Annotated in this window: 32 protein-coding genes and 1 CRISPR repeat array (2 of these 33 cut by a window edge); of the genes, 16 read left to right on the top strand and 16 right to left on the bottom strand. The window is 49.2% G+C overall.

The features are described 5' to 3' along the window. The 9 genes from ACFMKP_RS07700 to ACFMKP_RS07660 form a co-directional block, all read right to left on the bottom strand. Positions 1-1,062, bottom strand: the 5' portion of a protein-coding gene (locus ACFMKP_RS07700) for a diguanylate cyclase (RefSeq protein WP_382290572.1). Its footprint begins 741 nt before the window's first position; the window shows 1,062 of its 1,803 coding nt (coding positions 1-1,062); the start codon lies at positions 1,060-1,062; its stop codon lies off the left edge, out of view. A 92-nt stretch (positions 1,063-1,154) separates the two neighbouring features. Beyond that, positions 1,155-1,937: a hypothetical protein gene (locus tag ACFMKP_RS07695; protein WP_382290570.1), complete on the bottom strand. Its 783-nt coding sequence runs from the start codon at positions 1,935-1,937 to the stop codon at positions 1,155-1,157. Further along, positions 1,930-3,948 (bottom strand): beta-galactosidase, encoded by a 2,019-nt coding sequence (locus tag ACFMKP_RS07690; protein ID WP_382290567.1) that lies wholly within the window; start codon positions 3,946-3,948, stop codon positions 1,930-1,932. The genes ACFMKP_RS07695 and ACFMKP_RS07690 overlap by 8 nt, the downstream gene beginning before the upstream one ends. Then, on the bottom strand, positions 3,945-4,988 hold the full coding sequence (locus ACFMKP_RS07685) for an ABC transporter ATP-binding protein (protein WP_382290565.1): 1,044 nt from the start codon (positions 4,986-4,988) through the stop codon (positions 3,945-3,947). Before ACFMKP_RS07685 ends, ACFMKP_RS07690 begins: the two co-directional genes overlap by 4 nt. Positions 4,989-4,996: 8 nt before the next feature. Continuing rightward, complete coding sequence (locus ACFMKP_RS07680) at positions 4,997-6,010, bottom strand: ABC transporter ATP-binding protein (RefSeq protein ID WP_382290563.1); 1,014 nt, start codon at positions 6,008-6,010, stop codon at positions 4,997-4,999. Then, positions 5,958-6,962 (bottom strand): ABC transporter permease, encoded by a 1,005-nt coding sequence (locus ACFMKP_RS07675; RefSeq protein WP_382290561.1) that lies wholly within the window; start codon positions 6,960-6,962, stop codon positions 5,958-5,960. The genes ACFMKP_RS07680 and ACFMKP_RS07675 overlap by 53 nt, the downstream gene beginning before the upstream one ends. Positions 6,963-6,972: 10 nt before the next feature. Then, positions 6,973-7,950: an ABC transporter permease gene (locus tag ACFMKP_RS07670; RefSeq protein ID WP_204757562.1), complete on the bottom strand. Its 978-nt coding sequence runs from the start codon at positions 7,948-7,950 to the stop codon at positions 6,973-6,975. 85 nt (positions 7,951-8,035) lie between these two features. Then, positions 8,036-9,829, bottom strand: a complete 1,794-nt coding sequence (locus ACFMKP_RS07665) for an ABC transporter substrate-binding protein (protein WP_382290558.1) — start codon at positions 9,827-9,829, stop codon at positions 8,036-8,038. A 96-nt stretch (positions 9,830-9,925) separates the two neighbouring features. Next, the gene (locus ACFMKP_RS07660; protein WP_204757564.1) at positions 9,926-11,011 is read right to left on the bottom strand and encodes a LacI family DNA-binding transcriptional regulator; all 1,086 of its coding nucleotides are present in this window, start codon (positions 11,009-11,011) and stop codon (positions 9,926-9,928) included. A 675-nt stretch (positions 11,012-11,686) separates the two neighbouring features. Here ACFMKP_RS07660 and ACFMKP_RS07655 point away from each other — a divergent pair. Next, on the top strand, positions 11,687-12,661 hold the full coding sequence (locus ACFMKP_RS07655; RefSeq protein ID WP_382290555.1) for a GlxA family transcriptional regulator: 975 nt from the start codon (positions 11,687-11,689) through the stop codon (positions 12,659-12,661). Then, positions 12,655-13,983, top strand: a complete 1,329-nt coding sequence (locus ACFMKP_RS07650; protein WP_382290553.1) for a DJ-1/PfpI family protein — start codon at positions 12,655-12,657, stop codon at positions 13,981-13,983. Before ACFMKP_RS07655 ends, ACFMKP_RS07650 begins: the two co-directional genes overlap by 7 nt. Here ACFMKP_RS07650 and ACFMKP_RS07645 read toward each other — a convergent pair whose 3' ends face one another. Both ACFMKP_RS07645 and nth read right to left on the bottom strand, forming a co-directional pair. Next, a complete protein-coding gene (locus ACFMKP_RS07645; protein WP_382290551.1) occupies positions 13,984-15,342 on the bottom strand; it encodes a GH1 family beta-glucosidase in 1,359 nt (452 codons plus the stop codon). Between the two features lie 709 nt (positions 15,343-16,051). Continuing rightward, a complete protein-coding gene (nth, locus tag ACFMKP_RS07640; RefSeq protein ID WP_382290548.1) occupies positions 16,052-16,798 on the bottom strand; it encodes an endonuclease III domain-containing protein in 747 nt (248 codons plus the stop codon). A gap of 146 nt (positions 16,799-16,944) precedes the next feature. Between nth and ACFMKP_RS07635 the strand changes: the two genes are divergently transcribed. Further along, positions 16,945-17,547 carry a TIGR00730 family Rossman fold protein gene (locus ACFMKP_RS07635; protein ID WP_382290546.1) on the top strand — a complete coding sequence of 201 codons (603 nt, stop codon included), beginning with the start codon at positions 16,945-16,947 and terminating at the stop codon, positions 17,545-17,547. Positions 17,548-17,678: 131 nt separating this feature from the next. Here ACFMKP_RS07635 and ACFMKP_RS07630 read toward each other — a convergent pair whose 3' ends face one another. Continuing rightward, a complete protein-coding gene (locus ACFMKP_RS07630) occupies positions 17,679-25,859 on the bottom strand; it encodes a PKD domain-containing protein (protein WP_382290544.1) in 8,181 nt (2,726 codons plus the stop codon). A gap of 300 nt (positions 25,860-26,159) precedes the next feature. Here ACFMKP_RS07630 and ACFMKP_RS07625 point away from each other — a divergent pair, with 300 nt between their 5' ends. The 3 genes from ACFMKP_RS07625 (at position 26,160) to ACFMKP_RS07615 (ending at position 28,609) form a co-directional block, all read left to right on the top strand. Beyond that, positions 26,160-26,984, top strand: a complete 825-nt coding sequence (locus tag ACFMKP_RS07625) for a MerR family transcriptional regulator (protein ID WP_382290542.1) — start codon at positions 26,160-26,162, stop codon at positions 26,982-26,984. Positions 26,985-27,077: 93 nt separating this feature from the next. Beyond that, a complete protein-coding gene (locus ACFMKP_RS07620) occupies positions 27,078-27,923 on the top strand; it encodes an NAD(P)H-binding protein (protein ID WP_382290540.1) in 846 nt (281 codons plus the stop codon). 161 nt (positions 27,924-28,084) lie between these two features. After that, positions 28,085-28,609 carry a flavodoxin domain-containing protein gene (locus ACFMKP_RS07615; protein WP_382290538.1) on the top strand — a complete coding sequence of 175 codons (525 nt, stop codon included), beginning with the start codon at positions 28,085-28,087 and terminating at the stop codon, positions 28,607-28,609. A 400-nt stretch (positions 28,610-29,009) separates the two neighbouring features. On the opposite strand, the gene ACFMKP_RS07610 is transcribed toward ACFMKP_RS07615, so the two are convergent. The 4 genes from ACFMKP_RS07610 to ACFMKP_RS07595 all read right to left on the bottom strand — a co-directional run bounded on the left by ACFMKP_RS07610 (position 29,010) and on the right by ACFMKP_RS07595 (position 34,151). Next, positions 29,010-30,077 (bottom strand): ABC transporter permease, encoded by a 1,068-nt coding sequence (locus ACFMKP_RS07610; RefSeq protein WP_382290537.1) that lies wholly within the window; start codon positions 30,075-30,077, stop codon positions 29,010-29,012. 40 nt (positions 30,078-30,117) lie between these two features. After that, positions 30,118-31,158 carry an ABC transporter permease gene (locus ACFMKP_RS07605; protein ID WP_382290535.1) on the bottom strand — a complete coding sequence of 347 codons (1,041 nt, stop codon included), beginning with the start codon at positions 31,156-31,158 and terminating at the stop codon, positions 30,118-30,120. Between the two features lie 63 nt (positions 31,159-31,221). After that, on the bottom strand, positions 31,222-33,009 hold the full coding sequence (locus ACFMKP_RS07600) for an ABC transporter substrate-binding protein (RefSeq protein ID WP_382290533.1): 1,788 nt from the start codon (positions 33,007-33,009) through the stop codon (positions 31,222-31,224). Between the two features lie 500 nt (positions 33,010-33,509). Beyond that, positions 33,510-34,151, bottom strand: a complete 642-nt coding sequence (locus ACFMKP_RS07595; protein WP_382290531.1) for a histidine phosphatase family protein — start codon at positions 34,149-34,151, stop codon at positions 33,510-33,512. A 656-nt stretch (positions 34,152-34,807) separates the two neighbouring features. Here ACFMKP_RS07595 and cas10 point away from each other — a divergent pair. The 10 genes from cas10 (at position 34,808) to cas2 (ending at position 45,581) form a co-directional block, all read left to right on the top strand. After that, positions 34,808-36,994 (top strand): type III-A CRISPR-associated protein Cas10/Csm1, encoded by a 2,187-nt coding sequence (cas10, locus tag ACFMKP_RS07590; protein WP_382290529.1) that lies wholly within the window; start codon positions 34,808-34,810, stop codon positions 36,992-36,994. A 1-nt stretch (position 36,995) separates the two neighbouring features. Continuing rightward, complete coding sequence (gene csm2, locus ACFMKP_RS07585) at positions 36,996-37,430, top strand: type III-A CRISPR-associated protein Csm2 (protein WP_382290527.1); 435 nt, start codon at positions 36,996-36,998, stop codon at positions 37,428-37,430. Positions 37,431-37,477: 47 nt separating this feature from the next. Next, a complete protein-coding gene (gene csm3 / locus ACFMKP_RS07580; protein WP_382290525.1) occupies positions 37,478-38,245 on the top strand; it encodes a type III-A CRISPR-associated RAMP protein Csm3 in 768 nt (255 codons plus the stop codon). 12 nt (positions 38,246-38,257) lie between these two features. Continuing rightward, on the top strand, positions 38,258-39,283 hold the full coding sequence (gene csm4, locus ACFMKP_RS07575; RefSeq protein WP_382290523.1) for a type III-A CRISPR-associated RAMP protein Csm4: 1,026 nt from the start codon (positions 38,258-38,260) through the stop codon (positions 39,281-39,283). Further along, a complete protein-coding gene (csm5, locus tag ACFMKP_RS07570) occupies positions 39,280-40,368 on the top strand; it encodes a type III-A CRISPR-associated RAMP protein Csm5 (RefSeq protein WP_382290521.1) in 1,089 nt (362 codons plus the stop codon). The genes csm4 and csm5 overlap by 4 nt, the downstream gene beginning before the upstream one ends. A gap of 247 nt (positions 40,369-40,615) precedes the next feature. Next, positions 40,616-42,058 carry a hypothetical protein gene (locus tag ACFMKP_RS07565; protein WP_382290520.1) on the top strand — a complete coding sequence of 481 codons (1,443 nt, stop codon included), beginning with the start codon at positions 40,616-40,618 and terminating at the stop codon, positions 42,056-42,058. A gap of 9 nt (positions 42,059-42,067) precedes the next feature. Further along, positions 42,068-43,426, top strand: coding sequence for a hypothetical protein (locus ACFMKP_RS07560; protein ID WP_382290518.1), 1,359 nt, complete (start codon positions 42,068-42,070; stop codon positions 43,424-43,426). Positions 43,427-43,449: 23 nt separating this feature from the next. Continuing rightward, the gene (cas6, locus tag ACFMKP_RS07555) at positions 43,450-44,259 is read left to right on the top strand and encodes a CRISPR system precrRNA processing endoribonuclease RAMP protein Cas6 (RefSeq protein WP_382290516.1); all 810 of its coding nucleotides are present in this window, start codon (positions 43,450-43,452) and stop codon (positions 44,257-44,259) included. A 12-nt stretch (positions 44,260-44,271) separates the two neighbouring features. Next, a complete protein-coding gene (gene cas1 / locus ACFMKP_RS07550; protein ID WP_382290514.1) occupies positions 44,272-45,291 on the top strand; it encodes a CRISPR-associated endonuclease Cas1 in 1,020 nt (339 codons plus the stop codon). Between the two features lie 8 nt (positions 45,292-45,299). Beyond that, positions 45,300-45,581 carry a CRISPR-associated endonuclease Cas2 gene (gene cas2, locus ACFMKP_RS07545; RefSeq protein ID WP_110519435.1) on the top strand — a complete coding sequence of 94 codons (282 nt, stop codon included), beginning with the start codon at positions 45,300-45,302 and terminating at the stop codon, positions 45,579-45,581. A gap of 200 nt (positions 45,582-45,781) precedes the next feature. Continuing rightward, a CRISPR array of direct repeats spans positions 45,782-57,671; the repeat unit is 37 nt; unit sequence ATTCGAATAACCCAAATCCTCGTCAGGGGATTAAAAC (it continues 1,320 nt past the right edge of the window).

Raw genomic sequence — 57,671 nt, 5'->3', positions numbered from 1 at the left:
CTCATAGGTATCAGCCAAGGCCTGATGAATACGATAGACTTTTTGTTGATTGGTGCTTGGGTTGATCGAAATCAGCGCTTGTTCCAGAATGACACGGGCATTTTGATAGTGCTTAATCTGATTGAGCAAAACACCATGGCGAATTAATGCTTCAATCGCTTCATGGCTATTATTTGAGGCACATGCTAATTCATAGGCATAGGTAAAATGCTCAATTGCTTGATTGGATTGCGCCAGCCCAGCATAGGCCAAACCCAAATTATTATGACACTCAGCTTGGCCTTGTTGCCAATCGATTTCGTGATACAGCGCTAGCGCTTGTTCGCCATAACCAACTGCCTGCACAAATTGGCGCAGGGCACAGGCTGCGCGTCCGCTGTTATCGAGGATTTCGGCGCGCATGCGTAGGTGGGCCGGAAATTGGGTCATTGCTTCGAGCAAACGCAAGCCATGGGCCAATTCATCAAGCGCAATTTCTGGGCTTTGCAATTCGCAATGCAAAAAGCCCAGATTATTGCAAATCAAGGCTTCATACCATTGATCATTTAATTGGACAGCATCGCGCTTGGCGCGCAACAAATATTGCAACGCCTCGGTATAATTGCCCAGCACAATCAGCAACACACCCAACGCATTATGTACAGCTGCGCTATGAATGCCACTTGCCAAAAAAGCATCGCTATCTTCGGTACCAAGCGAAGCCGATTGAAAACTGGTATCCAAAATATCAAGCCAGTGCGGGTCGGGCTGGCGTGGCGGGGTCAGCTGGCATAATTTGCTGGCCCGAAAAAGATAGGTTAAGGCCTGATGATACGATTGTTCGCTAAAGAGCAGCTTGGAGCGCCAATAAAAACAATCGATCAAACCTTGGGTATAGGGCTTGCCATTGTCGCCAGCCATGCGCGCCAAGCCCTCGGCCTGATGGTTGAGCGCCCAAGCTTGTTCATGGTCAACTAAACGCAATTCGGCAACTAATCGGTTCAGCACATCGACATGCTGCATTGGGTTATGAATTTCGGCCAATGCAGCATGTAACGCTGCTAAAGTTGTTGCATGCTTCATGCTTGCCACGCAGTGTAATGATTAAAAATTCGTTGCATTCATCATAGTGGCTCATGGCAATTGATGCAACTCTTGCGTGGTGTTTTTAATTGCTACAATGGCTCGCGCAGCCACCACCAAGCTTCATTAGCCACTGCCGCGTGTTGTAAGCTCGCAAGTTTATCGGGCGCAACCAGCCAATCTTCGAAGGCAGCTCGGCTACAGAGCAACGCGGCTCCCGCTGGCAGGCCGCGTTGTTCAAGCAGCTTCAGCACGTGCTCTAAACCATGCGCGCTCAATTCGGGCACGTCCCCAGCTGCATAGGCATCGAAGGTCGTCACATAGGCGATTTGGCCATTATGCAATTCAGCAATCAGGCCAATCGCCAATTGCTCAGCATCAAACACGCATAGCGCAAGACCAGCCTCTGAGCCAAGCTGGGTGATAAATTGCTCGATCCCAGCATAGGTCCAATAGTTCCAATGGCATGCCGGCGGCGGCACGGTTACATAGCCTTGGCCATCGCCCCACAACAGCGAATACACCAGATGATAGTAGGCAGGCATACTTAGGCCGCGTTGTTCCGGCTGTTGCGCTTGGCGAGCAACGTCGGCCAAATGTTGCTTGCTGATGACATGCACCCGATCCCAACGGCCTTCACTGGCCAATTCTTCGGCCAAGGCTTGGGGCGTGGTTGCCAGCTGGCCCGTAATTTCACGCTGAATCTGATTGTTGCTATCGACCGCGCGCAAAATCTGTTGACCATCGTGGAGCACATAGAGGCCGTGTTCGCCAGGCCGTGCTGCTTGGAAATATTTGCCAACTTCGATAAAGCGGCCAATATTGCGCCATGTGATCGGATCAAGGTCCAACACCTGCCAAAAACGATCAATCATGCTGCACCTCAACAATTGCAATCGTATAGGCTGCTAGGCTAAGTGGGTGCTGTAGTTGCAATTCAGCGCCTTCAAATGCGCCCCAAACGCTGGTTAAGCGCACTGGCTGAGCAAAATCCAAGCTTGAGTTGATTGCTTCGGCGGTCGGATTGGCAACAAACAACATCTCGCGACCTTGGTAGCAATGACTGGTAACCGCCAGCTGTTGATGCTGTGGACGCACGGGCAAACCAGCAGCTAGCTCAGCGCAAAACGGGCCTAATTCGGCATGACTAAGCAAGCCCAAATGGCCAGCACCCAAGGCAACTTGACGCTTGCCCGCCAATTGATCAGCCAAGATCGTACAAGGCGCAAAATATTCATCAAGGGTTGGCAAGGTTGGGCCAAGCCAGACGGTCGCTCCAGCTTCGGCAGCCTGCAACAAGCGTTGTTGATCGGCGTTGCTCATCCAATCGACGCTTTGGGCAAACACCACTTTATAGTCGGCAATGCGGGCGCTACGCAAATGGCTATCGCTCAAATCGTAATCGATATGATTGATTTCAAGCGTGCGTCGCAACGAGCCATACCAACTTTGAGGATCAAAATCGTCGCTTTCAGCTTCGAGATCGCTGCTAAAACCCAAATCTAATTCGACCCGATTGAGCGCAGGCGGCAGCCCCAACAGATCAACATGACCATAGTGCAAGGTCGAGGTTGCTGCTCGGTAGCGACCAAGATCATAGCTCATCAGCACCAACGCCTCTGGCTTGCGCTGAAAGTTCCACCATTGCTGCTGCTGCAAAAAGCCCATCAAACGCTCGAAGAATTGCGCATACTCTGGTCGATAATCGCCATGGCGGGTAATTGGGCATGCCAACCAACGATCGCGCTCGACCAACATATAAAAATTAAAGGCTTTGACTCCATACATGAGTGCCGCCAAGCTCACAAACTCGGTTTCGGCTGGCATTGGAGTCATGGCGTGGTGAATCCACAGGCCGCTGCCAAACTCAGGGATAAACGGCAGACGGGTCGTGCCAGCCATATAGCGCACCAAGGTTGTCGCACCATCAAAGCCTTGCGGTTGGCGATAATAATTAATCCCTACCCAATCGACATGGCCGTTGGCTTCCATGGCGTTAATATCGAGCGGCGTGCGATATTGAAAGGCAACATCGTGGAATAACGGCACATCAACCACGCCGCGCTCGCGCAGCATGTCGGCCATGGTGGCGACAATCCAATTAACATGCACTTCTTTGTAGCGTACCCAATCGAGGTGGGCAATCAAGTCGGGGCGGCTGGCGATGTCGGCATCGCGGGGCGCAACCACCGCCTCAAAGCTGGCATAGTTGGTGGCGTAGGCGTGATTCAATTCCTCGATTGCGCCATATTGCTCAGCCAACATTGCTTGATACAAGGCCAACGCCGAGGGACTATAATCGGTGGCGTAGGCTTGCTCATGAAACATATAGCAAGTTTCATTATCGCTTTGCACCGCCACAATTGGCCCATGCGGCGCAAGTTGCGGCACAATCACTTGGCACATGTGGTCGAACCACACGCCAACTGCCGCCACATATTCAGGGCTGGTATACGATGGCACGGGAAATTGATGCGGCGGATGCAAGCCCGCTGCCAAGCTAAAATGCAACGTATCGAGCGCAGTGCGTGCCTGCATCGCTGGATCGTCCAAGATCCATTTGGGAAAGCCAAAGTCGGTCAGTTCGGCGTTGATCAACGGGCCTGGCCGTACAATCAGCCATATCTCGCGTTCATGGCATAGCCGAATAAAGGCCGCCAAATCCTTGCGCGGATCGACTTGGCCCCAATCGTATTCGCCGGGAGCGGTTTCATGCACGCCCCAAGGAATATAGGTTTCGACCATTGAAAAACCAAGCGCTTTGGCTTGGTCGAGAATGTATTCCCAGCGGTCGCGCTCTAAGCGCCAATAGTGGATAGTGCCGGAATAGACCGGCACCTCCTGCCCATTGACTGCGAGACCATTGGCAGTTAGCGTGACGCTCATGCCGCAGTTCCTCCGTTACCCTCACCGTACAAATGGCAACGAACCCAGTGATTTGGCGCAATCGTCTGCACGTCGGGCATAACCTTGCGACAAACATCCATAACTTGGGGGCAACGCGCCGCAAACGGGCAACCAGGCGGCGGGTCGATCAACGAAGGTGGCTCACCACGGGCCACAACTTCGCGCTGCCCAAGCGCAACTTCAGGGTTCGGCACCGCTGAAAGCAAGAGTTTGGTATAAGGATGGGCCGGATTGCCGATCAATTCATCGCTATCGGCACCTTCCATCATCTGGCCCGCATACAATACCATAATCCGGTCGGCAAAATAGCGAGCGCTGGCAATATCGTGGGTAATGTAGAGGTAGCCAATCCCAATTTCTTTTTTGAGCTTGGCCATTAGGTTCAGCACGCCAATCCGAATCGAAACATCGAGCATCGAGATTGGCTCGTCGGCCAGCACAATTTCGGGATCGACCGCCAAAGCGCGAGCAATTGCCACCCGCTGACGTTGGCCGCCAGAAAGCTCATGAGGATATTTGTTGGCAATATCTGCTGGTGGATTGAGGCCCACCGTCGCCAACAACTCGTGCACCCGCGGCAACAAATCGCTGCGCCGCTCAACTTTATGGTGAATCTGCAACGGGCGCATAATGTGGTGGGCAACCGAGTGCGTTGGGTTCATCGAGCCAAACGGATCTTGGAAAATCATCTGCACGCCGCTACGGTAGCTCAGCGAAGCACCGCGTTTTTCGGTTTGCAAGACATTTTGGCCACGAAAGAAAATCTCGCCTCTGGTTGGCTCCATCAAGCGGGCAATTAAGCGGGCGGTTGTGCTTTTGCCGCTGCCCGATTCGCCCACGACCGCCAAGACCTCGCCACGGCGAATTGCAAACGACACATCAGTTAAGGCATGCACATGTTTGCTGCGAAACATGCCGCCAACCGGAAAGTGTTTGGTCAAATTGCGCACTTCGAGCACCACAGGGTCGGGAGATTCGGCTAATTGCCACTGCTCAGCAGTTAACACAGTTTTGGTCATGACGCACCTCAATACAAGTGACAAGCCACAAAATGGCCTGGTTCAACTTCGCGTAGGCTTGGCTGTTGCAGTGGACATGGGGCAAAGGCCTTGGAACAGCGTGGGTGAAAGCGGCAACCGCTTGGTGGTTCGAGCATGTTTGGCGGCGAGCCAGGAATCCCAGTCAAGGTTTCTTTGGGACCAACCAAGGCGGGGAACGAGGCCATCAAGCCTTGGGTATAGGGATGCAGCGGCTTGTTGAAAAGCTCATGAGCATTAGTCGTTTCGACAATCTCACCAGCGTACATCACGCCGATGCGGTCGGAAAACTCGACCATCAGCGATAAGTCGTGGGTGATAAACAAAATCGAGAAACCAAGCTCTTTTTTGAGATACTCGATTTGCTGCATAATATCTTTTTGCACCACCACATCGAGCGCGGTGGTTGGCTCGTCCATAATCATTAATTGAGGTTTGAGCGCCAGCGCAACCGCAATCACCACCCGTTGGCGCATACCTCCGGAAAGCTGATGCGGATAATCATCAACCCGATTGCGATCAATCCCCACAATGTCGAGCAATTCGGCAGCCCGATCTTTGGCTTGTTGCTTAGTGGTTTTGGGCTGATGGCGCTGAATCACATCGGCAATTTGTTCGCCAACGGTCAAAACGGGGTTGAGGGCATTCATGGCGCTTTGAAACACCATCGAAACATCACGCCAACGGAAGGCTTCGAGGCCATCCATATCCATTTCGAGCACATCGTCGCCATCGAACAGCACATTGCCGCCAGTAATCACCGCGGGCGAGTGCAAAATACGCATAATCGCGTGGGCGATGGTCGACTTACCGCTGCCCGATTCGCCAGCGAGGCCAAACACTTCACCTTGGCCGATGCTGAACGAAACGTGCGAAACCGCTTGAACAGGCCCGCGCAAGGTCTGGTATTCGACCGAAAGATCCTGAACATCGAGCAACGGCTCTGCCGTACTACTTGCGGACGACTGGGGTGACAAGGACGTTGGCACGGTTGCGCTTGCCATGAGTAGTCTCCTTTTCGGCACGTAAGCGAGGGTTGGTAATTTCGTCGAGGGCATAGTTGAGCATGGTCAAGGCAAAGGCACACAAGGCAATACAAATGCCGACTGGAACGAATGTCCACCACGCGCCAGTCAAAATGCCGGCGTTATTTTGCGCCCAGTAGAGCATCGTGCCCCAGCTGGTAGTGCCAACATCGGTCAAGCCAAGGAAGGCCAAACCAACATCAGCGCCAATCGCATAGACCGTCGAACCAACCATGCTGCCAACAAACACCGAGGACATATTTGGCAAGACTTCGCTAAACAAAATTCGCGGTGTGCGTTCGCCGCTCACGACTGAGGCCGCGATAAAATCTTTGGCCCGCAGCGAAAGCACTTGCGAACGCATCACGCGGGCAGGCCAGGCCCAGCCAGTGAGCGTCAAAACCATCACCACTGTCACCGGCCCCGGTTTGAGAAAGGCCGCTAGAATAACCAGCAACGGCATGCCCGGGATAATCAGCATCACATTGGTCAACAACGACAGCAGATCATCAACCCAGCCACCAAGATAGCCAGCTGTGAGACCGATAATTGTGCCCACAATTGTTGAGGCGATGCCAACGCTGAGGCCAACGCTGAGCGATAAGCGTGCACCCCAAATTAGCTGGCGAAAGACATCTTGGCCTTGGCCAGTGGTGCCAAGCAAGAAGGTTTTGCCCCCAGGGGCGGGCTTATCGGCGACCCACGCCGGAGCTAAGTGGGCACGACTTTCCATCTTCTTGGGGTTGCCTGGAGCAATCCATGGAGCCAGTAAAGCCACCAGAATAAAGAAAAACAGAATGCTTACGCCAAGCATGGCTTTGCGATTGCGCACAAAGGCACGCAATAAGGGCCAGCGAGCGAGCCAAGGCCGAGCGATTTTGGTTGGTTCGCTTGATTTTGAAACCAAGGTTTTTTCAGGGGTTGCTTGCATGGCACTACTCCTAACGTCGAGTGCGTGGGTCGAGCCACACATACAAAATGTCAACCAAGAAATTGGCTCCAAGCACCGCAAAGGTAATCATCAAAAACAAGCCCTGCATCAATGGATAATCCAAGTTGCGCACTGCTTGCAACAGCAAATAGCCCAAGCCTGGATAGGCAAAGATGATTTCGGTCAGCAAGGAGCCGCTGAGCACAAAGCCAAGCGCCATCCCAAACGAAGTAACGTTGGGCAACAAGGCGTTGCGGGCTGCATAACTAAACATGATTCGTTTTTGCGATAAACCTTTGGCCTGCGCCATGGTGATGTAATCCTCGGAGAGAATCCCGACCATCGTGTTGCGCATGCCAAGCATCCAACCGCCAATCGAAGCCAGCACAATACAGCTCGCTGGCAAAATCATGTGCGTAACTACGCTTTTTATAAAGGTGAGGCTGCCCCAATTGACCGATAGCGCATCACTATAGGCGTGGCGTAAGGGGAACCAGCCTGCTTGAAAGGCAAGGAAATACAGCGCAAGCATCGCTAAAAAGAAGTAGGGGAATGCGCCGATGAAGGTCAATAGTGGTGGAGCAACTGAATCGAGGATGCCGTTGCGCCGCCAAGCGCCGATAATCCCCAACACATTACCGAAGAAAAAGCTAATCACGGTGGCTAAACCAGCCAGCAAAATCGTCCACATAAAGCCAGTGGCAATCACAGTTGTAACTGGTGCCGGAAAGAAGTTGATTGAGATGCCGAACTCTCCGCGACTCAAACTCTTCAAATAGGTGAAATATTGTTCGAGCAAAGGGGCATCGCTTAGGCCATAAGCTTTGCGCAGCGAATCGATTTCTTCAGGGCGGAGTTTGCCTTGAAAACGGGCGAAGATGGCAGAGGCTGGGTCACCAGGCATAAGCCGTGGCAGGTAGAAATTGACGGTAAGCGAGACCCAAGCCGCGACCGCGTAAAAGCCCAGCCGTCGCAACAAGAAACGCATGGTTCTTCCTTTCAGGGTTTCGCGCCTGGGTCGGGTTGGTGCTGGAGCCATAATGGCTCCAGCACACGACCAAACCAGACACTGCTTATTTTGGTTTGATGTTGGTCAAGAGGATCAAGCGGTCGGGTTGGGCGAACGATGAAAGCAAGACATATGGGTTTTCGGCGGTTGGGAAGTTGGTAAAGCGTTTGGTATTGTACTCGCCCCAGTAGATGTTTGGCATAATTGGAATAGCTGGAGCTTCTTGAACGAAGATCATCTGAATTTCGTTCATGATTTTCTTTTGTTCGGCTGGGTCTGAGGTTTTGACAAATTGTGAATACAATTCATCGACCTTTGGATTGCCATAGCGGTGCCAGTTGTCGCCGTTGGCTTCGCCAATGGGGGTATCGGCGGTTTCGCCCGACATCAAGCCACGATAGAATTGCAATGGCGTTGGGGCATTGTTGCTCCAGCCAATCGACATATCAAACTCGCCCTTTTGGACTTTATCGAACCAAGCGCTAAAGTCGTAGGTGCGGGTGGTGGCGTTGATGCCAATTTCCTTCAAGCTTTCAGCAATGATTTGGTCGGCGGTTACCCAGTCGGTCCAGCCTGAAACCACGTTGATGTCGTAGGTCATTGGTTTGCCATCTGGCAACACGCGGATGCCATCAGCACCACGGGTCAAGCCGGCTTCATCCAACATTTTGTTGGCTTTTTCAACATCGAATTTGACCCAATCGCCAGCAGCAACAGCTTCAGGGTTTTTCCAAGCAGCAAATGAATCGGGCAAACCGGTTGCATCTGATGGTGAGTTATAGCTGTAGGTAGCAATTTCGGTAATTTGTTGGCGATCAAAGCCCATGCTGATCGCTTTGCGCACGTTAGGGTCGTTGAATGGAGCCTTGGTGGTGTTCAACAACAACATTACTGGCGCATTGACTGGTGGGAACCAGTAGTGATTGTTTTCTGGATCTTTGGCGACATAGGTGTTTTCAACATCAGGAATGAAGTTGCTAGCCAAGTCGTTTTCGCCATTGATCGTTGCCAAGTTGGCAGCGTCGTTGCTTGGGTAGGCTGGTTGGCGAATGCCATCGATGTAGGGCTTGCCAGCTTGCCAGTAGTTTGGATTCTTGCCAAGTTCCCAAATTTGGTCTTGGAAGCGGACGATTTCGGTGAAGGGGCCACTGGCCACAGGAGTTTCGTTGGTGAAGGTCACTGGATCAGCGATCTTGCTCCAAATATGTTCTGGCACAATCATTTGATGGCCAATATCATACATGGCGATGGTTGAAACTTCTTTGAACTTCACGACAACTTTGTTGCCATCGGCGGTAACCGTATCGATGAAACGCATTGCAGCGCGGCCATTGCCTTGCAGCTTTTCGTTATCTTTCATCAAGTTGAGGGTGTAGGCAACGTCTTTTGAAGTCAAAGCTTCGCCGTCTGACCATTTTACGCCATCGCGGATGGTGAAGGTCAACTCGGTGTTATCGCTATTCCAAGCCCATTCCGTGGCGAGCCATGGCTCAATTTTGCCGGTTGCAATGTTGTAAATAAACATTGGCTCGTAGATCCCGGCGGCGGTTGGCCAACGGTTATCGCTGGCAAATGGGTTGAAGTTGCGCACCCAAGTTGATTGTTGTTGATCAGAAACCGTCAAAAATACTTTGCCATCGCTGCTCGTGGAACCGGTATCTGTGGTTGCCGCAGCAGTTGGTTCGGCGGTTGCATCGGTGCTGCCGGTGGCAGGAGCTTCTGTTGCAGTAGCGGCTGGAGCGGTTGTGCTTTGTCCTTGAGTTGCTTGTGGCGTGAGGGTTGACGCATCACCACATGCGGCCAACATGCTGGTAAAGATAATAACCAGCATCATCAACGCAGGAAACCGTAGCTTCATGGTGGATACCCTTTCTGTATGCGATAGATCGTTCTATCCACACACCCGCGCTGGTCGGTGGGCCCTACTTTCCAGGCGGGCGACAACTTTGTCGCGTTACACGTTCCGAGGAACGTCGCACGATTGGCGAATGATCAAGGTGGTTGGCAAAATGCTACGCTCAATCGGTTGCTCAGGATTATTCATCCGCACGAGCAACATTCGAACAGCTTCGCGCCCTAGTTGTTCTAATGGCTGGGCGACCGTCGTCAGTGGCGGTGCTACCTGCGAGGCTTGCGCAATGTTGTCAAAGCCAATCACCGAGATGTCACTTGGAATCCGTAATCCGGCATCGCGAACTGCTTCCATCACCCCAAAGGCCATGACATCGTTCGAGGCAAAAATTGCTGTTGGCGGTTCTGGTAGACGCAACAAGCTTTGCGCTCCACTATAGCCTCCTGGTTGATAGAACGTCCCCTCATAAACCAATTGCGGATCGACAGGCAAGCCATGGTCACGCAAGGCCGCTTGATAGCCACTCAGGCGATCTTGCGAGCTGAGCATGTCCATCATGCCTGTGATAAAGCCAATCCGTCGATGACCAAGCTCAATCAGGTAGCGCGTGGCATCGTAGCCACCTTGCCAATTCGTCGTAATTACAACTGGCGTGCGCTCATCAAGCCCTTGATGATCGATCAGGACATAGGGAAACTGGGTTTGATCAAGGGTTTCCAAGTAGGCTTCGAGGTTTTCTGGCAAAACCAACAGCAGCCCATCGGTCATCCCTTGGATCAAATTGTTGACGTAAATCCGTTCTTTGATTTTGCGGCGATGGGTGGTATAGAGCATCAAATTGTATTGTGCTGCACTGAGTGCATCATCAATGCCTTTGACGATTTCGCCCATATAGCTTGAGCCAAGATCACGCACCAACAACCCAACTGCATATGAACGCCCGCCAGCCAGACTTCTGGCCTGCTGGTTGACGACATAGCCCAAGCTTGTAATCGCTTTCAACACACGTTCACGGGTATCCGATTTAACATATTCTTTGTTGTTGACGACCCGCGAAACTGTTGCATACGATACCCCAGCCTCACGCGCCACATCCATAATCGTGGTGCTGCTGAGGCCATTGCCATTACTACGGCGGCTCCGGGGTGTTTTGAGGGTTTGGGTTGCTTGGTCGAGTTTCTTGCTCATTGCGTTGTGCGCCTTTGCATCTGCGAACCAGATTGTGATTGTAAGCACTTACAGAAATGTTGTGGGGTTTTGCACCTAGAGAGGCTTGTTTGGGTTTTTATTTATGCAAACGCTTACAGAAAAAGATTGTAAACGATGGGCTGAACTTCGTCAAGTGGCGAGAAAATGTCGCTATGTAGTTAGGGATCAGAGGTCGGGGGCTGGGGATCGGGAATTGGCTACAGGCTATGGGCTATGGGCTATCGGGAATTGGATTGGCAACCATGTCCCCTCACCCCCCAGCCCCCTCTCCCACTGGACGTGGGCGAGGGGGAGCACTCAGATTCACCACGCAGTGCGACAGAACCACGCGATGGAAGCCCCTCGCCCGCCACGTGGGAGAGGGGTTGTTAACCTGATGTACCAGTACAGCTATGGGCTATCGGAAGATTGTTCGTGCAATTTGGGCAATTCGTGGCTAAAAACTTAACCTTCGTGCTCTTCGTGCTCTTCGCGGTTTCATTCTTCGTGAATCAATTGCTTGGGCAGTATGTTCTATGCTCTATGCTCTCTGTTCTATGTTCTACACTTGGCCAAATCCGTCCGCTGATTGGCACGATTAAGCCTTGTAGCCACCATCGCTGCCAGCTATGCTTATGGCCAGATCGTTGTTATAAACCAATTTGAAGGTTCAACATGACAGAGATTAGCAGGCCAATTTATGTGTTGCTGTTGCCAGCAGTACAATTGCTCGATTGCGCGGGGCCAAGCCAAGTGTTTTATGAAGCAAGCTTGCAAGGCGCAGGCTATCAATTACAGTTTTGTGGTATAGATTCTAGCGTCGTGAGTGCCCAAGGTTTAGTGCTACAAACCCAATCGGGCTTAGTTGAATTACAGTCTGAGGCCACGATTTTAATTCCAGGAGTACAACTTGATGCCTATGCAAACCAAGCACAGCCAATCGATCCAGCCATCATTCAGTGGCTGCAAACTGCGGCGGCACTTGGCTGTCGAATCGCGGCAATTTGTAGCGGCGCATTTGTGCTGGGCGAGGCTGGGCTGCTCGATCAGCGCGCATGTACCACCCATTGGTCTGCAATTGAATTATTACAACAGCGCTACCCCAAAGCCCATGTTCGTGCCAATGTGTTATACCTTCAAGCTGGGCAAATTATCACTAGCGCAGGCATTAGCACAGGGATTGATTTGGCACTTGCGCTGGTTGAGCAAGATTATGGCTCATTAATCGTCGCCAAAATTGCCCGTCAATTAGTGCTGTATTTGCGGCGCAGCGGCCAACAAGCCCAGCACAGCATCTATTTGCAATATCGCAATCATCTGCATCTTGGGGTGCATCGTGCCCAAGATTATTTGGCCGAGCATGTTAGCAAAGCTATTAGCCTCGAACAGCTGGCTGACATTGCCAAACTCAGCGTGCGTTCACTGAATCGAGCGTTTCGCGCAAGCATTGGTCTAACCCCGATTGGCTATCAGCAACAACTGCGGCTCGAACTTGCTGCGACCTTACTCAATAATCCAGCCTGGAGCATTGAGCAGGTTGCGCAACAAGTAGGCTTTAGTGATGCACGTCATTTTCGGCGGCTTTGGCAGCGCAATTTTGGCACAACGCCCACGCAACATCGCCATCATCAGGAGCCAGTTTCATGTTAAAACATCTTTTGCGCAGTGTGAGCTACCTACTGCTCGCCTGCCTGCCATTAACCCTTGCCGCTAGCGTTGGTAGCTATTACTCAATGCAAATTGCCATGAGTATGCGCAACAATAATCCCAACATTCAAATGCAACCAAATCATCACGATGCCCAAAAACCTACCGCGCTGATCGTGCTAGGCAATACGGTCAGCGAAATTACCGATGTGCTCGCCCCGTATGCCTTATTAGCCAAAACTGGCCTGTACAATCTGTATATTGTCGCTGAAACGACGAGCGTACGTAGCGTGAGCGGTGGGCTGGATGTGCTGCCTGATCACTCGTTTGCTAGCGTAGCGGCGCTGCTTGATCAACCGCCAGCGCTGATTATCGTGCCAGCAATTACCGATATTCAAGCGCGCGAAAATCAGCCAGTTTTGGCATGGCTACGCCAACAACTCCAGCCAGCCAGCATTTTAATGGCATGGTGCACCGGAGCTGAAGTTCTAGCCGAAAGTGGCTTGCTCGATGGCTTGCCTGCCACGGCGCATTGGGCCGATCTTGCTCGGTTGGCGCAGCGTTATCCACAGGTGCAATGGCAAGATAATCAACGTTATGTCGATACAAATCAGCAGATCATCACTACCGCTGGGTTAACCTCAGGGATTGATGCAACCCTCTATTTTTTGCAAAAAACCCATGGTTCAGCAGTGCGCCAAAACCTTACTCAAGCAATTAATTATGCAGATCAGCGTTATCTTGCAAGCGCTACCATGCAAGCCTATCGCATCGCACCAAGCGATAGCGTGTATCTGCTAAATGCAGCATTCTATTGGCCTAAAAAAACCATGGGCGTTTGGCTTGAGCAGGGAATTGACGAGCTAGCGCTAGCGGCGTTTTTTGATGTCTATACTGGTTCGTGGGTCTATGATTTTCGCACAATTGCTGCTGAGCCAAGCATTCGTTCAGCCCATGGCGTGCAATTGATTCCACGTTACCAGGCTGAAGCAACGCCTACAATCGATAGTTTGCTCGGCTTTGGGGCAAATCAACCAGCCAAAACATGGGCGCAACAGCATAACATCGGCTATGAACGCATCGATTTGGCCCAAAATAGCAATTATTTTGGCTTGGCACTTGGCCGATTTGCGACAGATCAAGATCAAGCAAGTGCGCAATTTGCCGCCAAACGCATGGAATATCGCCAGCCATTAGCCTTGCAGGGCGCAAGTTGGCCGTGGCGAACCCTAGGATGGATAGGATTGTGGTTTGGGGTTGGCTTGGGTGCGTGCTACGGACGGTGGCGGATCAGCAAGCGCAAATCCGCCACCACGAAAACTTAATTAGGCTAGAACTTCCAATGGTTGCACTGCATTGGCCTTGACCACGCGGCTATACCAGTGGGCGCTGGCCTTGGGAATCCGTTCTTGGGTTTCGTAATTGACCCAAACCACGCCGAAGCGTTGGCTATAGCCCTTGGCCCATTCAAAGTTATCCATCAATGACCAAACGAAGTAGCCAGCCAAGGGCACGCCAGCGGCGATTGCATCGGAGCAAACGCTCAGGTGATCGTGCAAATACTGAGTACGGCGGGTATCGTTGACTTCGCCATTAGCATCGGGGCCATCGTTGTAGCTAGCACCATTTTCAGTCACATAGATTTTGCCTGGGTTGTAGGCAAATGCCAAGCGCTTGAGCAAATCGCCTAAGCCTTGAGGATAAACTTCCCAGCCAATATCGGTGTATTCCGAATCGAGTTTGGGCGCAGTGCCAGTTTTGGGATCGTGAAGCACAGCGCGGCTGTAATAGTTTACGCCCAAGAAATCGGTGGTTGCAGCCATCGCCTTGTAATCGCCATCTTGGACGAAATCGAGGCCATTGGGCAAATAGCCAAGCTCAGTGTAATCGCGCACCATATCGGCGGGATATTCGCGGCCATACACTGGGTCGAGGAACCAACGATTGAAGAAGCCATCGAAATGGCGGGTGGCATTCAGATCTTCGGTGCTACGTGAAGCAGGCATGGCTGGCGTAAAGTTGAGGGTAATGCCAACGCTGGCTTGGGGAACGTTGCGCCGAATCACATCGACAGCCCAGCCGTGGGAAAGCAACAAGTGGTGGCTGGCCTTGAGGCCGTCGTTCCAATTTTTGCGGCCTGGAGCGTGCTCGCCATTTTGGTAGCCAAGCAAGCCAGCGCACCATGGCTCGTTATGGGTAATCCAATCTTTGACAGTATCGCCCAACGCGCGGCTAACCGCATCGGCATATTCAACAAAGGCTTCAGCAGTGGCTCGCACTGGCCAGCCGCCTTGATCTTCGAGAATTTGGGGCAAATCCCAGTGATAGAGCGTTACAAATGGCCGAATATTATGTTGCAACAGTTCATCAACCAAGCGTCGATAGAAATCCAAGCCTGCCTGATTGATCGCGCCGCGTCCGTTTGGCAAGACGCGCGGCCAAGCCACCGAAAAACGATAGGCTTGCAAGCCCAAACGCGCCATCAACGCCACGTCATCACGATAGCGATTGTAATGATCGCAGGCAATATCACCGTTTGATTGGTCAAGAATAGCGCCAGGTTGTTTGCAAAAACGATCCCAAATTGATTCGCTACGGCCATCGGCAAACGCAGCGCCCTCAATTTGATACGACGATGTAGCGGAACCCCAGAGGAAATCGGAAGGAAAAGCACGCTGAGTCATGCCGGAGTACTCCTTACAGACATGCAGTGTCTGCATACTCTAGCCGCATTGCCCCACGCCCGCTATTGTACGGTAGGTTGCGACGCTTGGCAATGGGCTTTTTTGCTTGATTTCGCTTAAAACCATGTTTGGAACCGGTTTCAGAGCGTATCTTAGCAGATTCAGCCTATTTTCACAACAATCGCATGAGCAAGATGATTAAATCATGCTAGCACCTATGTGAATATGTTTTATTGGCGAACAAACTGTTTGAAGCAAAGATTTTGTGTTGAGCGCAATCGTTTTTGTTGCTCACATTCTTGCTAATCAATTGTCAATTCAACGATTGCTTGTGCTTATACTCTCGCAAATAGTTTCGCAGCGCGGTGGTTTCTGCACTGCTGATCCCTGACCCCCAATAACTGATCCCTAATCATCGTTTCGCCACCCTTCCGTCCCGCCGCCGGCGGGAGACGCAGGGAGTTTTCAGCCCCCTGCACCCCCAAATGTTTCTTCGTGGATTATTCTTACGCTGCTTGTACGCCAAACGTTGTGCTATCGACGCTTCGCGATCTTCGCGGTTGCACAGATCCCAATCCCCAAATGTTTCTTCGTGGACTGTTCTTCCGCTAGCTGCACGCCAAAATTGATGCTATTAGTGCTTCGCGTTCTTCGCGATCTTCGCGGTTGCGTAACTCCCGATCCCTGACCCCTAGCCCCTGACCCCCATTTACCGCGCTTGATAAAAATCGCAAATCTCGGTGAGTGGGCAGCGCTCGCAGGCTGGGCGTTGGGCATGACAAATTTGACGGCCATGCAGCAAAACACTGACATGAAACTGATACATTTGATCGTCTGGCACAACTGCTTCCAACAAATCATGTGCTGCATCTGCCGAAACTTTGGGGCCGATCATGCCAATGCGTTTGGCCACGCGATGAATATGGGTATCAACAATCATGGCTGGCTGATTGCAGGCAAAACAAAGCACGCAGCCAGCAGTTTTGGGGCCGATGCCGGGCAAGGCAGTCAACCAAGCTCGCGCCTCGTGGAGGCTCAAATCGCGCAAAAAATCGAGGCTAAATTCGCCGCGTTGCTCTAAAATGACAGCCAAGGTATTTTGAATGCGGGCTGCTTTGATTTTGGCCAAGCCGCCAACCCGAATCGTTTCTTCGAGCTCGCTTGCTTCGGCATTGAGCACTGAGGCCCAGCTTGGATAGCGCCCTTTGAGTTCGCGAAAAGCCCGCCCGCTATTACGATCAGAGGTATTTTGCGAAAGAATCGTCAAAACCAATTCATCAAGCGGATCGCGTTGGCTGTGCAGCACCCGTGGTCCAAAGCGTTCGCGCAAAATCTGCAACGTTTGCAGCACTTTCTCGGGATTAACCATTTCTATTCCTTCTGGGTTGCAATTGGCCGCAAAGCCGAGCGGCGCATCACCATTTAATAACGATGAATCAGCATGGAGCTTAATCATTATATCGTGTTTGTATAGCAAACTTTACTGCAAAAAAATTATTTCACATCGCAAATGATTAATTTGAATCGCGCATAGTTCATTGTAAGCGGTTCCATGCTATGATGAGATGTGCCGCAGGCAACAACACAAGGAGCAGAATTGGCATGACAACCAAACGACCAGGATTTAGTGTGTGTGTGTTCTGTGGTTCGCGCAATGGAGCGCAACCCGACTATAGCAATGCTGCTAGGGAACTTGGAATCGCTACCGCGCAACGCGGGTTCGGTTTAGTCTATGGTGGTTCTTCAAATGGCTTGATGGGTATCTTGGCGAATAGCGCGCTGGAAGCTGGCGGCTATGTCGAGGGCATTATTCCCGATGGCCTGTTTTTGAAAGAAGTTGCCCACCCCCGTTTATCGCAACGCTTTGTTGTGCGCAGTATGCACGAACGCAAAGCAATGATGGCCGAACGCTCAAACGCCTTTATCGCGCTTCCCGGTGGTTTAGGCACGTTCGAGGAATTATTTGAGATTTTAACCTGGGCCCAGCTTGGCATTCATGCCAAACCAATTGTGGTCTGGAATGTCAAAGGCTATTACGACCCGCTGCTGACCTTTATCGAAGCGGCGGTCAGTCAAGGCTTTGTAGCTCCAGAACATCGGCGCTTTATCTCAATTCGCACAACGCTTGATGAAGTGCTCCACGATGTGACCAATTTCAAAGCGCCAACCAGCATTGCCAAATGGCTCGAACGCGATGAATTGTAAACCTAGCGCGCAATTCCCCCACGCTGCTTAAAAATGCAACCAGGGGCCGGAATAAGCAAGCATTCCAGCCCCCAGTCAGGTTTTTTATAGTGATGGCCTCGCCCGCAAACGAGCAAGAGTAATCAGCGCAATTAGCGATTAACCATAATTACCGGAGCATAGATCGTCGTGTTAATCGCCCACTTGTAGACACTACCCGAACAGAAATCGGTCGATTTTGTGCCAGTACCGTTATCGTCGGTGGCAACCCGCAGGGTTGCGCTCAATGGGGCATTGGCCCAGGTATAGTTGAGCGTACGCGAAGCCCCAACCGCCAACGGCTGCTCGAGCACAAAGCTTTGCAAGACCGTATTGCCATGATACAGGGTCAATGGCATACCTGCCGGAATTGCCACGTTCCCACTTGCATTCTCCAAAATAATGCTAATCTGGGTGTTTTGTTGAACGATCCGCACCAAGAGTCCATTATCGCGACACATGGCATACAACACCACTTCATCACAACCTTGGCCTTGGTTATCGTCAGTCACACAAACCTTGGTGGCATATTTGCCAATGGTGGCATAGGTATGGTCTGCGCTAGCAGCTGTCACTTGGGCAGCCAGCGGCAGCGTATCAATCACCCCATCGCCCCAATCAATGCTGGCGGTCTTGGTATCGTTGGCAAATGGATCGCTCAAGGCCAAATCAAGGGTAAATTGCTCGTTATAGATTTGGAATTGATCAGGGCCAGCAGCAACCATTGGCGCAACATTGCGCACAATCACCGTGCCATTCAGAATCGTTTCGCCGCCATCATCATCAAGAATCTTGACCGCAACTGGACGAGTCGTGGTTCCATCAATCGAGCGTGCATCAAAGCGCGTAATTGCCGTGTTCGAATCGTCAAACGCCCCATCGTTATCCAAATCCCAAGCGACGCTCAATGGATCGTAGCTGGTTCCAGCATCGTCGATCATCACTGCGAGCACGCCAAACTCGCCTTCGTTGACAACCATGGTGTTGGTAAACAGCCCAGTTGGAGCTAGATTCGCCACGCTGAGATTGGCACTCGTGGCTGTTACAGCGCTCGCTTCATCGGCCAAGGCGGTTGCTTGAATGCTGATTGGCGTGCCAGCGTCGTCTTCAGGATAGAGAATGCCAATCGTTGCGGTCAAACTTGCGCCAGGTGCAAGCATCAATTGCTCAGGCAGATCCAACACATTGCCAATCCGCAGCTCAATAATATCGGCTTCAGCAGGCAAATCAAGTTCGATTTGCAAATTATTGGCGGTAGCTGAGCCTTGGTTGATGATGGTCACCAGATACTCAACGGCTTCGCCTTCGTTGATTGCGCTGCGATTTGGCGTAATCGTGACGGCTAAATCAGCAGCAGCTGCAACCTCAGCGAAGGTGTAAACGGCGTTATTGTTCAAATCCTCATCATACGAATCGCTATCAACAGCGACCAAGGTTTCAAGATATTCCCGTTGATCAGGATTAATCTTGAGCGTCACCGCAACCGTTGCGACCTGACCAACTGTCAAACTTCCCAACTGACAACTGACCAATTCAGCTTCTTGAATACAGCCAACACTGGCATTATGCAAGCTCGTACCTGCTGGCAGATAGAATTCTAAGACCGTTTCGGCGGCAACCGATGGCCCAGGATTGGTAATTGTCGCGGTAAGGGTGGCCAATTCGCCAGCATTCACCACGTCTGCATAGTCAACCGTCAAATCGAGATCCGATAAGCGTTCGACCGTAAAGGCCACTTCGCCACGATTATCAATCGCAGAGGTTTCGCTAATTGTCGTATCGTTGACCAACAACTCACTGGTATGCGAGATCAAGGTGCCTTCAGCAACATCGGGCTTGACCTGCCAAGTCAGCGTTTTGGCGCTATTTTGGCTGCCAGCGTCAATATCGCCAAGGCTACAACTCAAGCTTGTTGTTGAACCATTTGTCGCCACGCCACAACCATCAGCGCCAGCAAGCGTCACCAATGTATTATTCAGCATGCGATCAGTTACGATGACATCACGCGCTGGATTAAGGCTAATATTCTTCGGTGCAAGGATGTAGCTATAGCTTTCGCCTGCAACCACATAGCCTTCGGCCAAACCCTCGTAGCCCATCGCCACATCAGTAGTCAGGTCGTTGGCTTGCACCGTAACATACAATGGAATCGTTTGGGTATAGCCAGCGCTCGCCGCATGCACCAAGACTTCGTAGCTACCAGGAGCAGTATCAATCAATGGGCTTAGTTGCAGATTGACCAATTGCCCAACCTCAGCAGTAGCACTCGACAAGCTGGCAAAGAACAATGGCTGATCGGATTTCTCTTCAATAGTAAGTTCAATTGGCTGATTCCAATCATTGCCATCGACCGTCAAAACATAGGGCGCGCCAACTTCATGCGGTCGAGCCGCTTGATTCTCAACTGCTTCGACATAGAAGCCAGTTACTGCAAGATTAAGGGTTTTGGTGTAGGCATGTTCATTATCAAAAGCCAATAAGGTAATTGGATAATCGCCATATTCAAGATCAAGCGTATCGGTCAGAATCAAGCGCGTTTTTTCACCTGGCATAAAGCTTGAGCGGGTGAATGACCAATCAACGCCAACTGGCATATCTACGACATCAACGAAAATCTCATCACGTTCGCTAAATTGATAGGTTGCATCAATTTCAACGCTGGTGCTGTTGAAATTCGTCAGGGTCAGGTTATCGACACTGGTGCGCAGGCTAAAGTCTGGTTCGCGCACCGTCACTGGAATGTTGAGATAGCGCTCGCTGCCATTCGACAAGGCCACCAAAGTCACGGTGTAAGTCCCGCCGAGCAAACTAGCGGCTGGGGTTAAGACCACGCTCGATTGAACTCCGGCCAAGGTTGGTGTCAGAATTGGCGTGTTAATTTGGGCCGCAAAGCCTTCAGGCAATTCGGCAATTTCCAAAAACACTTGCTCTGGATAAGGATTGACACTCGAAGCAATCGTCAAATTGGTTGTGCCTGCCACGCCAGCATCCAAGGTTAATCCACTTGGATTGGCACTGATGCTGAATGGCGCAACCAATGGCGTTGCCGCAGCAAAGCTCGACTCCGACGTGCGGCCCGTGCCTGAATCGTAGCCAACGATCATCACATCGTAGGCCTTACCACCAGTTAAGCCCGTCACGATTTGCGTGTCAGCATCGCCAACATCAATAATTGAGAGATCCTCATCAAACTGATCATTTTGGCTACGGACATGAATTTCATAGCCATCAATATCAGGGTTTGGATGCGGCTCCCAAGCAATATCCAAGCTACCATAGCCTGGCGTAATCACGGTGGTGCTCGTCCAGGTTGGCTGCAATTCGTGCAACACGCTCACTGTGTTGGGGAAATATTGGCGGCTTGGTGGATTTTGGCCGTCGTTGACTTCGAGCCACAGGTTGTAAACGCCACTCTTGAGCGAGGAAAGATCAAGCGTTTCGCTGGCGTTTTGGACACCTTCGGCGTAATCGAAGCTTGCCAACGGATAGCCACCAAACTTCGTTACTGTCCCAACATCAACCGTAATCGTCTCGGTGGCCATAATGCCATCGGCGCGCAAGAAGTTATTGGTTTTGGTATAGCTCGCCGTATCGGTAATCGTATCTTGGCTAGCGTAAATCGTTGCGGTTGCGGTGTAAGGCGTGCTTTGCATCCAGGCCAAATCAACAAGATTATTGCTGTCGTTCTGGTTGCTAACAGCCAACTTTTCAATTGGCGGGCCATAGACCGTGCCGCTGACATTGATAATAAAATCGAAAGCTGGTGCACGTTGCAAGACCAATTTCCACTGGCCAAGCTCAGCATTGGTCACATTCAGGCTGGTTTGGATCATTGGCGGTGATGTGAGATCTGGTGCTTGGGTGATTGGGTCGCGAATATCGCGTGGATCAACAAACACTTCGTTAAAGGTCACGTTGCCAGAAGGATTGCTGCCGGTAATGCGCAAGCCATCAGGCCGCACCAAACTAACCTGCAAATCGCTATCGCTGACTGAGCGCAACATACTCAACATCAAATCGCCAGGCCGAGTCATTTCGACCGTGCTAATGATAATTTCTTGATTGTTGAAGCTGTAATCGTTGAACAAAGCTGCATCTTCAGCACTTAGGCTCGCTCGATTGAGTTGCTGTTTGGCGTTCAAATCGTGCAAATAGCGAGCGCGGCGCAGCGATGGAGCATCGATCAAACGATAATCATCGACATTGCCAACACTAAATCGGCCATTGGTATCAACGTAAATTCCATAGTTGGCTCCGGCAATATTGACGCTGGCTTTGAAGCCCCACGTATCGCCATTGCCGCGCTTGAACTTGCCAAACTCCATGCCAGCGCCAATAAAGAAATCGTCGCTGGGGATACGCAAACACACTTCGCGGGTGCGGAATGGCAGCCAAACCCGCCAACAGCTATCGACCAAGGCCCCACGTTTAACCCCAACCTCACCATAGATTCGCCCAACCAAGTTGAATGCGCCATCTTTCGTCCAGGCAGTCAGTTTCATATTGCCACGGGCAATCACGGCGTTAATATTCATTTCGGCGGTAAACAAGAAGGGCACTGCGCCATCGGTAAAGCGCATTTTGGCACTCGCACGAGCTGCTTCAAACATCGAGAAAATCTTCATCGATGCGCCGATGCCAATCTCGAATTTGTAAGGGTTTTTGACATATTCCATAGACATATTGCCATCGGCTGTGACGGCACGGAAGCTGCCAATCCCCATTTTGCTTTCGATTGTGGCCTTCATTTCGATTTTGGTCACATTGCTGGTCAGGGTTACCGTTCCCTCAATCCGCGTTAGATCAAAGCCACTTGTCCCCAAGGGAATCGTACACTTGAGCACGACACCAACTTTGCGCAATTGGAAGGCATTAATCGCATCTGCTGAAGCAGGCACAATCCGCATTGCCACGGTTTGATTGCTGCCAGCAAAAATCTCGACGCTCACGCCTAAGCCGCTACAGCCAGCGCCACTTGCATTGGGCAGCTTCAACTCACCACCAGCAGCGATGATCCAGCCATTGCCTTCCTTTTTGAGCGTGCCTTCGAGGCTCAGCGACATATCGCCAACTTTAATTTCTGGCAATTTGAACGAGCCACCGCCAATCGAAAAGCCTTCTTTGGAAATCTCAATATTATAGACCGAGACCGATAAACCGCCCCATTCCTTGGGTATCGCAAATGTGGCTTCGCGAGCTTTAACCGTGCCGTTTTCGATGCTCGCTTCTTTGATCGCCAGCTTCATGCCTGCAATCGTCAACTCGAAGCTATCGACGCTGCCAGTCACTTTGCCATCTTTATCGATCTGGACCATCCCTTCGGCTTCGGCAGTTTGCGAGGCGAGGGTGATTGAAACTTTGCCAGCAAAGACAAAGCTATACGATTTATCTTGCTTGAAATCTAGCCCAAGTGTGCCCGAAATTGTGACTGAATTGGTTGGGCTTGGTTCGCCATTTTCTTTGCCGATCGTAAATTTGACCGGAATTTTGACCGCCGCATCGCCAAATGAAAGCCCATTCTCGTCAATCACCACTTTGGTGAGAATAATTTTGGTGCTGCCAAGAAACGCTGGCAAGGTCAGGCTGGCTGAATTGGTCGAAAAGCGTTGGGTATTGAATTCAACATTTTTCAATTCGAGCTTCGAACTTGCCACGGTTAGGGTTAATTCCTTGAGTTTGCCAGAGAATTTGCCCTTTTTATCCCATTTCGCGCTAAATTTGGTTTCCATTTCGCTGCTCTTGATCAGCACTTTGAGCGTGCCTTCAAGCTCAAGTTCCATGGCCGGGTCGGTAATGGGATTGGTTACGACAAACTTAACTTTATTTTTGGTAAAGCGAATGCTCTCGCCAAGCCCAAAATCCGGCAAATCGCTGGCAATAGCACCTTCGCCAATCGCAAAGCCATTTTTGGTGATTGAAACCTTCTTGACTGTGATGGTTAATTTCTTATCTTCTTTTTTCTTATCGCCCTCTTTGGGTGCTCCAGCCGAGGCATTTGGCTCTTGCTTCTTCTCCGAGGGGAAGGTAATGGTAAAGCTAGCTTCATCGACCTTCAAGCCCGAATTACTAATCACCACATCTTTCATCTCGAGATCATGGCCGGCAATTTTAAGCTCAAGTTTTTTGATTGTGCCTTTGACGTTGCCTTGCCAATCGATTTTGAGTTCAACCGGAATTTTGCGATCGTTACTGGCGACGTGTAAATCAAGCGTACTATCAATCTGGAGGCTAAAGCCATCCTTGCTATCGTACATGATCGTGGCGGAGTTTTTGATAAAGGCAATTGCTGGAGTATACGCTCCGGTTTGGCTCAGCGCAGCTGTTTGAGCCAAAAGACTGGTTGAACTCAGTGGATTGGTGCTCGTCGTCGGTTTACCCAAGGGGTAAATATTGGGCAAGGGAATTTTCACCCCAACCCCGCCAAAGGTAATTGATTTTGAGGTTACTTCGATCTGCGCGACAATGCCAGTTAGCTCACCAAGCTGCTTGGGCATGGTTAACAGCGCTTGCTTGACTTTAATTTTATCGCCGCTGAAGGTCGCATCTTTTACTTTGACCTTCAAGCCAGCAAAGAACATTTCAAACTCGTCGATTTTGGCTTCGCCCTTGCCACCTGGCTTAATCAGCCCTGTCAAGCGCAAGGTATTCTGCTTCACCGTGCCCGAAACAGGATTTGTGCCAGTAAGAATGCCGCTGGTAGTAATTTTGGTGGTTGGGGTTAATTTCGATGTCGTACTAATGCCAGGCAACGAGACCTTGAGTTCGGTCATAAAGCCAGCTTCACCAGACAGAATCGCCACATCGCTAATCACGGCGCTGCCTAAAAGTTGGAAGCCAGCCAAATGCTTAATCGTTGGGGTAATTGTGGGGCTTGGCGTGATAAATGGCTTGTCTTTGCTCACATCAATTTCAAAATCGCCCTTGAACAAGGGAAAATTTTCTTCAATTTGCGAGACACTGCCATAGGTTGTTACGATCGTTGGCGTTCCAACCGCATCCCATTTGATTTTATCGTCTGGCCCGAGGCGCAGGTGATAGGTATATTTGCCATTCTTTTTAAAGCCAATTTCGACCGCGCCTGAAGCCTCAGTCTCGCCAAAAAACGTTGTAAATTCTTCAGCCGCAATCACAATCTTGCCAACCTCTTGTTGGGTTCGCTTGGTTGAGGTAACAGCTGTAGTCACTTTAATCGAGGCTGGTTTGGTATCAGGGTTGATAATTAATGAATCTTTGACTGTCAGAGTGCTGGTTAAAATGCCATTGCCCTGCATTTTTACCGGAATTTCATAGGTTTTGGTTTGATTAACATTCAAATTGCCAACCGTACAGATCACCTGATCAACATCTTTGAGCAGACAACCATTGACTGGCGCTTGAAAAATACCATTTGCTGGCAAACGCTGGGTCATTTCAACCGCTGAGGCAGCTTGACCACCAGTATTGCTAATCGTCACCGTGTAGGTGATCAGCTCATCAAAACTGGTTGCTAAAGGAGCAGTCGCGGTAATTGCCAACTTGGCATATGGCGTTTGAACTGGATTATTGATCGCCACTTGGGGTTGAATCTGCAACTCGCTAAAATCGGCTTCTGCCTGTTGGCTTGGCAAGCTGGCCAAAAATTGGGTCATTGCTGGGCTGCTTAGCCCAACCGAGCGGGCTTTCGGTCGAGCTGGGCTACTTGGCAAGACTGGCATCAATACCGTTTCCGCCGGATCAAGTGCTGGCTCGACAACAGCAAGTGCTGGAGTTTCAGTGCGGGGCGAGTTTGCAACGGCGGCTGGCATCTGCGCATTCGCAAGGGCATCGAATTCTTGGGCAAAGGCCTGCGGGTTAGTATCAGGGCGGGCAGTCATCTGCCAGGTTGCGCCAATCGCCGCTTGATTATTTTCCCATAAATAGGCATCAGCTTGCAGCGCTGAGCTGACTGCTGGATCATTAATACTTGGGTGCATTGGCAAGCCCAGGGCCACCCGATTAAGATAATAGCTAATTTGCTCCTCGATCGCTTTATCACCAGCGACTTCGGGCAAGGTGCCATTAAACACATCTTGGACAGCCAATAAGGCAGCTTCTTGAAATAAATCAGGATCAGTAGCGGCAACGCGTTGCAAGTAGGGATCGAGCGCTTCGGTTTTGCCACGAATCAAGCCAGTTGCTTGGGCTTGGGCGGGCGAGGCGGCAGCAGGGTTGGGAGCTGCAGACGATGTTTGGGGATGGACTACCAATTGAAGGCCCAACAATAGGATTAAGCTCAGGCGAACCGCCCGGGCAAACCGACTGGTTTCACGAATCATACAAGCTCCCTTATTAATACCACCAAGCCTACAATTGAACCCAAACAAGGCCCTGAAAAAAGGCGCACTGAAATAGCCAGCAGGCGTACGCGCTTGTGCCGAGAAAACGAATTAAACAAAGCTGTTGCGATGAGATAGCGACAACAATACGCCTATTACCAACGCATGCCTATAGGCTATTCGTCCTATCGAGCAATTTATCCCCCATAGCACCAACAAGCACTATAATGAAGCAGGGACTAATGAGGTATAGCTTGCTCCGACGAGTGTTGATCTCAGCCAGCAAATGAGGTGTTGCGCATGTTTACGGTTGGTGAATTCGCCAGAATTGCCCAAGTTTCGAAGCGTTTTTTGCGCTACTACGATGAATTAGGCCTATTTCCACCAGCAACTATTGATCATAGTAATGGTCGACGTTATTACAGTGCCGAGCAATTGCCTGCATTAAATCGCATTTTGGTGCTCAAAGACTTGGGCTTTTCGCTTGAACAAATTCGCGATTTGAGCCACGACCAGATTTCTGCCGACCAAATGCAACGTCTCTTGCGCCAAAAAAAAGCTGAAATCGAGGCCCATCTGCGCGAAGAACTGCAACGTATTCAGCGGATAGAATCACGGCTGAATGCGCTTAACGATTTCGACAAGCCGCTGAATGTTGTGCTCAAGCCAATGCCCAGCCAAGCAGTGCTCAGCACCCGCATCATCGCCGAAAACTTCGAATCTGGCTTGCAGGCAATTCAACAGATTCGCCAGCATTTGCCAACCAGCAAACGCTATGGCATGTGTTTTTGCATTTGCCAAACCCACAATGACTCGCTGTTTGATATGGATCTCGAAATTGGCTGTTTTATTGAACAACCATCGCATGCTCCGGTCAAAATTTCCCAGCAACTTCAATTAAGTTTCGATCAGCACCCAGCCAGCGAGCTCATGGCCACAGGCGTTGTGCAAGGCCCGATTGAAAAGATTCTGACCACTTATGAGCAAATTGGGCGTTGGGCCGAACTTAATGGCTATCGCCCAACTACTCTACCGCGTGAAATTTCTCTGCGCCTGCCCGAAAACCCCGATGGCAGCGATTTGCTGACCGAAGTGCAATTTCCAATCGAGCCAATTCAAAAATGAATATCTGATGAGTGCGCCAAAATAAGTCTTGCAGTTAACGCTACGTGAAGATTTAGACTGCTCATGGATTTGATTTTCTAGTGAGGAAAACCCATGACAGCGAATAATCTGATTTTGGTAACTGGCGGCACGGGCAAAACTGGCAAACGAATTGTTGAGCGTTTGCAAGCGCAAGGCCATAACGTGCGGGTTGGCTCCCGCTCAGCTAGCCCCAGCTTCGATTGGGATGATCAGCAAACTTGGCCCGCAGCCTTGGCCGATGTCCAAAGCGTCTACATCAGCTACCAACCAGATCTGGCAATTCCCAGCGCCATCGACACGATTCGCGCATTCAGCCAATTGGCGGTCGCCAGCGGAGTCAAACATTTGGTGCTGTTATCTGGGCGCGGCGAAGCTGCCGCCCAAGCCTGCGAGCAAGTCGTTCAAACCTCAGGAATCGCTTGGACAATCGTGCGGGCTAGCTGGTTTATGCAAAATTTCAGCGAATCGTTTTTTCACGAGCCGCTACTGAATGGCCAAATTTTTCTGCCCGTCAGCGAAGTCAAAGAGCCATTTATTGATGCAGATGATATTGCCGATGTAGTAGTTGCCGCATTAACCAATGTTCAAACTCACGCTAGTCAACTTTACGAAGTAACTGGGCCGCGCTTAATGACCTTTGCTGACGCAGTGAGCGAAATTGCCCAAGCCAATGGCAGCCCAATCGATTATCAGCCAATTCCAATCGAAGCCTATATTGGGGCCTTGCACGAGCAACAATGGCCCGCCGACATGATTTGGTTGGTCGAATTTTTGTTTCGCGAAGTGCTCGATGGCCGCAATGCCCACCTCAGCGATGGAGTCGAACGCGCTTTGGGTCGCCAGCCCAACGATTTCAGCAATTATGCTCGCGAAGCAGCAGCCCGTGGTGTTTGGCAACTTGCTAGCGTAAATCACTAAGATGCCCTCACCCCCCAGCCCCCTCTCCCACTGAACGCGGGCGAGGGGGAGCACCCATTTTTACTAACGAATTGCCGAAGAACTATGCCGTTAAAACCGCTCGCCCGCACTACGGGAGCGGGGTTAGGGTGAGTGACTTTTAATTTTGGAAGGAGTTTGGCATGTCAAACCCAACAATCCTCGTAACCTATGCCAGTCGCGGCGGCTCAACGGTTGGCGTAGCGCAAACGATCGCCAAGGTGCTCGCTGCACAAGGCTTGCAGGTTGAGCTTTTGCCAATGCAGCAGGTGCGCGATTTGAATCGCTATCAGGCGGTCGTGGCTGGCAGTGCAATTCATAAAAATCGGTGGCTGCCAGAGGCTTTGGCCTTCGTCAAGCAGCATCAAACTGCATTACAAACTAAACCCTTTGCTGCCTTTTTGACCTGTTTGGCCTTGGCAATGACCAAGCAACCAGCCAAAACCAGCGCCGATGTAGCCGAATGGCTGCAACCTGTGCGCAATTTGGTGCAGCCACAGAGCGAAGGCATGTTTGCTGGCGTGCTTGACCTCAACAAAATCAGCTTAGGTTATCGACTATTATTTCGCGCTGCAATGCTCGTGCGGCGCTGGCGTGAAGGCGATTATCGCAATTGGTCAGCAATTGAAGCGTGGGCCGCTGGCCTGCCCCAGCAACTTGCGATGTAACAGGCTTTGGGGATCGGTTGTTGGGGGTCGCGGATCAGTGATGAGTAACCGCGAAGGACGCGAAGATCGCGAAATACAAAGAGCACACATTTTGGCGAGCAGCCAGCACAAAAACAGTCCACGGAGAAACATTTGGGGGTACAGGGGGCTGAAACCCCCCTGTGTTTCCCGCCGGGGCGGGACGGAAGGGTGGCGAAACAGGTTTGGGGGATTCGGTTGTCAGGTATCAGGAACCAAGCAACCGCGAAGGATAAAGAGCACAAAGTTTGGGGTTAAGAAGCATATCAACAATCTACGAAGAAACATTTGGGGGTGCAGGGGGCTGCCCCCCCCTGCGTCTCCCGCCGGCGGCGGGACGGAAGGGTGGCGAACCATTGATAAAACTAAAAAATTCAATCAATTAATGCTTCAGCCGTGGATCAAGCGCATCGCGCAAGCCATCGCCCAACAAATTAAAGCCCAGCACAGTCAGCATAATCGCAATCCCTGGAAACAGCGCATACCACCATTGACCAGTGCCAACATATTCGCGGGCGGTTGACAGCATCGAACCCCATTCAGGGCGCGGCGGTTGTGCGCCAAGCCCCAAAAAGCCCAAGGCCGCAACACTGGTAATCGATGAAGCCACGCTCAAGGTCATTTGCACCAAAATGGGAGTTAAGCTGTTAGGTAAAATATGGCGCATCAGCATCCGAGTGCGGCTAACTCCAACCGCCTCGGCGGCGTGAATATACTCTTGATTACGCACGCTCAACACCGCCGCCCGGGCAATCCGCCCAAAAATTGGCACTTCGATCACAGCCACCGCCAACATCGCATTGAACAATGGCGGATCAAAGATCGTTTGCAAAATTGGCAGGTTGGTAATTTGTTGGCTAAATTTATACGAAAACGATTCACGATTATTGCTGATCGCCGTCAAGGCAATTGCTAGCAGAATTGAGGGAAACGCCAGCAAAATATCCATCAGCCATGTCGTGATTGTATCGATAATGCCGCCGAAAAAGCCTGAAACCAGGCCCAGCAGCGAGCCAAAAATAACCGCCAAAACCACCGCAAACGTGCCAACCGTCAGCGAAATTGGCGCACCATGCAACACCCGAATAAAGATGTCGCGGCCTAGTTGGTCGGTGCCAAATGGACGTTCAAAACGTCCCCAAGGCGTATCTTTGCGCGCTTTATCGATGCTTTTCTTGGCAGCGTCGGCGCGTTCTTCCTGGCTCATCAGCCACGACGGCGGCTGCAATTTATTGGCGGTATCACGATTGAGAGTTTGGTCGAGGGGTTGCACAATCGGCGTGATAATCGCAATTGCAAACAAAAAGGCACAAATCGCCATGCCCATGATGCCAACCGTGCTACTCAATAGCCGCCGCCGAGCATCACTCCAGAGCGAACGCGGCTTGCGCAACAGTAACGCTTGATCGCTCGTCGGTTTATTGGTGATAGTTGGTTCAGTTGTCGCCATAGTCACCCTTTACTAGCCCAGTGCAAAACGCCGAGCAGCGTTATTTAAATTGAATCCGTGGGTCAAAGAAGCGGTAGGAAATATCAACCAAAGTATTGATCAACACAAACACCAGCGAAACAAACATCACGCCACTTTGCACCACCGGATAATCACGCGCCAAAATGCCGTCGAGCAACCAGCGCCCAATGCCTGGCCACGAAAAAACCGTTTCAGTCAAAACAGCGCCGCCAAGCAAAAAGCCCAGTTGCAGCCCAATCACCGTAATTACGGGAATCAGGGCATTACGCAAGCCGTGGCGCAAAATCGTAATCCTTGCCGATAAACCTTTGGCCCGCGCCGTGCGAATGTAATCTTGATAGAGCACTTCGAGCATCGCCGAACGCGTCATACGCGCAATGCTGGCCAGCGGCACAGTTGCCAAAGCTAGGCTGGGCATAATCAAATGTTTAAAGGCATTTGTGAATATGTCAAATCGCCCAAGCAACAAGCCATCGAGCAAATAGAGGCCAGTAATTGGCTCAAACGTGCCATGCAAACTGGTATCAAGCCGCAAACTGGGATCGAGCCATTTGAGCTTGACCGAAAACAAATATTGCATCATCAAGCCAAGCCAGAAAATTGGGATTGAAACGCCAAGCAGTGCCACAATCATACTGCCAGCATCAAGCAACGAGCCACGTTTGGTCGCCGAAACCACGCCCGTGGTTACCCCAACCACGACCGCAATCAACAAAGCGCTGAGGGCCAATTCAATTGTCGCTGGAAAACGCTCCTTTAATTCTTTGGAAATTGCTTGGCGGGTTTTGATCGAATCGCCAAAATCGCCAGTTGCAAAATTGGTGATATAGGTTACATATTGGCTTTCAAACACGTTGCCGCCCTCAAAATTGAGGTATAAGGGCCGATCAAGCTTGAGTTTGGTGCGCAGAGCTGCGCGCTGTTCAGGGGTTGAGCGCTCGCCCAAAATAATAATCGCGGGATCGCCGGGGATGGTGCGCAACAGGGTAAAAACCAGCAGTGAAATGCCAAGCAGGACGGGAATAATGCCAAGCAGCCGACGAAAAATATACCCAAGCATGCATTCTTCCTTACTATACGCCGCTTGTTAAGGGCTAACAAGCGGCGTAGGCTCGGCTATTGGTTATTTGGTGATCGAAATTGGCGCGAACGATTCGCCACCAGTTGGGTTTGGCACCCAACCTTGAAGCGATTTCTTGGCGGCCAAGACTGGGGGAGCATGAACAATCGGAATCCGTGGCAAATCGCTATTAATCAACTTGCCAGCTTCTTGGAACAATTTAATCGATTCGGCAGGTGTAGTTGCGCCACCAGCATCAGCCAGCAACTTCCAAACTTCTTCGTTGCTATAGCCAGCTTCGTCGGCGTTGCCTGGGCCAAAGTGGGTGAACAAGAAGTTGTTTGGGTCGCCATAGTCGCCCGTCCAACCCAACATCACCATGCCGTTTTTCAGGCCAGCATCCCAGTTATCGAGGTATACGCCCCAATCTTCGGTTTTGAGTTCAACTTTGATCCCAACGTCGGAAAGTTGAGCGGCATAGAGTTCGGCCACCGACTTAGCATCGGGGTAGTAAGGCCGTGAAACCGGCATATACCACAATTCCAAAGGCAATTCGGTGCCATCGGTCAAGACCATGGTGCTAAAGCCATCGGCATAGCCAGCTTCGGCCAACAAGGCTTTGGCTTTTTCAGGGTCATAGGCATATGGCTCTAAATCGCTTGGGCGATAATCCGACAAGCCATCGGGCAAGAAGTCGTCGGCAATTGAGCCAACACCGCCATACGAAGCATCGAGAATTTCTTGCTTGTTGATTGCATAGGCCACTGCTTGGCGAACTTTCACATCGTCAAATGGCTTATTGTTGATGTTCAACGACAAGTAAGCGATGTTGAACGGAGTCAAATCGACAACTTGCAACTCGGCACTTGAAGCGATTTTATCGCGGCTATCAGCGCTCAAGTTGATCGTGAAATCAATCGTGCCAGCTTCAAGCTCGGCCAATCGTTGGGGAGCTTCAGCAATAAAGCGTACAACCACACCTGGCATTTTGGCCTTGTCGCCCCAATACTCTTCGTTACGCACCAAGGTAATGCTTTGGCCAGCATCCCAGCGCTCGAATTTGAAGGGGCCAGTGCCAACGCCGCCAACTTCTGGCGAGCCATATTTTTCTTTGGCAGCTTTCACCGCTTCTGGCGATGAAATCCCGAAGTATGAAGCAGCCAAATAGCTTGGCAACAACGGTACAGGGCGGGTCAAAACAAACTTAACTGTGGTTGGATCGACGGCCACAATTTCTTTGAAGGCGCTGTTGGCATCGCCAGCATAGCCACCAAAGATGTCGGGCACGATGTTGTATTGCTTGCCTTCGGCGCGGAAGCCAAACTCAAAATCAGGCACGAACAAGCGCTGGAAGTTGAAGACAACTGCATCAGCATTGAAGTCGGTGCCATCTGAGAATTTGACCCCTTCGCGCAGGGTAAACGTCCACTCGGTCGAGTCGGCGTTTGGTTCCCATTTGGTTGCCAATTCTGGCTGTACTTCCAACGTGCCTGGCTTGAAACCAAGCAATGATTCTTGAATCTGGCGGGTCACGATCAAGGCCGTGCCTGTCGTGGTATCCATTGAATCGAGCGAATCTGGCTCGCCCGAACCACCAAAGACCAAATAATCATCGGCATTGCCAGTTGTTGGAGCCTCGGTTGCAGCAGCGGCTTCAGTTGGCGTGGCTGCGGCGGTGTCATCTGTAGGAGCGGTAGTTGCGGCGGCGGTGGGTTCGCCACCAGTCGCAGGAGTGGAACCAACGGTGGCAGTTGGGGTGGCACTTGCGCCACAGGCAGCTATCAGCGGTATCATCAATACCAGCAGCAAGAGCCAACCAATCGAACGCTTACCCGGTTTACGGAAAGACATGAGACCTCCTTAAGCTAGGCGTTCCTACGATAGTCTTACACTCGTCATCTCCACTGATCCAGAGCGGTGCGGTTTTCGTATTATAGGGCAAAATCCATGTGGGGTAAAATCTTGTTAATCTATTATGATTAAATTAAAGGTATTCCCTTGCTCCCCAGCTTCCTTCTTACAAGGGTAGGTTTTGAGCAATTGGTCAGCGGTGGAGCGTTCCCTCACCCCCAGCCCCCTCTCCCACGAAAACGCGGGCGAGGGGGAGCACCCCTGATTCACCAAGAAATTGGCAGAGAACCACGATCTTAAAGCCCCTCGCCCGCGCCACGGGAGCGGGGTTGGGGTGAGGGGATCTTAATACCCTTTGTAATAATCTCTTACCTCCAACCTTTCCTTCGCGGTTCTGTGATCGTGAGGAGAAACCAAATTTAGTCGGCTTGATAACAAAAATTTGATCAAAAAACCCTCTCCTGCGACGCAAGAGAGGGCTTGGAGTGGGTGAGAAAAAATTAAAGGGCGGTTTGGTTTTCGCGCACGGTGGCCAATTTACCAAGGTGGCAGGCTTCGCTCAAGCTCACCAAATAGGGCAAATCTTCGCCATATTCGATTACGCTAATCGAAGCATTGGTAATCCACAGGCGGTTGATTCGATCCATATTGATGCCTAAGGCATCGGCAACCAAAATCTTGACAACCACATCGTGGGTTGAAAAAACAACAGTTTGATCGGCGCGTTCGCTCAAAACCCGTTCTTTAAAGTCGATCACGCGCTTAAGAATGTTGGAGAAGCTTTCGCCATTGGGCATTTGCGAGCGGGTGGGGAAATATTGCCACTCGCGTAATTCGGCACCATATTGGGCTTTAACATCGGGGCTATAGAGTCCCTGCCAATCGCCGTGGTGAATTTCAAGCAAGGCTGGGTCGTCAATAAATGGCACATCGGGGTGGAATTCGGCAATCGCGCGGGCGGTGTTGTTGGCTCGTTGCAAGGGGCTGGCATAAATCACATCAAGCTTTTCGCGCTTGAGGCGTTGGGCTAAGGCTTGGGCTTGTTGTTGGCCGAGTTCGCTCAATGGCGCATCTTCTTGGCCTTGATAGCGACCGATTTTATTCCACTCACTCTCACCGTGGCGCACCAAAATTAACCGCATAAAGCCTCCAAATGTAAGGATGAAGGGCGAAGGATGAAGGATGAATGGCCCTCACCGAGGCGATTCATCAGTCAACTTAATCCTTCAGGGTTGCAGGGTTGTGCGTCGTTGCAGTGAGTGAGCTGCATTGCTCTACGGCGTTGTATCATACCAGATCTTGCAAGATTGGTGGTATCCTGAGCAGATTGCCCAATCGTGGCGAGGCTGTGGTCGTCAACTTTGCGCCAAATGATTGCTTAGTTTTAGAACACTAAAACTACAAACGGCCCAGTTGGGCCGCTTGTAGGAGAGAAGAGTGTGTGTGAGGAGGAAGGATTTGACCGTAGTATGCCAGCGCTAGCTTACGGCCCACCTAACAATTAATCCAGCCCATCCTCCTATCAGCAACTAGCCACATGGCCTATACTTCGCTCTTACCCCAGCCCTGCCTCGCTGGGCTTTTTTTATTTCGTCAAACGCGCATAGCATCAATCTAAAAATATCTACCTATCTATAATAGCAACTTAATTTAATCAGGCTGCAAAAACGCAAACTTAATTGCATCAATTTAAACAGCGGGCATTAAATCGAACGGATATTCGTTTATTGCGCGCACATATATGCATCTACCTATCAGCTAGAGTAAGTGCATCGTGAGTGTTCACCAAGGAGGTTGTATGAGTGATCCCCCAGTCATAGGGGCATTGAAGAGTATGACAAACTCGGTCAAGGCTTGGTCAAATACGCCACTAGAATCAATCTTCAACCAAATTAGCTCAGCGACCGAGCCAACTTCAGCGCCCTACTTTCTACAAGCGCAGCGCTTTAGTCTAAGCGAAACAGCGCTTTTTCCAGGCAAAGAACGTCCGCAGGTTTCCGCAGATTTGCACAACGAATTCATGATGGCAATTAACCAATGTAGTGAGGATCCAAGCACTCATTTAGCCCAAATGCTCAGCATCTTTCAGGATTATGCGTGGGCTGTCAGCTACCAAACGAGCCAAAACGAACCTGTTGATCCGGTTGTGTCGCTCTACGATTATGCCCGCACCAAGGCTGCCTTGGCAGCAGCTGGCGATCAAGCGTTATTGGTCGGCGGCGATATTTCCGGCGTGCAAGATTTTATCTACACCATCGCAGCCAATCGGGCGGCCAAAAGCCTGCGTGGGCGCTCGTTCTATTTGCAAATGCTCACCGAAGCGCTGGCTGGCTGGGTTTTGGCCCAAGCAGGCATGCCAAGCAGTAATTTGCTCTACAGCGGCGGTGGGCGCTTTTATGCCATCGTGCCAGCTGAATGCTCCACGCACATCGCTCAATGGCGACGTGAGCTTGGCCAATTTTTGCTCAGCGTGCACGATGGCGAGTTGTATGTTGCCTTGGGTGCGGCCACAATCGTCGATGCAGATCACGATTTTGGGGCCTTGTTTCGCGCAGTCAACGACAATGTGACTGCTGATAAACGCCGGCGATTTGCAACCCTTGATTCGCAAACAATCCAAGCAAGCCTGTTCACGCCGCGCGGTCATCGCGGCAACGAAGAAGATCGCTGCGCAACCTGTGGCTATATGGGGCCAACCAAGCTCTTTGTTAACGAGCAAGTTGATGTAGGCGAAACAGCAGGTAAGCTTTGTTTGCTCTGTGAAAGCACAATTAAGCTTGGTTTCAGTTTGCACTATGCCCAATTCCTTTGCATTAGCCGCCCAGATTCCAAACTTAACGCTGTTACTGAGCGCGCCTCATCAAAGGATATTTTGGCGGCCTTGGGCACACAGGTCGAGATTTGTGCCAGCTACAATGAATTACTCAACTATCTCGAAAAAAATAGCAATGGCTCGATCCACGTGCAAATCATTCGCCCATTTGCCAACGATCTGAAGCTGTTAACTGAGCTACGTAGCCAATATCGCCAGCATGTTTTCAGCTTTCGCCCAATCGTCAATGTTACGCCCAAACAACCCAATGGCGCGGTCAAATCGTTTGATCAGCTTGCCGATGCCAGTCGTGGGATTAAGCGCTTTGGGGTGCTGCGCATGGATGTTGACGATCTTGGCGATATTTTCGGCTATAGCCTTGCCAAATCGTCATTGGCCCGCATTTCGAGCCTCAGCGCCGCCTTCTCGCGCTTTTTTGAAGGCTGGGTCGGCGAAATCTGCCGCAATCAACAACTCATTACGTCAATCTACCAAGCCGATCAAACCCAGAGCGAGCAGATCTACAGTGTCTATTCTGGTGGCGATGATCTGTTTGTGGTTGGCGGCTGGGATGTATTACCGCACATCGCGAATCGCATTCAGTACGATTTACAACGCTATACCGGCTATAACCCATTAATCCATGTTTCAGCGGGATTGAGCCTGCACACCAAGAAGTTTCCTTTATATCAAGCGGCCAAACTGGCTCACCACGCGCTTGATGAGGCCAAGGATGCTGCGCCGCGCAAAGCAATCCGTAAAAATGCCTTGACATTCCTCGATCAAACAATTGCTTGGGAAGCCTATCCGGCGCTTGTGGCTTGGCATCAGCAATTATGGCAACTCTATCAGGCCGAGCATGGAATGGTGCGCTCGCTTCTCCAAGTGCTGATGGAGTTGTATAGCCAATATCACGATCACGGCCAAAGACGCCGCGAGTCGGGCAAAAAGCAGACCGCCTATGGCCCCTGGATTTGGCATGGCAAATATCAACTGGCGCGCATTCGCGAACGCCACAAGCACAATCAGCAACTCGAGGACTTATTGCTCAAAATCGATAAAACCTTATTTACTGGCTTTGATGATCCTGATCGGATTAGCCTGCGCACCATCGAGCAACTTGGCCTCGCCGCCCGTTGGACTCAATTATTAATTCGTGAGCAAGGAGATTAATATGCCTGAGATTAGCGAACAAGACCGCGAAGCAATTATTGCTGGCGACGATATTGAAAAATTAGTCGAAGCTGCGCAAAAAATTGGCTCCCGCCTAGCCTACGCGCGCCTAACCACCAGCCAAATTCGCGGCATTTTCGGCACAGTGCGCCGCATCGAGATGGATTGGGTGATGCCCAGTTTGCAGCAGCAACGGCCTGATGCTGTGCGCCGCGCCCAACGTGAGTTTGCCTTGCTCCAGCCACGCTTGGCCTATCAAGCCAAACGCGAACGCGGAGGTGCAGTCCAAGCGCTCAGCGATGAATTAACCCCAGCCATTAAATTGGTAATGGGAGCAAAAAATTCCAGCCCAGATAATTATTACCAACGCTTCCGCAACTTTGTCGATTTCTTTGAAGCAATTTTGGCCTATCATCGCGCATTTGGCGGCCAATAAACGATTTGTTACAACAATTAATGCATATAGCGTGAGGAAGATTCATTATGTCAGATCAAACACCAAAAATCAAAATTGTTGGCCGCATTTTCGTCAATTTTGAAATTCATGCCTTAACTGGCTTGCACATTGGCGGCGCAGCAGGCACATTGGCCATTGGCAATGTCGATAATCCGGTTATTCGCAATCCATTTAGCAACGAACCCTACGTCCCAGGCTCATCGTTACGGGGCAAAATGCGCTCGCAATTGGAAAAATTGTATGGCTTGGCCCAAAATGTTTCAATTGGCCGCGATGTATCAATTCATTCGGCCAAAACCCAAGCTGAATACGATAATAGCCCTGTTTTACACATTTTCGGTATTCCTGCTGCTGATTTTCTGACCGAGCCAACCCGCCTGATTGTACGCGATGCAGCCTTGAGCGAACATACCCGCACTGCATTTCGCGATGCCCGCACCGATTTGCCATACACCGAAGTTAAATGGGAAGCAGCGATCGATCGCGTTACCTCAGCGGCCACCCCACGCCAGCAAGAGCGGGTTCCGGCTGGGGCTATTTTCGACGGCGCGTTGACCTTCACGCTCTACAACGATCAAGATACCGAGCTATTCAACACCGTCATTCGTGGGCTTGAGTTGGTCGAAGAAGATTATTTGGGCGGCCAAGGTGCACGTGGCAGCGGCCAAGTTGCCTTCAAAAAGATCGAGATCAGCTTCAATCACCACGAACAAGCAGTGCTGAGCAAACACAAGCTCGAATCGTTGGCCGAGCTGCGGGCGTTGTGGGCGGATCAAGGCTACGCTGCCAAATAAGAGGAGAGCAGCATGGAATTTAATCTAATTCGGCTCCAGCCTCAAGGCGCGTTTCACTTTGGCATGCAAGGCATCGACATGGAAATTGTCAGCGAAACCTGCCCATCGGATACGCTGTATGCGGCGCTATTTTGGCAGGCCTTGCAACAAAGCCATCGTTGGGCTGATGCGCCTAGCAATCCACCATTCACCATCTCGTCGTGCTTTCCATATGTTGATGGAATTCAACTCTTGCCAGTGCCAATGCTACCGCCCAAGATCAACGAGAAACCAAACGCTGGCGAGCGCAAAAAATTTAAAAAAGTACGCTTTGTATCCAGCGAGATTTTCATTAATCTGCTGGCCGGAACCCACTCATTGCGTAATTATTTTGAGCCAGAAGCCAGCGTGGCGTTACAACATGGCAGCGTGTTGGTCAGCACAGCTGAATTCAAGGCCAGCCAACGTGATGCAGAAAAGCCACTTTGGAAAATCGATTCGATTCCGCATGTGGCGGTCGATCGCTGGAGCAACGCCTCAGCCTATTACGAAACTGGCCAAGTGCGTTTTGCGCCAGGCTGTGGCTTGGCTATCTTGGCGCTTGGCGATATGCAACAACTCATACAGCTCTTGGTGCAAGTTGGCATCGATGGGCTTGGCGGGCGGCGCAGCAAAGGCGTTGGCCAATTTGAGCCAGTCTTGCAAACCGAAACCCTCAATTTGCCAGCCGCCACCAGCGATTCGGTGATTGTGCTTTCGCGCTATTTGCCAAGCGCTGCCGAGCTTGCCGCAGGCGTTTTGGCCGAGCCAGCAGCCTACAGCCTAGAGGATGTGACGGGCTGGATGTATTCGCCAGTAGCCAAAGCCCAGCGCCGCAAAGCAATTTGGATGATCGGCGTTGGCTCGCGCTTAAATCGTGCAGGGCTAGCGCATTCGATTGTTGGCGCAAGCGTCGATGTGGCCCCAACCTACGACAACCACATTGCTGGGGTAAGCCACCCAGTCTGGCGGCATGGGCTGGCGCTCACGGTTGGCTGTAGCCTAGGAGGCGAGCAATGAGCGTCCATTCACTAACTATTGAAACGCTCTCACCAGTGCATATCGGCGCTGGCGGGCCAGATTTGCGGCGCAATATCGATTTTGCAATCTTCGGCAAAACGCTGTATATGCTCAACATCGATGCGGTGCTTGAAGCAATGTTGCCCGAAAATCCCAACGATCGTTACTATCAACAAATCTTGAACGCTCCAGATTTAGGCAGCTTGGTAACAGCCGAGCAGCTGAGCAAGCACCCAGAACTGTATTATTACAAACTTGAGGGTGTTTCAAAGCTGGAAACCATGCGGCCTGCAATCAAACAATGGACAAACGCGCCTTATATTCCAGGTAGCAGCCTCAAAGGAGCTTTGCGCAGCGCGTGGGTGCGCCAACAATATCAACAACGCAACCTCAGCTTGGATTTGGATCGGCTCAATGATCGACGTGAGCGAGCGTTTCAAGGCCAAGAGGCCCGCTTACTTAGCCCAAAAGCGCCACGGCCAGCCCAAGTACCCAACTACGATCTCTTTCGGGCAATCCAAATTAGCGATAGCCAACCTGCGCCTGATGATGCACTTCGGCTATACAACGCAGTGGTTTTTCCAGCAGCCAATCAAGGTATTCCACTCGATTTGGAGGCGATTAAGCCGCGCATGACCTTACAAGCGCGGATCAAATTCGATGACTATATCTTAAAAACCCAAGCCAAACACTTTGGGGTGCACGAGCAAGGATTTAATATCGAAGCATTAAAACAAGCTTGGCGCGAGCAAGGAATCGCCCGCATTCAACAAGAATTGACCTTCTGGACGAATCGCCGTGAAGGCGAGCATGTGCAGCAATTCTTTAGCAACCTTGAACAACAGGCCAATGCTGCTCCCGACAATTGCTTCTTCATCGATATTGGCTGGGGCACAGGCTGGAAGAGCAAAACGCTTGGCGACGTAATCAAAACACCGCAACTCGCCAAGCTCATGCAACGCTATCGGCTTAGTCGCAAAGAATATCGCGAGGGCGATCGCTTTCCCAAAACACGCCGCGCCGCCCGCGATACGAGCGGGAATCTGCGCGTACCATTTGGCTGGATCAAAGTGACGCTAAATTAGAGTTCGTTCGTATCTTAGCCTACTCACAAGACGAGTAGTCAGAAATTGGCGCTACGGAACAACGAAGATAGGAGATTAAAACCCATACCAACAATCTACAACGTGAATATTAGGGGGCGCAGGGGAATGAAAACCCCTGCGTCTCCTGCCTTCAGGCGGGACGGAAGGGTGGAGATCGAAGAACGAGCTGGTAAGAATTAAGAATCAGGGATTGGAACCGCGTTTGAGTTTGAATTAGGAGCAGCACATGCGACAAATTGCTTTATGTAATGTTGGAAATCGTGATGTAGCCGTAAATGGGTCAATCATTCACCCACCACGCTCGGCTGGCATGCAGCATTGGCAAACGTATAGCGAGCATCGATTCAGTGCTCCAATTATCGATGCCTTTGCTGCTTATTTTGAGCAAAAGAAGATTCTAATTGATTGCATCGTATTATTCGATACCGATCAAGCAGAAAATACTATTAAAACTGTAAAAACTCAAAATGATTTTAATTTACGCGATAAAGATACATGTTGGTTTGGCAAAATTCTAGAACGCTATATTCAAGAGCGCTGGAGTCATGTTATTCGTTCGGTCGAGCGTCGTACAATCCATAATATCAATCCAAGTTTATACGACGACGTAATGCAAGCTTTTGGTCAACAGTTAAGCACGATCAATCACCAGAATGATACTAAATATTATGTGCTGGCGGCTGGTGGAACTCCTGCCTTTAATAATGCCTTACAATTTAAGGCAATTGCTCGCTTTCGCAAAAATTGCTTAGTTTTATATAAACCTGAGCATGAAAATCGCCCATATCTTCTCAATATTCCAAAGCAAATTCTTGACTCATTCAATATTTCAACTGCAATTCAGCTTATTCAGCAGCATAATTTCTTTGGCGCAATTACCTTACTTGAAGGTTCTGTCGATCAGAATATTATTGAATTGCTTCATTATGCTAAGTATCGCGAAGATTTCAATTTTACAGCAGCTCAGGATGTTTTAGAAAAAGTTCAGTCTAATGTTAATGGATCATTACGAGATCTAGTTCATTCAATTCAACAGAACGACTATAATACTAATCATGCTGATCGAGAATTTTTGTTAGTTGAGCTTTTTTATAATGCACAAATCGCTTATACCAACGGACGTTATGTCGACTTTCTTGGGAGAGTATTTCGCTTTCAAGAAACAGTCTTACGCCATGTGATTGAAAACAGCTTTAATATTTCAACTGATTATAGCAATGCCCATAAAGCTGAGAATCAGGCAAAATTCAATCAAATCTTAGCCGATGATCCCATACTCCATGAATATCTTGAAAACAAGCAATTCGCAGGCAATAAGCTTGATTATCAACATTTTTCGGTTCCGGTGCTGCTGGCACTACTCGATTTTCTGACGAAAAATCCACAACAAAAATATCTGGCAAAAAAACAGGTAGGAATCTACACTGGCTTGCGTGAACTTATTATTAAACTTTCAAATCTCTCCGATATGCGCAACCAGAGCGTGATTGCTCATGGTTTTAAGGGCGTTTCCGAATATGAAATTATTAAGCATCTCAAACTTAAATCAGAACAAACCCCAATCGATCTATTACACGATATTTTAGCAAAAATCGCGATTGATGTCCGTGAATCGCCATTTCAGCAAATTCAAACTACGTTGACGCAAAAACTTTATAGCTTAATCTAGGAGTATGTGATGAGTCGATTATTAATTTGCAATATTGGTAATCGTGATGTTACGGTGCCAGCAGGAACTTTGCCTCATGATTTAGAGGATAATCATCGGGCAAAAATTAGCTATCTACGTGAACATAAGGCTACAATCAAACGTTCAATTCAAATAACGATGATTCAAAAGATTATCGATTATCTTGAGCGTGATTCGCTTGATTATATTTTATTATTTGGTACGCAACAAACAAATTCAGCTTATCAACACACTGATACCCTCACTGATGCAGAGCTGATCAGCGAGTTATTGGTTGAACGCTGGAACTTTCGGCCTGATCAGATTTTAGTCCATGCGCTTTCAGCCAACCCAACCCACCAAAATGAACTGATTCGCTTTTATGAACCAGTGCTTGCAGCCTACGACCAGCAACTTCAGCCAAGCCAAGTTATTTTGGAGGTAACTGGTGGCACGCCAGCAATGTCAACTGCTTTACAATTAACTGGGACTGAAATTTTTCAAGAGCGAGCCTTGCCCGTCTATATCGCGCCCGATAGTGCGCTGCCGCAACCAATTTCGATTGGGCGGCGCATTTTGGGTGGCCCTTTGCGTAAAGTAATTCAGGCCAATTTAGCAACCTTTCAATATCATGCTGCGCTCGATAGTTGGCGCTTATATCGGCCTTATTTCACCGATCTGCAGAGCGAAAGTAGCGCCAAAGTTATTGAGGGCATGCTGGCCCATGCTGCCGCGCGGGTCAATCTCGATGTGCCGCAAGCGCTTTTGGCAATTCGTGGCTTGGTTGGCTTGGCCGATGGAGTGCACGATCCAAAAATTCATAGCCTGTATAATGCGCTCACGCCGTTATCTCATGAAAATGCGTTGGCGGAAGTGCTAGCATTGGCAGAAATTCGCCTGAAAACCAATAGTTATGCCGATTTCTTGACCCAATTGGTACGTTATGTTGAAAATAGTTTACGTTTGGTCTGTTTGCGCTTAAATATTCCATTTATTAATTGGCAAGGCCAAGCCGACCCGCATGGAGCCAAAGTTGATGCAGGTTGGTTGCGGCAACAGCGAATTGAAAAGATTAGCGTTGGTCAGGCAGGATTACAAAAATTATTGAGTAGTTATGCACCACAGGATGCAAACGTGCAGCTTGTGCTCAAATTAGCCAAAGCATGCCAACCATTGATCGAATTGCGCAACGAAATTACCCATAGCTTGGGCGGAGTTTCGCAAGCTCAAATCGAACAAGCTTATGGCGCAACTGTAAGCACGATTTTGAACAATATTCAGCAAAGCTATCAGCAATTAACTCAACGTTCGCTAAATCAAAATCCCTATGATGCAATTAATCAATGGATTGTTCAATTACTCGATTAATAGTGAGAATAAGGAATATTACGATGCCAACGGCGTTAATCATGCAAATTCGGCCTGTTGCCAATGCCAGTGTTCAGCCAAATTTGGCTCGCGCAACCCATGCCGCCATTTTGAAGCTGATTCAGGCTGCCAAGCCCGATTTAGCTCAGCAAATTCACGATGAAATTGGAGTTAAACCGCTGACCGTCTCGAATGTGTTGGGCCTCAAGCCCCAAGCCAACCGCGCAATGGTCAACACTAGTGACGATTATGGCTTGCGAGTCACGCTTTTAACGCCAGTTTTGGAAGATCTGGCCCAGACTTGGCAGCCAGAGCAATTGGAATTATTGGATCTTGACGGCAGTGCTTGGCGGGTTGAGGCAATTTTACGCCAAGAGCATGAACATCCGTGGGTTGGCCAGCGCAGCTATAGCGAATTATTGGCTCCCAGCATGGCCCAAGATTCGATTGCGCGACGCTGGACGCTGCAATTTCATTCGCCAGTAACCTTTCGCCAGCGCGGGCTGAATCAGCCAATGCCAACCCCAGATTTGGTGTTTGGCAGCTTGCTTGATAAATGGAATGCAGTTGCGCCGCTGAGCTTTCCTGAAGAAGTCAAGCGCTTTGCCAGCGAATGTATGGCTACCAGCTATTTTGAATTACGCTCACAGCGCGAGCCAACCAAAAACCAAGCCTTGCAAATTGGCGCGGTTGGCACCTGCACCTACACTGCCACCTCGCGCGATCGCTACTGGTGTTCGTGTATTGATACCCTCGCTCGCTTTGCCTTCTGGAGCGGCGTGGGGGCGGGAACAACCCGCGGTTTAGGCCGCGCCCGCGTCGTTGAACGCTAAGGAGATTGATCAATGGCCACGCTGTATGTACTCGAACAAGGTGCGGAAATTCGCTGTGACGGTGAACGGCTGGCAATTTGGCAAACCGATCAAGAGCTGGGCAATGTGCCAATGGCCAAACTTGAAGATATTGTGGTGATGGGCAATGTTGGGTTTAGCACGCCTGCAATCAAACGTCTGCTTGATCAGCAGATTGAAGTGACGTTTTTGACCACCCAAGGACGCTATCATGGGCGGCTGATTGGTGAAGTAACCGCCCATGTTGCGCTGCGGCGCGCGCAATATCGGCGGGCTGATGACGAAGCATGGGCTTTAGCGATGGCCCAAGCCTGTGTGAGTGGCAAATTACGCAATTGCCGCGCGGTGTTGCAACGCTTTGCGCGCAATCGCCAAAGCGTCGATGCCAACGTCCAGGAATCGATCGCAGCGCTCGAACATTTTATTGAACGGGTTGATCGCACGACCAAAATCAGCTCATTGGTCGGAGTTGAAGGCAGCGGCTCGGCAGCCTATTTTGGCGGCTTACGCAGCCTGTTTGATCAAGAATGGATGTTTAATAATCGCAATCGTCGCCCGCCAACCGACCCGGTGAATGTTTTATTATCGTTGGGCTACACGCTGTTGGTGCACAAAACCCTAGGAGCCGTGCAGGCAGTTGGCTTTGATCCCTATCAAGGATTTTTACATCAACTTGATTACAATCGGCCATCGTTGGTGCTTGATTTAATTGAAGAATTTCGGCCAATTTTAGTTGATGCCTTGGTGATTCGCTGCTGTAGCGATGGTCGGTTAAGCGCGAGTGATTTTAGCCCCAGCGACGACCCAAAGCATCCAATTTTGCTAAGCAGCGAAGGCAAAAAACGCTTTGTTACTGCGTTTGAAGAACGCATGCGTACCGAGGTAACCCATCCTGATGGGGCAGATGGCCGACCTGGCAAAGTGAGCTATTGGCGCTGCATCGAACTGCAAGCGCGCCAGTTGGCGCGGGCAATTCAGACTGGCAATGGCTATCAAGCTTGGACAACACGCTAGGAGGATCGATGCTCTATTTGATTTCCTACGATATTGCAGTTGACAAGCGGCGCACCAGAATTGCCAAAATCCTTGAAGGTTTTGGTCAACGAGTGCAATATAGCGTCTTTGAATGCGACCTAACCGCCAAGCAATATAGCAAACTGCGGGGTAAACTGCACAAAGTGTTGCGGCCTGCTGATGGCGATAATTTACGTACCTATCGGTTATGTGGAGTTTGTGCGCCGCACACCGAAATTGTTGGCAATGGGCCAGCGCTCGAAACCAGCGTCACGATTTATATTTTTTGAAATATGGCTCTAGCGTGGGCCAAACTGAGGTTATCCACAATTTAATGTTCATAAAATGCCGCGCGATCCGATTCTGAAGGCCAAAAAGCGAGTTATCCACATGCAAATTTGCCTAAAAACCCGCCCAAAAATGACCAAAAAAATCGGACCGCGCAAACCGCGCGTTTTAGGGCCTTGCAAAGCCATGAAAATTGGGGTATATTCGAATAACCCAAATCCTCGTCAGGGGATTAAAACCTTGCGCTGGCAGGCCATGGATGCCGTAGACTTCCCACGCTATTCGAATAACCCAAATCCTCGTCAGGGGATTAAAACGTTCATCTATTCGATGGTCTGAGCAAAGAACGCTTATTTATTCGAATAACCCAAATCCTCGTCAGGGGATTAAAACCTAGACCATTCAGGCTTGCAACTGCGCTCACACCAGCCTTGAATTCGAATAACCCAAATCCTCGTCAGGGGATTAAAACTTAGTAACATACTAGACAATGCTGGTTCATATCAATTCGAATAACCCAAATCCTCGTCAGGGGATTAAAACCCTAGCAACAAATCGCGATCAATTGGCAAGCAAGTTGATTCGAATAACCCAAATCCTCGTCAGGGGATTAAAACCAATAGTCTATACCGCAAAACAGTAGCACTGGCAAAAGAGTATTCGAATAACCCAAATCCTCGTCAGGGGATTAAAACCCACCCCAAAATTCATTCAGGATCGCGACGGCATCTAGGGGATTCGAATAACCCAAATCCTCGTCAGGGGATTAAAACTCAACCACGACATCCTGTGGGGCAAAACTGTGGTGCAGAAATTCGAATAACCCAAATCCTCGTCAGGGGATTAAAACATCAGTAAGAAACTTGCCAATAACCCAAGCAGTTTCAGTATATTCGAATAACCCAAATCCTCGTCAGGGGATTAAAACGAAGAAGATACGCGGTCGTATAACCGCACCACGGTCAATTCGAATAACCCAAATCCTCGTCAGGGGATTAAAACTAATGACGTTATTCGCGAGCTATGGTGTGCTAATATTCTTTTATTCGAATAACCCAAATCCTCGTCAGGGGATTAAAACCCGCAACCTTTTACAAGCAAGCACTGGAGTTGCATTCATTCGAATAACCCAAATCCTCGTCAGGGGATTAAAACACAAGATGTCGTGTTCAATGCGTTGGGCATCGATGACAGATTCGAATAACCCAAATCCTCGTCAGGGGATTAAAACCGTCCCTAGGGCAATTGCGCCAACAACAACGGTTAGCTTTGATTCGAATAACCCAAATCCTCGTCAGGGGATTAAAACTGCAAACCGTGTTTTTAGTGATGGTTGCCGCCACAGTGATAATTCGAATAACCCAAATCCTCGTCAGGGGATTAAAACACCATCTTCGTCGTTTCTGTCAATCGAGAGGTATTTGAATTCGAATAACCCAAATCCTCGTCAGGGGATTAAAACTTATCAATCTCAAGTTGCGTTCGTTCTGTCATTGTTTATTATTCGAATAACCCAAATCCTCGTCAGGGGATTAAAACCGCGAGATGTCAGGAGCCGCAGCTGTGGAGTTCGGAGCTGCATTCGAATAACCCAAATCCTCGTCAGGGGATTAAAACTCTATATGTTCTTTTGTCAAGCGCGCCATAATAGATTCGAATAACCCAAATCCTCGTCAGGGGATTAAAACCAACTTGACCACCCGACCGAAGCCTTAGCCGACTTCCATTCGAATAACCCAAATCCTCGTCAGGGGATTAAAACTAACCATTACAGGATCGCAATACGGATTTAAAACGGTGATTCGAATAACCCAAATCCTCGTCAGGGGATTAAAACATCCCGTTGATCATGCCAACCGCGAGCGCTTGCGACAGGATTCGAATAACCCAAATCCTCGTCAGGGGATTAAAACGGTTGATGCGCTATTTGCATCAGAACCAAATCACGGCATTCGAATAACCCAAATCCTCGTCAGGGGATTAAAACACCATTGATGTGATAACAATCCCAGCTGCGCAACATATCGATTCGAATAACCCAAATCCTCGTCAGGGGATTAAAACCCGAGATGAAGCATTCGATATTCAGCGCTGGATGTTGGTATTCGAATAACCCAAATCCTCGTCAGGGGATTAAAACTAAAATCAGATTCCCGATCCTTCAGCGTCGCTTTGAAGATTCGAATAACCCAAATCCTCGTCAGGGGATTAAAACCTTGATCAATAAGCAGCATCTTGGTTGGCGCTTTGATAAATTCGAATAACCCAAATCCTCGTCAGGGGATTAAAACCAACCACCTCTGAGCGCGTCATGCGGGTTAGAGCATCATGAATTCGAATAACCCAAATCCTCGTCAGGGGATTAAAACGCTACGTAACTCGTTGCAGCGCGTCACATAGACCGCATGGATTCGAATAACCCAAATCCTCGTCAGGGGATTAAAACGAAAAAACCAACCAATCCGTCGTTCTTCCGACAACAATAAATTCGAATAACCCAAATCCTCGTCAGGGGATTAAAACTGTCAACTAAGAGGGCTAGGCAGGGCGCTTGCTGCGGTGAATTCGAATAACCCAAATCCTCGTCAGGGGATTAAAACTGGTTTGCCGTTGAATCTCAGCATCCACCAGTTCCTTGTATATTCGAATAACCCAAATCCTCGTCAGGGGATTAAAACGTTGTACTCGCATCCCCCTGGATAATCCCATGTCTCTCGCTCATTCGAATAACCCAAATCCTCGTCAGGGGATTAAAACTTAACACCAGTTGTTAATCCCACTAAATCGGCGTGAATTCGAATAACCCAAATCCTCGTCAGGGGATTAAAACGCACCAAAATGGGTTCATGCCGCATTTGATTTAATGCTTATTCGAATAACCCAAATCCTCGTCAGGGGATTAAAACACGCTAAATAGCGCTCGTGGTGGCAATGTCCCGCTTCATTCGAATAACCCAAATCCTCGTCAGGGGATTAAAACATATCAACGTCAATACGCCCATAAGCAGCGGCACTATGGCATTCGAATAACCCAAATCCTCGTCAGGGGATTAAAACGCAGTGCTGCCGAACGGATCAACAGCCAAGCCAAGGCGCTGGGCATTCGAATAACCCAAATCCTCGTCAGGGGATTAAAACTGATACAGGAATAATAACTTCAAAGTCACGAGCATTTTTCAATTCGAATAACCCAAATCCTCGTCAGGGGATTAAAACCAACTTCGGCCCTTTGCCCAAAATTGCAACTAATGCATTCGAATAACCCAAATCCTCGTCAGGGGATTAAAACTGATACTCCTTTTCTGCTTTCAAATTTCCCATCCGAGTGCATTCGAATAACCCAAATCCTCGTCAGGGGATTAAAACCATCAAAGAGCATGCCGAGCAGCATAGCATTGATATTCTGCAATTCGAATAACCCAAATCCTCGTCAGGGGATTAAAACGTCCACGCGCCGAATCCACACGTAGCGCAGTTCGCGCTACATTCGAATAACCCAAATCCTCGTCAGGGGATTAAAACCATTGTGGTAACTGAACTCATCAGCCGCGCGGGGTTCAGCGGGATTCGAATAACCCAAATCCTCGTCAGGGGATTAAAACGGCTTAGTGGTCACAATGTCCAAGTCAGCGTGCAAATTGCATTCGAATAACCCAAATCCTCGTCAGGGGATTAAAACATCAGACTGAGCGTTATACATCGCCTCAAACGCTGGACGATTCGAATAACCCAAATCCTCGTCAGGGGATTAAAACCCAATTAATAATAGGTGTTGTTAGAAAACCAATATCGGCTGTATTCGAATAACCCAAATCCTCGTCAGGGGATTAAAACGGCTACGAAGGCCAAAGCATTATTGCTCACTCACTTTCAATTCGAATAACCCACATCCTCGTCAGGGGATTAAAACCAAATAGTTGCTCACCGCTTCGCAGCCGCTGTATAAGAATTCGAATAACCCAAATCCTCGTCAGGGGATTAAAACCAACTGATGTTTGCCGAAAAAGACGGCGAGATACTAGAATTCGAATAACCCAAATCCTCGTCAGGGGATTAAAACCCAGTAATTCAAGCAGCAAAGGACTGCTGGAATCCAATTCGAATAACCCAAATCCTCGTCAGGGGATTAAAACTAATTCGACCGCAAAACCGTTGATTGTACCGTATTGCAATTCGAATAACCCAAATCCTCGTCAGGGGATTAAAACCCGCTGCCAGCTTGTTTTGTTCCGACGATGATTGCAACAATTCGAATAACCCAAATCCTCGTCAGGGGATTAAAACCAAGGCTATCTTCTCTGCCTGTGCAGCAGCTTCGCGGGCCTATTCGAATAACCCAAATCCTCGTCAGGGGATTAAAACTATATCATCGGGCAGGGATAACCCTGCCTCTTCATAAAATTCGAATAACCCAAATCCTCGTCAGGGGATTAAAACTAAGTAGGAAACAAATTAGCGCTTGCCCGTCAAATTGCATTCGAATAACCCAAATCCTCGTCAGGGGATTAAAACCTTGGTATCCATGGCCGCTGCCGCTTCTTTCTTACCAGATTCGAATAACCCAAATCCTCGTCAGGGGATTAAAACGTCAATAAGTGGTCGGCACGGGACGTTCGGGTACATTCGAATAACCCAAATCCTCGTCAGGGGATTAAAACTTTCGGTCGTGATAGCCCCAGCTCGCACGCCTGTTTTGAATTCGAATAACCCAAATCCTCGTCAGGGGATTAAAACGCCGTAACGGTCAGCGTTGACCCTTCAATAAATGATGGATTCGAATAACCCAAATCCTCGTCAGGGGATTAAAACTGAATGTGAACGAATAATGGTAACAGCAAAGGCTATCATTATTCGAATAACCCAAATCCTCGTCAGGGGATTAAAACTCAGATACATTTGGGATAGGAGTAGTAGGGTGTTCTAGAAATTCGAATAACCCAAATCCTCGTCAGGGGATTAAAACATTTACGAGTGGCAAATACCGCTAGAGTATCGATGGATAATTCGAATAACCCAAATCCTCGTCAGGGGATTAAAACATTCGTCAAGCCTTCGCGCTTCATCAGCGCTAGGCCAGCGTCTATTCGAATAACCCAAATCCTCGTCAGGGGATTAAAACCGGCGCGACGGCACGCTTTACAGAGTTCATGTGGCAAACAGATTCGAATAACCCAAATCCTCGTCAGGGGATTAAAACATTGACGGGATCGATGTAGTCACGAGCGCGGATGGTGCATTCGAATAACCCAAATCCTCGTCAGGGGATTAAAACTGCTTTGATGGCCGTAGCGATTGATTGATCTTGGCTTTCAATTCGAATAATCCAAATCCTCGTCAGGGGATTAAAACAGTTAGAAGCTATCCGACTCGCGGCGTGCTACTGCCGCTAATTCGAATAACCCAAATCCTCGTCAGGGGATTAAAACGGCTCTCGTAAGCGCTGAGACCAAGAGACACTATGCGTTCAATTCGAATAACCCAAATCCTCGTCAGGGGATTAAAACGCAAAAGCAAGGGTAGCCTGAAAATGGCTACTTTTTGAATTCGAATAACCCAAATCCTCGTCAGGGGATTAAAACGTATGTCTACCAGCGGGCCACGGTATTACCAACACGGGCAGAATTCGAATAACCCAAATCCTCGTCAGGGGATTAAAACCAACATCGTATGCCTTTGATATTGGATTGATTGATAAAATGTATTCGAATAACCCAAATCCTCGTCAGGGGATTAAAACCAACTTGCCAAACTCTTGTACCATATTGGCAACTGATGATTCGAATAACCCAAATCCTCGTCAGGGGATTAAAACGTACTCTACGCCGTCAATCAAAAGCGTATAGCTTATGATTTATTCGAATAACCCAAATCCTCGTCAGGGGATTAAAACAGAACGCGCTAGCAACTTCGCTGCAATCCACTGTATAAATTCGAATAACCCAAATCCTCGTCAGGGGATTAAAACTTACTTTCGCGGTAAGCGACGTTACCCATACTATCTAACCAATTCGAATAACCCAAATCCTCGTCAGGGGATTAAAACGACATTTCCTTCGGTGTCCGTAGGGCTTGCCCACGTGGGATTCGAATAACCCAAATCCTCGTCAGGGGATTAAAACAAAGTTGCCATATAATACCTAGCTTTCTGCCCTCTAGAGATTCGAATAACCCAAATCCTCGTCAGGGGATTAAAACATTGGTTGCCGTGGCACGCTTTGCGAGCTACGTACAAAATTCGAATAACCCAAATCCTCGTCAGGGGATTAAAACCCTATTTCGTCAACCCTACCAACGGCCGGTTAGTTTACATTCGAATAACCCAAATCCTCGTCAGGGGATTAAAACACACATGGCCAAAGCAATCGGTGATTTCAAACTCCATTATTTATTCGAATAACCCAAATCCTCGTCAGGGGATTAAAACGCTCCAAATGCCTTCTCGCCACTGGTTGCAATCACCCCATATATTCGAATAACCCAAATCCTCGTCAGGGGATTAAAACAGCAACAGTTCTTGAAATTCTGGCAGAAGGGTTTCATCCATTCGAATAACCCAAATCCTCGTCAGGGGATTAAAACTATATTCAATCGTGCGGGTTGGGGTAACTGGGGATAATATTCGAATAACCCAAATCCTCGTCAGGGGATTAAAACCCACAAAATCACGAAAGAGGGCTGGGGCCATAGCCAAGCAGATTCGAATAACCCAAATCCTCGTCAGGGGATTAAAACTCATTGATCGCATGGTGGTCACATTGTTTTCAGGCATTCGAATAACCCAAATCCTCGTCAGGGGATTAAAACAGTTATCGACCTCGCTATATTCATCTATCGTACCAGAGACAATTCGAATAACCCAAATCCTCGTCAGGGGATTAAAACTATTCGCAGACGTGGCTAGTAAAGCAGTAGATACAATATTCGAATAACCCAAATCCTCGTCAGGGGATTAAAACTCAAGCAGGCTAGTGGTATTTATGCGCCTATATTCGAATAACCCAAATCCTCGTCAGGGGATTAAAACCCATTGCTGAGCAAGCCGCTAAGCGCCTGACCTATGACATTCGAATAACCCAAATCCTCGTCAGGGGATTAAAACAGGATTGTTCCAGCGAAGTGCGTTGAGCGAATCCCTAAGGATTCGAATAACCCAAATCCTCGTCAGGGGATTAAAACCGAACAAGTCATTGACCTTCATCTATGCCGATACACATTCGAATAACCCAAATCCTCGTCAGGGGATTAAAACGTAAGAATGCCATTCGGATTTTCAAGCGTGATCTTGCATTCGAATAACCCAAATCCTCGTCAGGGGATTAAAACTAGATAGCGCCAACTTGATCGCCGGCCAGACCAATATTCGAATAACCCAAATCCTCGTCAGGGGATTAAAACGTATCAGGCGTTAACAGATCAAGCCGCTCCAAGGCTATTCGAATAACCCACATCCTCGTCAGGGGATTAAAACCGATGATTACAGCGATCCGCGTGAAGGTGGTATGGAATCATTCGAATAACCCAAATCCTCGTCAGGGGATTAAAACCAATTCATGCGCGGGTCAATCGCAGCACATCAATCATCAATTCGAATAACCCAAATCCTCGTCAGGGGATTAAAACTCCTCGTTATCCCCATGCGGGCAGCGCGCCAGCAGACCAAGATTCGAATAACCCAAATCCTCGTCAGGGGATTAAAACTGATGTTTGCCGAACCAGCGCAGCAAAACCTCACGCTAATCGATTCGAATAACCCAAATCCTCGTCAGGGGATTAAAACCTATTGTGAGTCGGGTGCAACGGAGCTTGAAAAGGTATTCGAATAACCCAAATCCTCGTCAGGGGATTAAAACTGAGATGTCGTGGCAAGCGACCATCAAGCAAGCGCCATTCGAATAACCCAAATCCTCGTCAGGGGATTAAAACCCTGAACTGCTCTACGAACCGAGTACCGATCATGTATTCGAATAACCCAAATCCTCGTCAGGGGATTAAAACAAAACTCCCTCATGCCACACCGTTCTTGGCTCTCGCATGGCATTCGAATAACCCAAATCCTCGTCAGGGGATTAAAACATCCGCAGGCGCTTATTGCCTATGTGGCGTTTGCTGAAATTCGAATAACCCAAATCCTCGTCAGGGGATTAAAACCGCGCACGGAAACCAAGAGGATGGGAACCCCGTTTTGGATTCGAATAACCCAAATCCTCGTCAGGGGATTAAAACCATGCCAGCCGATCCACGGCTTGAGCAGCATGTTCATCGATTCGAATAACCCAAATCCTCGTCAGGGGATTAAAACTCAATATCAATCGGGGAACAATTAGCAAGGTCGATCTTATTCGAATAACCCAAATCCTCGTCAGGGGATTAAAACGCCGCTGGAATCGGGACGTTTCTCAACACGCTTGCGAGCATTCGAATAACCCAAATCCTCGTCAGGGGATTAAAACCAACTCCAGACCCGCTGACACCATGCGTTTGATCTGGATTCGAATAACCCAAATCCTCGTCAGGGGATTAAAACGGTTTCCAACTGCCATCAGCAGGCCCAAGCATAATTTGTATTCGAATAACCCAAATCCTCGTCAGGGGATTAAAACACTGGCCAATTGGGTGCTACTGTGTTATCGCTTTGGATTCGAATAACCCAAATCCTCGTCAGGGGATTAAAACTCGCTTGATACCCTCGCGTAGATTCCGACTTTGGTCATGAATTCGAATAACCCAAATCCTCGTCAGGGGATTAAAACCCATTTTCGCGCCTTCGCCAACGCCCTCACCACCGCCAAACATAGTCGATTCGAATAACCCAAATCCTCGTCAGGGGATTAAAACTTAAAGGACGTTCTAGTGTTGCGATAAATTCAATTGCAGATTCGAATAACCCAAATCCTCGTCAGGGGATTAAAACTCGTGGTTGACCGGAAGAATCGCAGCGGCGTGATGAAGGATTCGAATAACCCAAATCCTCGTCAGGGGATTAAAACCAATTTGCGGTCGAAATTGGTCAAACGGAGAATGATTTATTCGAATAACCCAAATCCTCGTCAGGGGATTAAAACCCACTTCCAACCATTCGGGCTTATCCATAACCATAACCTCAATTCGAATAACCCAAATCCTCGTCAGGGGATTAAAACGGGTACTACTTACGATTCGTGGCATGAACAATAAATTAATCATTCGAATAACCCAAATCCTCGTCAGGGGATTAAAACACAAAGTGAACGAACAGTTTATGGTAGACGTAGAAGCGTATATTCGAATAACCCAAATCCTCGTCAGGGGATTAAAACCGTTTGTTTGGCGGCTGACCTGTGCCTATTGCTGGTACAAATTCGAATAACCCAAATCCTCGTCAGGGGATTAAAACGATAGATCGTAGTGGTTAATAGTCTCGTTTGGCTTGATCATTCGAATAACCCAAATCCTCGTCAGGGGATTAAAACGAAAGCGTGATTCGAGCTGCAAGGTGCTTAGTAGATGAATATTCGAATAACCCAAATCCTCGTCAGGGGATTAAAACCAAGCTCGTCAAGCATGTTCGTGAGGTGAAATAATGGAATATTCGAATAACCCAAATCCTCGTCAGGGGATTAAAACTTATGCAGCTTATATCGAAGTACCAAAGGTAAGTATGTATTCGAATAACCCAAATCCTCGTCAGGGGATTAAAACTTCGCATTACAGGCTCAGAAATAGATGCGCTTCGTTCGCTATTCGAATAACCCAAATCCTCGTCAGGGGATTAAAACCCGCTATACTGTGGCTACTGAATCAATGTTTATGGAGGATTCGAATAACCCAAATCCTCGTCAGGGGATTAAAACGCCAGCCGCCGCCACCCTTCCACAATTCAACCAGAAATTCGAATAACCCAAATCCTCGTCAGGGGATTAAAACATCATAAAAGCACAGCCAAATGTGAACAATACCATCAATTCGAATAACCCAAATCCTCGTCAGGGGATTAAAACTCACCCCTTTACGAACAATAAATGAACAAGCCACCAAAAATTCGAATAACCCAAATCCTCGTCAGGGGATTAAAACCGCCTATGATGCGGCTATGGCTTTATGGCGCTACCACAGCATTCGAATAACCCAAATCCTCGTCAGGGGATTAAAACACTGTAGTATAGTGCGCTTTTCATGGCTTGTCACTATACTATTCGAATAACCCAAATCCTCGTCAGGGGATTAAAACCAATGGAATTTGTGGCTGAATGCGCACATCTTCACGAATTCGAATAACCCAAATCCTCGTCAGGGGATTAAAACACATTGCCCAGCTGCGTGCCCATGATCGGAAGTGCATCATTCGAATAACCCAAATCCTCGTCAGGGGATTAAAACGAATTTTGCTACTCATACCGCACTCGCGAAGAGTACGAAAATTCGAATAACCCAAATCCTCGTCAGGGGATTAAAACCTAAGTAGGAAACCAACTACCATCGACCTGTTAACTTACCATTCGAATAACCCAAATCCTCGTCAGGGGATTAAAACGCCAGTTGGCTTGCAACGGGATTGTTCGACGGCCAAGAAACATTCGAATAACCCAAATCCTCGTCAGGGGATTAAAACCATGAATTGCGGCCATGGTGTTCAATTTTTCTGCAATGGTGAATTCGAATAACCCAAATCCTCGTCAGGGGATTAAAACTCCGAGCCTATGGTAACAGAGGCGCATGCACCAAACATACATTCGAATAACCCAAATCCTCGTCAGGGGATTAAAACTCCGAGCCGTATTAGAGGGCGCGATTCATAACCAGCAAATTCGAATAACCCAAATCCTCGTCAGGGGATTAAAACCGTCGCGGCTTCGTGCGTTGGGAAAATATCAACGATTTGGATTCGAATAACCCAAATCCTCGTCAGGGGATTAAAACCCCCGCAGCAAATTTGACCCTCAGGATCGTCTAAACGATCATTCGAATAACCCAAATCCTCGTCAGGGGATTAAAACAGGTTTTTGCTTGCATACCATTGTAGTTTGCGCCGATATTCATTCGAATAACCCAAATCCTCGTCAGGGGATTAAAACATGTTAGCACCTCGTCCCGCGTCAACCGGCTCGACACCATTCGAATAACCCAAATCCTCGTCAGGGGATTAAAACTGAACCGCGCAACGTCGTGCGCGTTTTTGCGTTGGCCCAACGCGATAGCGCCAACAACATTCGAATAACCCAAATCCTCGTCAGGGGATTAAAACCGAACGCTTGTTGGCTTACGCTTGCCACCACTAATCGGATTCGAATAACCCAAATCCTCGTCAGGGGATTAAAACTTAACCCTTGCTGTGTAGTGATTAAAAAATCACTCTTGTATTCGAATAACCCAAATCCTCGTCAGGGGATTAAAACTGTGGTACTTTGAATTCGAGTTACAAGAAGACGAATAATTCGAATAACCCAAATCCTCGTCAGGGGATTAAAACTGAAAAATTCGCCGCTTGAGTCCTTGTCGGCCTTGATTGTTTGCATTCGAATAACCCAAATCCTCGTCAGGGGATTAAAACTTAATTTCCCAACCGCTGCCGAAAGTGACAAAATTGCTGTATTCGAATAACCCAAATCCTCGTCAGGGGATTAAAACCTCAATAACCTCAACCAATAGTTGAGCCGCTGATTGATTCGAATAACCCAAATCCTCGTCAGGGGATTAAAACTGCTTCGCCCAGAAGGTATGGATGATTTCTGGGCCATCGTAGATTCGAATAACCCAAATCCTCGTCAGGCGATTAAAACTCACCACCAAACAGCTCGTCAAGAAGCTGGCCGCCTATCATCATTCGAATAACCCAAATCCTCGTCAGGGGATTAAAACTCAACAGCTTTGTACCAAGCCTTGCCGCCGACAATCTATTCGAATAACCCAAATCCTCGTCAGGGGATTAAAACGTAATAGGTCGTGCCAATGCCGCCAGAAACGGTATTGGGATTCGAATAACCCAAATCCTCGTCAGGGGATTAAAACTGGCTGTACATAGACAAGGCCAGCTAAGCCATTTTGAAATTCGAATAACCCAAATCCTCGTCAGGGGATTAAAACTTCGATAGCGCATCGACACCTTTTGAGATTGT

The organism is Herpetosiphon sp. NSE202 (assembly GCF_042688385.1).
In the GTDB taxonomy this organism is placed as follows: domain Bacteria; phylum Chloroflexota; class Chloroflexia; order Chloroflexales; family Herpetosiphonaceae; genus Herpetosiphon.
This window is presented reverse-complemented; position numbering and strand designations above follow the sequence as displayed.

Excerpts from the sequence above, each read along its gene's own strand:
- ACFMKP_RS07695 (WP_382290570.1), bottom strand. The coding sequence starts at position 1,937 with ATGATTGATCGTTTTTGGCAGGTGTTGGACCTTGATCCGATCACATGG.
- ACFMKP_RS07690 (WP_382290567.1), bottom strand. The coding sequence starts at position 3,948 with ATGAGCGTCACGCTAACTGCCAATGGTCTCGCAGTCAATGGGCAGGAG.
- ACFMKP_RS07685 (WP_382290565.1), bottom strand. The coding sequence starts at position 4,988 with ATGACCAAAACTGTGTTAACTGCTGAGCAGTGGCAATTAGCCGAATCT.
- ACFMKP_RS07680 (WP_382290563.1), bottom strand. The coding sequence starts at position 6,010 with ATGGCAAGCGCAACCGTGCCAACGTCCTTGTCACCCCAGTCGTCCGCA.
- ACFMKP_RS07675 (WP_382290561.1), bottom strand. The coding sequence starts at position 6,962 with ATGCAAGCAACCCCTGAAAAAACCTTGGTTTCAAAATCAAGCGAACCA.
- ACFMKP_RS07670 (WP_204757562.1), bottom strand. The coding sequence starts at position 7,950 with ATGCGTTTCTTGTTGCGACGGCTGGGCTTTTACGCGGTCGCGGCTTGG.
- ACFMKP_RS07665 (WP_382290558.1), bottom strand. The coding sequence starts at position 9,829 with ATGAAGCTACGGTTTCCTGCGTTGATGATGCTGGTTATTATCTTTACC.
- ACFMKP_RS07660 (WP_204757564.1), bottom strand. The coding sequence starts at position 11,011 with ATGAGCAAGAAACTCGACCAAGCAACCCAAACCCTCAAAACACCCCGG.
- ACFMKP_RS07655 (WP_382290555.1), top strand. The coding sequence starts at position 11,687 with ATGACAGAGATTAGCAGGCCAATTTATGTGTTGCTGTTGCCAGCAGTA.
- ACFMKP_RS07650 (WP_382290553.1), top strand. The coding sequence starts at position 12,655 with ATGTTAAAACATCTTTTGCGCAGTGTGAGCTACCTACTGCTCGCCTGC.
- ACFMKP_RS07645 (WP_382290551.1), bottom strand. The coding sequence starts at position 15,342 with ATGACTCAGCGTGCTTTTCCTTCCGATTTCCTCTGGGGTTCCGCTACA.
- nth (WP_382290548.1), bottom strand. The coding sequence starts at position 16,798 with ATGATTAAGCTCCATGCTGATTCATCGTTATTAAATGGTGATGCGCCG.
- ACFMKP_RS07635 (WP_382290546.1), top strand. The coding sequence starts at position 16,945 with ATGACAACCAAACGACCAGGATTTAGTGTGTGTGTGTTCTGTGGTTCG.
- ACFMKP_RS07630 (WP_382290544.1), bottom strand. The coding sequence starts at position 25,859 with ATGATTCGTGAAACCAGTCGGTTTGCCCGGGCGGTTCGCCTGAGCTTA.
- ACFMKP_RS07625 (WP_382290542.1), top strand. The coding sequence starts at position 26,160 with ATGTTTACGGTTGGTGAATTCGCCAGAATTGCCCAAGTTTCGAAGCGT.
- ACFMKP_RS07620 (WP_382290540.1), top strand. The coding sequence starts at position 27,078 with ATGACAGCGAATAATCTGATTTTGGTAACTGGCGGCACGGGCAAAACT.
- ACFMKP_RS07615 (WP_382290538.1), top strand. The coding sequence starts at position 28,085 with ATGTCAAACCCAACAATCCTCGTAACCTATGCCAGTCGCGGCGGCTCA.
- ACFMKP_RS07610 (WP_382290537.1), bottom strand. The coding sequence starts at position 30,077 with ATGGCGACAACTGAACCAACTATCACCAATAAACCGACGAGCGATCAA.
- ACFMKP_RS07605 (WP_382290535.1), bottom strand. The coding sequence starts at position 31,158 with ATGCTTGGGTATATTTTTCGTCGGCTGCTTGGCATTATTCCCGTCCTG.
- ACFMKP_RS07600 (WP_382290533.1), bottom strand. The coding sequence starts at position 33,009 with ATGTCTTTCCGTAAACCGGGTAAGCGTTCGATTGGTTGGCTCTTGCTG.
- ACFMKP_RS07595 (WP_382290531.1), bottom strand. The coding sequence starts at position 34,151 with ATGCGGTTAATTTTGGTGCGCCACGGTGAGAGTGAGTGGAATAAAATC.
- cas10 (WP_382290529.1), top strand. The coding sequence starts at position 34,808 with ATGAGTGATCCCCCAGTCATAGGGGCATTGAAGAGTATGACAAACTCG.
- csm2 (WP_382290527.1), top strand. The coding sequence starts at position 36,996 with ATGCCTGAGATTAGCGAACAAGACCGCGAAGCAATTATTGCTGGCGAC.
- csm3 (WP_382290525.1), top strand. The coding sequence starts at position 37,478 with ATGTCAGATCAAACACCAAAAATCAAAATTGTTGGCCGCATTTTCGTC.
- csm4 (WP_382290523.1), top strand. The coding sequence starts at position 38,258 with ATGGAATTTAATCTAATTCGGCTCCAGCCTCAAGGCGCGTTTCACTTT.
- csm5 (WP_382290521.1), top strand. The coding sequence starts at position 39,280 with ATGAGCGTCCATTCACTAACTATTGAAACGCTCTCACCAGTGCATATC.
- ACFMKP_RS07565 (WP_382290520.1), top strand. The coding sequence starts at position 40,616 with ATGCGACAAATTGCTTTATGTAATGTTGGAAATCGTGATGTAGCCGTA.
- ACFMKP_RS07560 (WP_382290518.1), top strand. The coding sequence starts at position 42,068 with ATGAGTCGATTATTAATTTGCAATATTGGTAATCGTGATGTTACGGTG.
- cas6 (WP_382290516.1), top strand. The coding sequence starts at position 43,450 with ATGCCAACGGCGTTAATCATGCAAATTCGGCCTGTTGCCAATGCCAGT.
- cas1 (WP_382290514.1), top strand. The coding sequence starts at position 44,272 with ATGGCCACGCTGTATGTACTCGAACAAGGTGCGGAAATTCGCTGTGAC.
- cas2 (WP_110519435.1), top strand. The coding sequence starts at position 45,300 with ATGCTCTATTTGATTTCCTACGATATTGCAGTTGACAAGCGGCGCACC.